At 74.6% G+C, this 55,263-nt stretch carries 48 protein-coding genes; 18 read left to right on the top strand and 30 right to left on the bottom strand.

Features of this window, described 5'->3' with window-relative positions:
- The 4 genes from KSNIM_RS10065 to KSNIM_RS10050 form a co-directional block, all read left to right on the top strand.
- The coding region (locus KSNIM_RS10065; RefSeq protein WP_263102886.1) for an ATP-binding cassette domain-containing protein at positions 1 to 1,771 on the top strand (1,771 nt) is incomplete at its 5' end.
- A gap of 1 nt (position 1,772) precedes the next feature.
- A complete protein-coding gene (locus tag KSNIM_RS10060) occupies positions 1,773 to 5,069 on the top strand; it encodes a type 2 lanthipeptide synthetase LanM (RefSeq protein ID WP_263102885.1) in 3,297 nt (1,098 codons plus the stop codon).
- 24 nt (positions 5,070 to 5,093) lie between these two features.
- Positions 5,094 to 7,349, top strand: coding sequence for a TOMM precursor leader peptide-binding protein (locus KSNIM_RS10055; protein WP_263102884.1), 2,256 nt, complete (start codon positions 5,094 to 5,096; stop codon positions 7,347 to 7,349).
- Between the two features lie 58 nt (positions 7,350 to 7,407).
- Positions 7,408 to 8,895 carry a SagB family peptide dehydrogenase gene (locus KSNIM_RS10050; RefSeq protein WP_263102883.1) on the top strand — a complete coding sequence of 496 codons (1,488 nt, stop codon included), beginning with the start codon at positions 7,408 to 7,410 and terminating at the stop codon, positions 8,893 to 8,895.
- Between the two features lie 461 nt (positions 8,896 to 9,356).
- Here KSNIM_RS10050 and KSNIM_RS10045 read toward each other — a convergent pair whose 3' ends face one another.
- The 3 genes from KSNIM_RS10045 to KSNIM_RS10035 all read right to left on the bottom strand — a co-directional run bounded on the left by KSNIM_RS10045 (position 9,357) and on the right by KSNIM_RS10035 (position 10,911).
- Positions 9,357 to 10,025, bottom strand: a complete 669-nt coding sequence (locus tag KSNIM_RS10045) for a response regulator (protein ID WP_263102882.1) — start codon at positions 10,023 to 10,025, stop codon at positions 9,357 to 9,359.
- Between the two features lie 108 nt (positions 10,026 to 10,133).
- Positions 10,134 to 10,331, bottom strand: coding sequence for a hypothetical protein (locus KSNIM_RS10040; RefSeq protein WP_263102881.1), 198 nt, complete (start codon positions 10,329 to 10,331; stop codon positions 10,134 to 10,136).
- A gap of 256 nt (positions 10,332 to 10,587) precedes the next feature.
- Positions 10,588 to 10,911: a hypothetical protein gene (locus KSNIM_RS10035; RefSeq protein WP_263102880.1), complete on the bottom strand. Its 324-nt coding sequence runs from the start codon at positions 10,909 to 10,911 to the stop codon at positions 10,588 to 10,590.
- 347 nt (positions 10,912 to 11,258) lie between these two features.
- On the opposite strand from KSNIM_RS10035, the gene KSNIM_RS10030 reads away from it, so the two are divergent.
- Positions 11,259 to 12,206 carry a LuxR C-terminal-related transcriptional regulator gene (locus KSNIM_RS10030; protein ID WP_263102879.1) on the top strand — a complete coding sequence of 316 codons (948 nt, stop codon included), beginning with the start codon at positions 11,259 to 11,261 and terminating at the stop codon, positions 12,204 to 12,206.
- Positions 12,207 to 12,213: 7 nt separating this feature from the next.
- Here KSNIM_RS10030 and KSNIM_RS10025 read toward each other — a convergent pair whose 3' ends face one another.
- Both KSNIM_RS10025 and KSNIM_RS10020 read right to left on the bottom strand, forming a co-directional pair.
- Positions 12,214 to 13,128 (bottom strand): 1-phosphofructokinase family hexose kinase, encoded by a 915-nt coding sequence (locus KSNIM_RS10025; RefSeq protein WP_263107891.1) that lies wholly within the window; start codon positions 13,126 to 13,128, stop codon positions 12,214 to 12,216.
- Between the two features lie 64 nt (positions 13,129 to 13,192).
- Positions 13,193 to 14,047, bottom strand: a complete 855-nt coding sequence (locus KSNIM_RS10020) for an Fpg/Nei family DNA glycosylase (protein WP_263102878.1) — start codon at positions 14,045 to 14,047, stop codon at positions 13,193 to 13,195.
- 131 nt (positions 14,048 to 14,178) lie between these two features.
- Here KSNIM_RS10020 and KSNIM_RS10015 point away from each other — a divergent pair, with 131 nt between their 5' ends.
- Complete coding sequence (locus tag KSNIM_RS10015; RefSeq protein WP_263102877.1) at positions 14,179 to 14,388, top strand: EF-hand domain-containing protein; 210 nt, start codon at positions 14,179 to 14,181, stop codon at positions 14,386 to 14,388.
- 70 nt (positions 14,389 to 14,458) lie between these two features.
- On the opposite strand, the gene KSNIM_RS10010 is transcribed toward KSNIM_RS10015, so the two are convergent.
- Entirely contained in the window at positions 14,459 to 16,366 is a 1,908-nt protein-coding gene (locus KSNIM_RS10010) for an NAD-binding protein (RefSeq protein WP_263102876.1), read from the bottom strand.
- A gap of 117 nt (positions 16,367 to 16,483) precedes the next feature.
- Here KSNIM_RS10010 and KSNIM_RS10005 point away from each other — a divergent pair, with 117 nt between their 5' ends.
- Positions 16,484 to 17,335 carry an EamA family transporter gene (locus KSNIM_RS10005; RefSeq protein WP_263102875.1) on the top strand — a complete coding sequence of 284 codons (852 nt, stop codon included), beginning with the start codon at positions 16,484 to 16,486 and terminating at the stop codon, positions 17,333 to 17,335.
- A gap of 269 nt (positions 17,336 to 17,604) precedes the next feature.
- Here the strand turns inward: KSNIM_RS10005 and KSNIM_RS10000 are convergent, their stop codons facing one another.
- The 7 genes from KSNIM_RS10000 to KSNIM_RS09970 all read right to left on the bottom strand — a co-directional run bounded on the left by KSNIM_RS10000 (position 17,605) and on the right by KSNIM_RS09970 (position 23,437).
- The gene (locus tag KSNIM_RS10000; RefSeq protein WP_263102874.1) at positions 17,605 to 18,090 is read right to left on the bottom strand and encodes a helix-turn-helix transcriptional regulator; all 486 of its coding nucleotides are present in this window, start codon (positions 18,088 to 18,090) and stop codon (positions 17,605 to 17,607) included.
- A 25-nt stretch (positions 18,091 to 18,115) separates the two neighbouring features.
- Positions 18,116 to 18,274 (bottom strand): hypothetical protein, encoded by a 159-nt coding sequence (locus tag KSNIM_RS09995; protein WP_263102873.1) that lies wholly within the window; start codon positions 18,272 to 18,274, stop codon positions 18,116 to 18,118.
- A 421-nt stretch (positions 18,275 to 18,695) separates the two neighbouring features.
- Positions 18,696 to 19,274 carry a GTP-binding protein gene (locus KSNIM_RS09990; protein ID WP_263102872.1) on the bottom strand — a complete coding sequence of 193 codons (579 nt, stop codon included), beginning with the start codon at positions 19,272 to 19,274 and terminating at the stop codon, positions 18,696 to 18,698.
- Between the two features lie 20 nt (positions 19,275 to 19,294).
- The gene (locus KSNIM_RS09985) at positions 19,295 to 19,666 is read right to left on the bottom strand and encodes a DUF742 domain-containing protein (RefSeq protein WP_263102871.1); all 372 of its coding nucleotides are present in this window, start codon (positions 19,664 to 19,666) and stop codon (positions 19,295 to 19,297) included.
- On the bottom strand, positions 19,663 to 20,097 hold the full coding sequence (locus tag KSNIM_RS09980; protein ID WP_030265945.1) for a roadblock/LC7 domain-containing protein: 435 nt from the start codon (positions 20,095 to 20,097) through the stop codon (positions 19,663 to 19,665). Before KSNIM_RS09980 ends, KSNIM_RS09985 begins: the two co-directional genes overlap by 4 nt.
- Positions 20,097 to 21,959: a sensor histidine kinase gene (locus KSNIM_RS09975; RefSeq protein WP_263102870.1), complete on the bottom strand. Its 1,863-nt coding sequence runs from the start codon at positions 21,957 to 21,959 to the stop codon at positions 20,097 to 20,099. Before KSNIM_RS09975 ends, KSNIM_RS09980 begins: the two co-directional genes overlap by 1 nt.
- Before the next feature lie 251 nt (positions 21,960 to 22,210).
- Positions 22,211 to 23,437 (bottom strand): acyl-CoA dehydrogenase family protein, encoded by a 1,227-nt coding sequence (locus KSNIM_RS09970; protein ID WP_263102869.1) that lies wholly within the window; start codon positions 23,435 to 23,437, stop codon positions 22,211 to 22,213.
- Positions 23,438 to 23,760: 323 nt separating this feature from the next.
- On the opposite strand from KSNIM_RS09970, the gene KSNIM_RS09965 reads away from it, so the two are divergent.
- Complete coding sequence (locus tag KSNIM_RS09965) at positions 23,761 to 24,834, top strand: GAF domain-containing protein (RefSeq protein WP_263102868.1); 1,074 nt, start codon at positions 23,761 to 23,763, stop codon at positions 24,832 to 24,834.
- Positions 24,835 to 24,954: 120 nt separating this feature from the next.
- Here KSNIM_RS09965 and KSNIM_RS09960 read toward each other — a convergent pair whose 3' ends face one another.
- Positions 24,955 to 26,385 (bottom strand): PLP-dependent aminotransferase family protein, encoded by a 1,431-nt coding sequence (locus KSNIM_RS09960; RefSeq protein WP_263102867.1) that lies wholly within the window; start codon positions 26,383 to 26,385, stop codon positions 24,955 to 24,957.
- Here KSNIM_RS09960 and KSNIM_RS09955 point away from each other — a divergent pair.
- Entirely contained in the window at positions 26,384 to 27,277 is an 894-nt protein-coding gene (locus tag KSNIM_RS09955; RefSeq protein WP_263102866.1) for a DMT family transporter, read from the top strand. The two genes, KSNIM_RS09960 and KSNIM_RS09955, sit on opposite strands and share 2 nt — an antisense overlap.
- Positions 27,278 to 27,305: 28 nt before the next feature.
- Here KSNIM_RS09955 and KSNIM_RS09950 read toward each other — a convergent pair whose 3' ends face one another.
- Together KSNIM_RS09950 and KSNIM_RS09945 are read right to left on the bottom strand one after the other, a co-directional pair.
- Positions 27,306 to 28,391, bottom strand: coding sequence for a sugar ABC transporter substrate-binding protein (locus tag KSNIM_RS09950; protein WP_263102865.1), 1,086 nt, complete (start codon positions 28,389 to 28,391; stop codon positions 27,306 to 27,308).
- 224 nt (positions 28,392 to 28,615) lie between these two features.
- Positions 28,616 to 29,515, bottom strand: coding sequence for an EamA family transporter (locus KSNIM_RS09945; RefSeq protein WP_263102864.1), 900 nt, complete (start codon positions 29,513 to 29,515; stop codon positions 28,616 to 28,618).
- A gap of 398 nt (positions 29,516 to 29,913) precedes the next feature.
- Between KSNIM_RS09945 and KSNIM_RS09940 the strand changes: the two genes are divergently transcribed.
- Positions 29,914 to 31,371: a lipase maturation factor family protein gene (locus tag KSNIM_RS09940; RefSeq protein WP_263107890.1), complete on the top strand. Its 1,458-nt coding sequence runs from the start codon at positions 29,914 to 29,916 to the stop codon at positions 31,369 to 31,371.
- 151 nt (positions 31,372 to 31,522) lie between these two features.
- The gene (locus KSNIM_RS09935) at positions 31,523 to 33,439 is read left to right on the top strand and encodes a hypothetical protein (RefSeq protein WP_263102863.1); all 1,917 of its coding nucleotides are present in this window, start codon (positions 31,523 to 31,525) and stop codon (positions 33,437 to 33,439) included.
- A gap of 85 nt (positions 33,440 to 33,524) precedes the next feature.
- On the opposite strand, the gene KSNIM_RS09930 is transcribed toward KSNIM_RS09935, so the two are convergent.
- Both KSNIM_RS09930 and KSNIM_RS09925 read right to left on the bottom strand, forming a co-directional pair.
- Entirely contained in the window at positions 33,525 to 34,493 is a 969-nt protein-coding gene (locus KSNIM_RS09930; protein WP_263102862.1) for an isopenicillin N synthase family dioxygenase, read from the bottom strand.
- A gap of 20 nt (positions 34,494 to 34,513) precedes the next feature.
- Positions 34,514 to 34,939, bottom strand: coding sequence for a nucleoside deaminase (locus tag KSNIM_RS09925; protein ID WP_263107889.1), 426 nt, complete (start codon positions 34,937 to 34,939; stop codon positions 34,514 to 34,516).
- Between the two features lie 191 nt (positions 34,940 to 35,130).
- On the opposite strand from KSNIM_RS09925, the gene KSNIM_RS09920 reads away from it, so the two are divergent.
- From KSNIM_RS09920 to KSNIM_RS09905, 4 genes are all read left to right on the top strand, one after another.
- Positions 35,131 to 36,468 carry a PucR family transcriptional regulator gene (locus tag KSNIM_RS09920; RefSeq protein ID WP_263102861.1) on the top strand — a complete coding sequence of 446 codons (1,338 nt, stop codon included), beginning with the start codon at positions 35,131 to 35,133 and terminating at the stop codon, positions 36,466 to 36,468.
- A gap of 136 nt (positions 36,469 to 36,604) precedes the next feature.
- Positions 36,605 to 37,462, top strand: coding sequence for an EI24 domain-containing protein (locus KSNIM_RS09915; RefSeq protein WP_263102860.1), 858 nt, complete (start codon positions 36,605 to 36,607; stop codon positions 37,460 to 37,462).
- 59 nt (positions 37,463 to 37,521) lie between these two features.
- A complete protein-coding gene (locus tag KSNIM_RS09910; protein WP_263102859.1) occupies positions 37,522 to 38,775 on the top strand; it encodes a cytochrome P450 in 1,254 nt (417 codons plus the stop codon).
- Between the two features lie 196 nt (positions 38,776 to 38,971).
- Positions 38,972 to 40,264 (top strand): ATP-binding protein, encoded by a 1,293-nt coding sequence (locus KSNIM_RS09905; RefSeq protein WP_411543853.1) that lies wholly within the window; start codon positions 38,972 to 38,974, stop codon positions 40,262 to 40,264.
- 59 nt (positions 40,265 to 40,323) lie between these two features.
- Here KSNIM_RS09905 and KSNIM_RS09900 read toward each other — a convergent pair whose 3' ends face one another.
- Complete coding sequence (locus KSNIM_RS09900; RefSeq protein ID WP_030265899.1) at positions 40,324 to 40,584, bottom strand: hypothetical protein; 261 nt, start codon at positions 40,582 to 40,584, stop codon at positions 40,324 to 40,326.
- A gap of 178 nt (positions 40,585 to 40,762) precedes the next feature.
- On the bottom strand, positions 40,763 to 41,239 hold the full coding sequence (locus KSNIM_RS09895; protein WP_263102857.1) for an Lrp/AsnC family transcriptional regulator: 477 nt from the start codon (positions 41,237 to 41,239) through the stop codon (positions 40,763 to 40,765).
- A gap of 122 nt (positions 41,240 to 41,361) precedes the next feature.
- Here KSNIM_RS09895 and KSNIM_RS09890 point away from each other — a divergent pair, with 122 nt between their 5' ends.
- Positions 41,362 to 41,985, top strand: coding sequence for a LysE family translocator (locus tag KSNIM_RS09890; RefSeq protein ID WP_263102856.1), 624 nt, complete (start codon positions 41,362 to 41,364; stop codon positions 41,983 to 41,985).
- Between the two features lie 112 nt (positions 41,986 to 42,097).
- Positions 42,098 to 43,939: an NAD-binding protein gene (locus KSNIM_RS09885; RefSeq protein ID WP_263102855.1), complete on the top strand. Its 1,842-nt coding sequence runs from the start codon at positions 42,098 to 42,100 to the stop codon at positions 43,937 to 43,939.
- 17 nt (positions 43,940 to 43,956) lie between these two features.
- Here the strand turns inward: KSNIM_RS09885 and KSNIM_RS09880 are convergent, their stop codons facing one another.
- The 3 genes from KSNIM_RS09880 to KSNIM_RS09870 form a co-directional block, all read right to left on the bottom strand.
- Positions 43,957 to 44,781 (bottom strand): VWA domain-containing protein, encoded by an 825-nt coding sequence (locus KSNIM_RS09880; RefSeq protein ID WP_263102854.1) that lies wholly within the window; start codon positions 44,779 to 44,781, stop codon positions 43,957 to 43,959.
- 100 nt (positions 44,782 to 44,881) lie between these two features.
- Positions 44,882 to 45,658: an enoyl-CoA hydratase gene (locus tag KSNIM_RS09875; RefSeq protein ID WP_263102853.1), complete on the bottom strand. Its 777-nt coding sequence runs from the start codon at positions 45,656 to 45,658 to the stop codon at positions 44,882 to 44,884.
- 111 nt (positions 45,659 to 45,769) lie between these two features.
- Entirely contained in the window at positions 45,770 to 46,801 is a 1,032-nt protein-coding gene (locus KSNIM_RS09870) for an enoyl-CoA hydratase/isomerase family protein (RefSeq protein WP_263102852.1), read from the bottom strand.
- 82 nt (positions 46,802 to 46,883) lie between these two features.
- On the opposite strand from KSNIM_RS09870, the gene KSNIM_RS09865 reads away from it, so the two are divergent.
- Positions 46,884 to 47,492, top strand: coding sequence for a hypothetical protein (locus tag KSNIM_RS09865; protein WP_263102851.1), 609 nt, complete (start codon positions 46,884 to 46,886; stop codon positions 47,490 to 47,492).
- Between the two features lie 64 nt (positions 47,493 to 47,556).
- Here KSNIM_RS09865 and fahA read toward each other — a convergent pair whose 3' ends face one another.
- From fahA to KSNIM_RS09830, 7 genes are all read right to left on the bottom strand, one after another.
- On the bottom strand, positions 47,557 to 48,765 hold the full coding sequence (fahA, locus tag KSNIM_RS09860) for a fumarylacetoacetase (protein WP_263102850.1): 1,209 nt from the start codon (positions 48,763 to 48,765) through the stop codon (positions 47,557 to 47,559).
- Entirely contained in the window at positions 48,762 to 49,574 is an 813-nt protein-coding gene (locus KSNIM_RS09855) for a hypothetical protein (RefSeq protein WP_263102849.1), read from the bottom strand. The genes fahA and KSNIM_RS09855 overlap by 4 nt, the downstream gene beginning before the upstream one ends.
- On the bottom strand, positions 49,571 to 50,770 hold the full coding sequence (locus KSNIM_RS09850; RefSeq protein WP_263102848.1) for a homogentisate 1,2-dioxygenase: 1,200 nt from the start codon (positions 50,768 to 50,770) through the stop codon (positions 49,571 to 49,573). The genes KSNIM_RS09855 and KSNIM_RS09850 overlap by 4 nt, the downstream gene beginning before the upstream one ends.
- 27 nt (positions 50,771 to 50,797) lie before the next feature.
- Positions 50,798 to 52,006 (bottom strand): 4-hydroxyphenylpyruvate dioxygenase, encoded by a 1,209-nt coding sequence (gene hppD, locus KSNIM_RS09845; RefSeq protein WP_263102847.1) that lies wholly within the window; start codon positions 52,004 to 52,006, stop codon positions 50,798 to 50,800.
- A gap of 165 nt (positions 52,007 to 52,171) precedes the next feature.
- Positions 52,172 to 53,461, bottom strand: a complete 1,290-nt coding sequence (locus KSNIM_RS09840) for a phosphoribosyltransferase family protein (RefSeq protein ID WP_263102846.1) — start codon at positions 53,459 to 53,461, stop codon at positions 52,172 to 52,174.
- A gap of 228 nt (positions 53,462 to 53,689) precedes the next feature.
- A complete protein-coding gene (locus KSNIM_RS09835; RefSeq protein WP_263102845.1) occupies positions 53,690 to 53,989 on the bottom strand; it encodes a putative quinol monooxygenase in 300 nt (99 codons plus the stop codon).
- A 35-nt stretch (positions 53,990 to 54,024) separates the two neighbouring features.
- The gene (locus tag KSNIM_RS09830) at positions 54,025 to 54,915 is read right to left on the bottom strand and encodes a hypothetical protein (protein WP_263102844.1); all 891 of its coding nucleotides are present in this window, start codon (positions 54,913 to 54,915) and stop codon (positions 54,025 to 54,027) included.
- Positions 54,916 to 55,263 lie beyond the last annotated feature (348 nt).

The following is a 55,263-nucleotide window of genomic DNA, read 5'->3' as shown; positions in this document are numbered from 1 at the left end:
CAAGGACCGGGTGGCGCTGCAGCGGCGGGCACTGCTGCTGTACCCGCCGCTGCCGCCCGGTGCGTTGGGTTCGGCCGGGCTCGCCCGGTTCGTGCTGGCCGTTCCGGGTGCCCGCCGGGACCTCGGCCGGCTCACCGCGGCCGGCCTGGCCACGGCGCTGCTCGGCCTGCTGGTGCCGCTCAGCACCGGCGTGCTGCTGCCGCAGCTGCTCGCGGCCGACCGGCACCCCGTCCGCTGGCTGGCCCTGCTGCTGGGATCGGCGGTGGCGGCGTCATGGCTGCTGGTGCTGGTCCGCAACACCGCGGCCGTCCGGCTGACCGGGCGGGTGCAGTCCGCGCTGGAACCGGCCGTCTGGGACCGGCTGCTGGGCCACGACGCCCGGTTCTTCCGCGACTTCACCACCGGCGACCTGGTGCACCGGGCGAACGCGGTCGCCCAGGCCCGCCAGGCGATGTCCGAGGTGCTGGTCGGCGCCGTGCTCGGCGCGGTGTTCGCCACCTCCGGGCTGACCGTGCTGCTGCTGGTCGACCTGTGGCTCGGCGCGCTGCTGCTGCTCGCCGTGCTGGCGGTCACCGGGCTGCTGCTGGCCCTCGGCCGCCGCCGGCAGCGCTACGAGAGCGAGGTGTTCGCGCTGCACGGCCGGCTGCAGGGCGTGCTGTACGGGCTGCTGCTCGGCATCGACAAGATCCAGACGGCCGGCCGGGAGATCCAGGCCTTCGCCCGCTGGGCGGTGCCCTTCGCCGCGCAGAAGCGGGCCGACGCCGCCGCACAGCGGGCCGACGCCGCGGCCGGTGCGCTGACCGCCGCCCTGCAACCGCTGCTGCTGGCGGTGCTGCTGGCAGGCGCGACGGCGGCTGGGGACACCCCGTCCGGGCACCTGATGGCCGCCGGTGTCGCCGCCGGCCAGGTCGCCATGGCGCTCGGCCAGGTCACCCACGCCGCGGCCGGCGCCTACGGCATCGCCCCGGTGCTGGACCGGCTGCGGCCGATCCTCGCCGAGTCCGGGCCGCGCGAGCGCCGCGAGGCACTCGCCGACCCGGGCCCGCTCGGCGGCGACGTCGCCCTGGAGGACGTGGTGTTCCGCTACCCGGGCACCGCCGCCCCCGCTCTGGACGGCGTCTCGCTGCACGCCGCACCGGGCGAACTGGTCGCGGTGGTCGGCCCGTCCGGCGCCGGCAAGTCCACCCTCGTCCGGCTGCTGCTCGGCTTCGAAGAGCCGGAGTCCGGGACGGTCCGCTACGACGGCCGCGACCTCGCGACCCTCGACGCCCGGCTGGTCCGCCGCCGGCTCGGCGCCGTCCTCCAGCACGGCCGGATGCTGCGCGGCTCCCTGCTGGAGAACCTCGCCGGCACCGACAGCGAGGTCACCGAGGACAGGGTCTGGGAGGCCGCCGAACTCGCCGGCATCGCCGACGACCTGCGCCGCCTGCCGCTCGGCCTCGGCACCAGGATCGGCGAGGACGCGCAGGGCTTCTCCGGCGGACAGGTCCAGCGGCTGCTGCTGGCCCGCGCCCTCGTCCGCCGGCCCGCCGTCCTGCTGCTCGACGAAGCCACCTCCGCCCTCGACAACGCCACCCAGCGCAAGGTCGCCGAGGCCGTGGCCGGCCTCGACACCACCCGCATCGTCATCGCCCACCGGCTCAGCACCGTCCGCACCGCCGACCGCATCCACGTGCTCTCCGGCGGGCGGGTCACCGCCACCGGCACGTACGACGAACTGCTCGGCACCGACCCGCTGTTCACCCGCCTCGCCCGACTCCAGGAGATGTGAGATGTCGCTCGACCTGCAGACCTGGCTCCGCCCCGCCGACGCCTCGGCCGACGGGAACGCCGACGAGGGTGCCGCCGACGGCGCCGGCACCGCCCGGCTGCTCCCCGGCACCGCCCGGGGCGACGAGCGACTGCGCGCCGTGGTGGCCGCCGCGGCCTCCTTCGAGGACCGGGCCGCCGCCCGGCCCGACGGCACCGCGCACTTCGCCCCCGACCCGGACGAGGACCGGCGGGCCCGTGCCGCCGCCGTCGACACCTGGCTGCGCCGCGCCGCCGGCGGGCACGGCGGTGCCGGCGTGCTGCTCGACCACCTCGCGGAGACCGGCCGGCCGCTCGGCGACGGCCTGCGCCCGGTCGTCCTCGCCGACCCGGCCAAACTGCCGCCCTGGGCGCTCGCCCTGGCAGTCTTCCTGCGCACGCTGCCCGCCGCGCCGGGCCCGGAGACCACCGCGCCCGGCGCCCTCACCGCCGCCTTCGGGGCCGCCGCCCGAGCGCTGCTGCCCGACGGCGCCGGCGGGATCCTCGGCGTCCCGGTCACCGACCGGGCCCGCGCCGACCTGGCCGGCGCCCTGACCGCCCGGCTCACCGAGGCCTGCAACCTCTCGCTCTGCCACGAACTGCAGGCCGCCACCGGCCGCCCGCGCGCCACCGACTGGGACGCCGCCGGCGGCCTGGACACCTCCGCCGAGGGCTGGCTCGCCCGGCTGGAGCGGCTGCCCGCGCTCGCGTACCTGGTGGGCACCGTCTGCCGGCAGTGGCAGCACGTGCAGACCGAGCTGTTCGCCCGGCTCGCCGCCGACCGGGCGCTGCTCGTCGAGCAGCTCTGGCAGGGCGAGGACCCGGGCCCGCTCGACCAGGTCCGCGGCGACGCGGGCGACCGGCACGCCGGGGGCCGCTCCGTCGCCCTGCTGCACTTCGCGACCGGCCTGGCCGTCGTCTACAAGCCCAAGGACATGCGGCACGCCGCCGCCTACCTCGACCTCGTCCGCCGGCTCAACCGCGAACTGTCGCTCGACCTGCCGGAGCGCACCGTGCTGCTGCGCAGCGACCGCGGCGACGACGGCCACGGCGCCTCGCTCGCCGCCGACTGCGAGAGCGACTACGGCTGGGAGGAGCTCGTCCCGCACCGCCCCTGCGCGGACCGCGGCGGCTTCGCCCGCTTCTACCGGCGGCTCGGCATGACGATCCGGCTCGTCCAGCTGCTGGAGGGCCGCGACCTGTGGGCCGACAACCTGATCGCCGACGGCGAGCACCCCGCCCTGATCGACCTGGAGTGCCTGCTCTACCCGCAGGTCCAGGCGCCGCCGGTGCTCAGCCCCGGCCAGCACGGCCTGCTCGACGAGCTGGAGTCCACCGTGGTGCGCACCGCGATGGCCTTCCAGGCGTGGACGCCCGCCAAGCACTCCGGCGCCCTCGACATCGGCTGCCTCTCCCGGATCGGCAGCCTGGAGGTCGCCCCCGGCGTGCCCGCACTGCCGCTGCCCCCGTACCGGCCCGTCCACGACGGCGAGACCGCCGACCCGTGGCAGTACACCGCGGAGCTGACCGCCGGCTACCGCGAGATGCACGCCGCGCTGTACGCGCTGCGCGGCGAACTCGCCTCCGCGGACGGCCCGCTGGCGCCCTTCCGGGGCATCTGGGTGCGCTACATCTGGCGGCACACCTGGGACGGCTACAAGATCGTCCGCGCCTCGACCAGCCCGCTCGCCCTCGACAGCGGCGCCACCCGTGAGACGGTCATCGCCGGGGCCCTGCACGGCGCCGTCACCGCCCGCGCCGGCGACCCGGGCCGCGGCGACCTGCTGGACGTCGTCCTCGCCGAACTCGACTCCTACCGCGTCCTGGACATCCCGTTCTTCCGCTCGCTCACCACCTCCTCCTCGGTCTTCACCGCCGACGGCCGGGAGATCCCCGGCCACTTCCAGGGCACCGGCTGGCAGCGCCTCCAGCACCGGGTCGCCGAACTCGACACCTTCGACCTCGACACCCACCTCGCCGTGCTCACCGGCTGCATCGACGCCGCCCGCGCCGGCACCGAACTGCCCGCCCCGCCCGCCGCCCGCACCCGCCGCACCACCCCCGGCTCCGGCGAACTCCTCGGCCACGCCGTCGCCATCGGCGACCGCATCCTCGCCGACCGGCGCGGCCACGGCTGGCTCGGCCAGAGCTGGTACCCCGGCACCGGCCTGCGCCAGGTCGAGGTGCTCGGCCTCGACCTCGTCACCGGCACCCCCGGCCTCGCCGTTCTGCTCGCCGAACTCTGGGCCGCCACCGGCGAACCCCGCTTCCACCGCGCCGCCCTGCACGCCCTCACCACCGCCGCCGACCTGATCGACCCGGACTCCCCGCGCGGCTTCGCCTTCGCCGCCGACACCCGGCTCGCCGCGGGCGCCCCCGTCCCCGGCGGACTGGCCGGCCCCGGCTCGCTGATCCACGCCCTCGCCCGGGCGGGCGTCCTGCTCGGCGAACCCGGACTCCTCGCCCGCGCCCAGGTCCTGGTGCCCGGCGCACTCGCGGTCGCCACCCCCGCCGAACCGCGCCCCGGACGCCCCGTCCGAACCCCGCAGCCCGACACCCCGATGGGCACCGCCGGCCTGCTGCTCAACCTGCTGCGGCTGCGCCGCGCCACCGGCCCCGGCCACGCGCCGACCGAGGAGGGCATCCGCACCCTGGCAGCCGCCGCGCTGGACGCCCTCGCCGGCCTCGGCACGGAACCCGGCGAGGAGCCTGCCGACAACGGCTTCCTCGACCTCGTCCCGGCCGGCCCCGACTCGGTCGCCGCCGCCCTCGCCCGGACCCTCGCCGAGGCACCCGGCCTGCTCGCCGCCCCCGAGACCGTCCGCGAACGCCTCCGCGGCCACCGCTTCGCCACCGCCACCCGGGCCGGCCGGCTCGCCTGCCTGGACACCGCCGTCTCGCTGGGCGCCGGCACCGTCGACCCCGCCGAACTCGGCGCCCTCACACCGCCGGTCGGCGCCGCGCAGATCTCCGGCCGCACCACCCGCGACCTGGTCGCCACCGCAGGCGAGGCCCTCACCGCCGCCGAGGCCGGCCTGCTGCACACCGTCCCCGACGGCGCCGACGCGCTGCTGCCCGGCCCGTTCTACGACGGCCGCGAGGCCGCCGGACTGCTCGTCGGCGAGCTGATCGCCCGCCACGGGGCCACCGGCCGCTGGCACCCCGACCGGGCCGCTGACGACCGGATCAACCTCGGCGCCCTGGACGGTACCGCCGCCGTCGGCCTGCTGCTGCTGCGCCTGCTCGACCCCGCCACCGCCCCGCTCGCCACCCTGCGCTGACCGCCCGAGACCCGAGGGACCGCCATGTCCGACACCACCGCGATCGGCTTCAAACGCCACTACACCCCGTACGTCGTCGACGGCGAGGCCGTCTACCTGGTCTCCGAGCGCGGCGTCTCCGTGGTCGACGGCGCCCTCGCCCAGCGCCTCGCCCCGCTGCTGGACGGCACCCGCACCCCCGAGCAGATCGGCGCCGCCCTGCATGGCACCGTCCCCGCCGACAAGGTCCTCGGCGCCGTCGGCACCCTCCGCGACCGCGGCTACCTCGCCCCCGCCGGGCCCGTCGACGACCCGGCCGGCGCCGCCTACCTGGAGATGGCCGGCCTGGACGGCGCCGCCGCCTCCGCCGCGCTGCGCACCTCCCGGGCCCGGGTCGAGGTGTACGGCGACCTCGACCCGCAGCCCTTCCTCGACGCGCTCGCCGCCGCCGGCGTCACCGTCGACGAGGACGCCGAGTTCACCGTCGCCCTCACCGAGGACTACCTGCACCCCGGCCTCGCCGACCGCGACCGCGCCGCCCGGCGGACCGGCCGGCCCTGGCTGCTCGCCCGCCCGGTCGGCTCGATCGTCTGGGTCGGCCCGGTCTTCGTCCCGGACCCTTCCGACGGTGCGACCGGCTGCTGGGAGTGCCTCGCCCACCGGCTCTCCGCCAACCGCCAGTCGCTGAGCTATCTGCAGCACCGGCTCGGCCAGGACACCCCGATCTCCACCGCCGGCGCCCACCTCGCACCCACCCTCGGCACCGGCGCCCAGCTCGCCGCCCTGGAGGCCGCCAAGTGGCTGGCCGGGGTACGCCCCTCGGAGCCGGCGGTGCTCACCTTCGACACCGTCCTGCTGGAGGCCGAACGCCACAGGCTGGTCCGCCGCCCGCAGTGCCCGGCCTGCGGCGAGCCCGGCCTGATGGCCGAACGCCAGTTCGCCCCGGTGGAGTTCACCTCCCGGCCGAAGGCGTTCACCGCCGACGGCGGCCACCGCTCCGCCTCCCCGGAGGACATGCTGGACCGCTACCGGCCCCAACTCTCCCCGGTGACCGGCGTGGTGACCTCCCTGGTGCCAGCTGCCCGCACCCCCACCGGCCTGCGGGTGTACGTCTCCGGGCAGAACCTCTCCCGGCAGAGCGGCGACCTGCGCCAACTGCGCACCGGGCTGCGCTCGGTGAGCTGCGGCAAGGGCCGCACCGACGTCCAGGCCCGGGCCAGCGCGCTCGGCGAGGCGATGGAGCGCTACTCCGGCGTCTTCCAGGGCGACGAGGCCCGCCGCACCGCCAGCTTCACCGAACTCGGCGACGCCGCGATCCACCCCGCCCGCACCCTGCTCTACAGCGACCGCCAGTACGAGGAGCGGGCCCGTTGGAACGCCCGCCGCTCGATGTTCAACACCGTCCCCGAGCGCTTCCGCGAGGACGACCGGATCGAATGGTCGCCCGCCTGGTCGCTCACCGAGCAGCGCACCCGCTGGCTGCCCACCATGTCGCTCTACTACGGCTACCGGCACCGCCACGGCTTCTTCGCCGCCGGCGACTCCAACGGCTGCGCGGCCGGGACCTCCTTCGAGGACGCCGCCCTGCAGGGCTTCCTGGAGCTCGTCGAACGCGACGCCGTCGCCCTCTGGTGGTACAACCGGGTGCAGCGGCCCGCCGTCGACCTGGACGCCTTCGGCGACCCGTACATCGCCGAACTCCGCGACATCTACCGGGGGTTGCGCCGCGAGATCTGGGCGCTCGACCTCACCTCGGACTTCGGCATCCCGGTGGTCGGTGCGTTCTCCCGGCGCCTGGACAAGCCCGCCGAGGACATCCTGATCGCCTTCGGCGCCCACCTCGATCCGCACATCGCGCTCACCCGGGCCCTCACCGAGATGAACCAGTTCCTCGGCCCGGTCGCGGGCGACGTCGAGGGCCGGGTCAGCTACGCCGGCGCCGACCCCGAGCAGAAGGCCTGGTGGACCACTGCCACCGTCGCGGGCAACCTGCACCTGCTGCCCGACCCCACCGTCGCGGCCGCCGGCCCCGGCCGCTGGGCGCAGCTCGCCGGCACCGACCTCGCCGACGACCTGTCGCTCGCCAGGCGCCTGGTCGAGGAACGCGGCATGGAGTTCCTGGTGCTCGACCAGACCCGCCCCGACGTCGGCCTGCCGGTCGCCAAGGTGATCGTCCCCGGCATGCGGCACTTCTGGGCCCGCTTCGCCCCCGGCCGCCTCTACGACGTGCCGCTCGCCCTCGGCTGGCTCGACCGGCCGACCCGGGAGGAGGACCTCAACCCCGTCCCGATCTTCATCTGACGACGTGCGGGCCGCCGTGCTGCTCGGCGGTCCGCCCCTCCCGGAGGAGGTACTCCGCATGACCGTGACCGAACAGCTGCCACCCGACCTCGCGGCCGGCGGCGGCCCCCTGCGCACCCTGCTGCGGCTGCGCCCGGAGGTCGTCGTCACCGCCCAGGGCGACGACCTCGAACTCAGCCACCCCTGGGGCCGTCAGCGGGTGCACGCCCTCGGCGCCGACACCGTCGACCGGCTCGCCGAACTCACCCGCACCGAGGTCGACCTCGACGAACTCCCCGCCGGCGGCAGGCTGCTGCACCTGCTGCGGCGCTTCCCGTACCTGGTCACCACCACCCTCGCCGACCCGCTCGGCGTCCCGCTGGCCACCGCCGTGCCGATCGCCCGCTCGGCGGGACTGCCCGGCCTCGGCCGGTCCGCCGACACCGCGGTGCTCTCCCGGTTCGCCTACCTGCGCCGACTGCCCGAGGAGCACGCCGGGGCGTGCGTCCTCGAATCGCCCATGGCGCCGTTCCGGCTCACCCTGCACCGTCCCGCCGCGGGCGCCTTCGTGGCGGCGGTCACCGCCTCCCGCTCGGTGGACGAGGCGGCACTGCTCGCCGGCCTCGCACCCGCGGCCGGACGCTCCCTCGCCGGACTGCTCGCCGGGGCCGGCTTCCTGGACGACACCGCCCAGGGCGAACCCCCGCTCTGGGACTTCCACGACCTGCTCTTCCACGCCCGCAGCCGCCCGGGCCGGCACGACTACCCGAGCGGCGGCGTCTTCGCCCACCCCGAGGTCGCCCAGCTGCCCGCGATCCCCGGCACCGGCCCGCGAGAGGAGGGCGCCGGCATCGACCTGCCCGTCCCCGACTGGGACGAGGTGCTGGCCCGGGACCCGGCCCTCTCCGAAGTGCTGGAGGGGCGCCGGTCCGTCCGCGCGTACGCCGAACGGCCCGTCACCCTCGACCAGCTCGGCGAACTGCTCTACCGGGTGGCCCGGGTCCGCCGGATCATCCCCGGCGACCCGGCCGACCCGCACGGCTACGACATCGTCGACCGCCCCTACCCCGCCGGCGGAGCCACCGGCGAACTCGAGGTCTACCTCTCGGTCGTCCGCTGCGAGGGCCTGGTGCCCGGCGTCTACCGGTACGACGCGGCGGCGCACCGCCTCCGCCCGCGGCCCTTCACCGGCCCCGGGGACGAAACGGCCTTCCGCGAGCTGATGACGGCCGCCTGGCGGGCCACCGGCTGCAGCGTCGACCCGCAGGTCCTGCTCACCGTGACCTCACGGTTCGGGCGGCTCTCCTGGAAGTACAGCCAGATCGCGTACGCGCTGACGCTCAAGCACGTCGGCGTGGTCTACCAGACGCTGTACCTCGTGGCGACCGCCATGGGACTGGCCCCCTGCGGCCTCGGCTCGGGCGACACCGACGCGGCCGCCCGCGCCCTCGGCCTGGACTGGACGGCGGAGTCCTCAGTCGGCGAGTTCCTCATCGGCAGCCGCCCGTCCGACGTTCCCCGCACGGCCCACGGCTTCGCCGACATGGTCAGCCAAGCAAGGGGGTAGCCCCAAGGGCACGGGCCGACCCCAAGGGGGCGCGGGGAACTGCGCGGTCGGGGAGGGCTCACCTGTCGAGTGGGGTCAACCCCAAGGGGCGCGGGGAACTGCGCAGTTCGGGGAGGTCTCACCTGTCGAGTGGGGTCAACCCCAAGGGGCGCGGGGAACTGCGCAGTTCGGGGAGGTCTCACCTGTCGAGTGGGGTCAACCCCAAGGGGCGCGGGGAACTGCGCGATTCGGGGAGGGCTCACCTGTCGAGTGGGGTCAACCCCAAGGGGCGCGGGGAACTGCACAGTTCGGGGAGGGCTCACCTGTCGAGTCGGACCGACCCATTTCCGGTCGACGCGAATTCGGCAAGTGGACCACATCCGAACTGCGCAGTTCCCCGCGCCCCTGATTGGTCGGCCCGCAGCCCGGGTTGCGCAGTTCCCCGCGCCCCTCATGGGTTGTCCCGATCCTGAAAGCAGGCGTCAGAGCCAGCCGCGTTCGCGGGCGATCCGGATGGCGTCGCAGCGGTTGCGGGCCCGGGTCTTGGCGATCGCCGCGGAGACGTAGTTGCGGACGGTGCCGGGGGAGAGCGAGAGGGCGGCGGCGACCTCGTGGATGGTGGAGCCGTCCGCGACGTGGCCGAGCACGGTGACCTCCCGGGGGGTGAGCGGGGAGGCGTCGCCGCGGACGGCGTCGACGACCAGCCGGGGGTCGTACACCCGTCCGCCGCGGGCGAGTTCCCGGACGGCGGCGATCAGTGCGGCCGGCGGCACGTCCTTGAGCAGGACCCCGGCGACCCCGTCGGCGACCGCACGCTGCAGGTCGGCGGTGCGTGCCTGTGCGGTGAGGAGCAGCAGGGCGGTGGCCGGTGCCCGGTCGCGGATCAGGGCGGCGGTGGCCGGGCCGCCGGGGCCGGGCAGGTCCGGGTCGAGGACGGCGACGGTGGGCCTGGTGCGGGCGGCCTCGGCGGCGGCCTCCTCGGCGGTGGGGGATTCGGCGACCACGGCGAGGTCGCTCTCCCGGTCGAGCAGGGCGCCGAGCCCGCTGCGGAACAGGTGGTGTCCGTCGGCGAGGAGGACGCGGACGGCGGCGGTGCCGCCTCGGGCGGTGGGGGCCGCCGGGTGGAGCGGGCTTTCCAGGACGGTGGTCATCCGGCTACCTCGTGGGCGTCGTCGTCTCGGTCTGCGGGTGCGGCCGGCGGGCCGGGTCGCGGGGCCGGCGCCTGTGCGGGCGGTCGCGGGTGGTGCCGGGGGTTCGGCTCAGCCCCAGCCCCAGGTGTCCTGGTGGCCGGTGGGCAGCGGGGGAAGCGGGGTGCCGGTGGAGGTGGGCGCAGGGGCGGTGTCGCCGTCGGCCCGGTACGCGGGGCCCGTGTGGCCGGTCTGGGCGGTGGTGGCCACGCCGGTGAGCACGCCGAGACCCAGGGCGACAATCGTGATGAAACGGACCTTCTGCGTCATGGGGATGCCCGATCCTCTCGCGTTCGGCTGCACCTCGGGCTGCTTCCGGGGTGCGGTGGTGTCAGGGGCCGAGTGGCGGCTGGTCCGTACCGGGCCCCGGTGGGGGCTGCTGTCCCGGTTGCGGTCCGCCGTTCTGCCGACACCATGAGAGTGGCCGCTCCGGCCGGTCCGTGTCAGCAGCCGGAGCTGGCACCACAGTGCCGTGACACCCTGAGGCCAGCTCGCCGGGCTGCGTGGCGGTGGGCGCGGGCGGCGGTCAGGGGCGGCTGGGCAGGGCGTGCAGGCCGAGCGCGATCCACGGGTCGGCCTCGCAGCAGTGCAGTTCCCAGCCGCTCAGTTCGCCGTTCTCGGCGACGAGTTCGCCGCAGGCGTCGCGCAGCCGGTCCTCGGCCTCCAGCAGCGAGCCGGCGTCGACGAAGACCACCGCGTCCAGTGCGTCGGCGGAGTGCCGGATGCGCGCGTGGCTCAGCCGGGCGGAGCCCCGGAGCCCGCGCTCCAGCCCGGCCCGCACGGCGGGTTCCACCGGTGCGCGGAGCGGCCGGCCGCTCCGCGCCGCCAGGTGGACGCGGATCGCATACACGTCGTCCAGCCTGACGGATGCACAACACCTTTGGCGGCGCGGGCCGGTGTCAGATCTCCGCCTGGCAGCAACATGCCACCGCCGTTCGGGGGAGGCGGCGGCACCGCTACCGTGGAGAATGCGCGACGGGGGTCCGTGCCCGTTCACAGTTCATCCATCGGACCGCCGGGATTGCCCGCAAGAGTGTTCTGTGTTCGAGCCGGTGGCGATATGCTCGCGCCCTGTCGGATCCGCCGGTCGACCCGCTCGGGGGAGGGTGTGATGGTGTTCGCACTTCTGGTGGCGGGCTGTTGAGCGGGGTGGCGCCGATCGGTCTCGATCCGTTCGGCGAAGCCGTCTACAGAACGATGCTTCTGCACCCGGAGCTCGACACCCGCGGCATCGCGGAGCGGCTGGAGGCCGCCGAGTCCGAGGTACGGGCCGCGCTCGACCGGCTCGCCGACCTCGCCCTCACCAGACCCACCGGCGCCAACGACCGCTGGCGGGCCGTCAATCCGGAACTGGGCCTGGCGACCTTACTCGCCCGGCAGGAGGCCGAGGCCGCCCGCCGCCAGCAGGAGATCGAACGCAGCCGGGCCGCGATGGCCGGCCTGATCGCCGAGTACGCCAGTGTCCACGCGCCGGCGAACCAGCCCGGCATCGAGCTCATCAGCAGTCTCGACGAGGTGCGCGACCGCCTCGTCCAACTCGCATCCGACGCCGCCGCCGAGGTGCTCTCGTTCGCGCCGGGCGGCCCGCAGCCGCCGCAGGTGATGGAGGCCAGCCGTGCCCTCGACAAGGAGACCCTGGAGCGCGGCGTCCGGATGCGGACCGTCTACCAGGACAGCGTCCGCAACGACCCGGCCACCGTGCAGTACGCGCGCTGGCTGCACGGTCTCGGCGGCGCCGTCCGCACCGTGCCCACGCTGCCGCTGCGGATGATCCTGGTCGACAACGCCACCGCGATCGTGCCGATCGACCCGGAGGACGCCCGCAAGGGCGCGGTGCTGCTGCGCAGCCCCGGGGTGATCGCGGCGCTGCGGGCGTTGTTCGAGCAGGTCTGGGAGCAGGCCCGGCCGCTCGGCGAGAGCGTCCAGCGCGACCCGCACGGGCTCACCGCGCAGGAGCGCGAACTGCTGCGGCTGCTGGCCGAGGGGCTCACGGACGAACGGGCCGGCCAGCGGCTCGGGGTCTCGTTGCGCACGGTGCGCCGGATGATGGCCGATCTGATGGTGCGGATGGACGCCCGCAGCCGCTTCCAGGCGGGTATCCAGGTCGCCGCACTGGGCTGGCTGGGCGAGGCCAGTCCGCGCTGATCGACCGTCAGGTCGGCACCGCCGTCGCCGTGGTGGTCTCCCGGAGCCGCAGGTGCGCGGCCCGGTCGAAGTGGCCGGCCCGCGGGGCGAGCACGGTGGCCGCGGAGAGCGCGACCGCTTCCGACAGGACGGCGGGCCAGTCGGCGCCGGCCGCCAGTCCGGCCGCGAGTGCGGCGACCACGGCGTCGCCGGCGCCGGTGGGGTTGCCGGCCACCGCGTCGGGCGGCGCGCACCGCCAGGCGCCTTCGCCGGTCAGCGCGTACAGCCCGTCGGGTCCGAGCGAGGCGACCACGGCGCCCGCGCCGCGGCGGCGGAGTTCCGCGGCGGCGGCGGGGACGTCGGTGCGGCCGGTGGCGGTGCGCAGTTCGGCGGCGTTGGGTTTGACGGCGGTCGGCCCGGCCGGGAGCGCCGCGGTGAGCGCGGGTCCGTCGGTGTCCAGCACGGTGGGCACCTTGTGCGTCCGGGCGAGGGAGACGAGTTCGCGGTAGCCGTCCTCGGGGCTGCCCGGCGGCAGGCTGCCGGAGAGCACCAGGACGTGGGCGGCGGGGAGTGCCGCGGCGACCGCCTCGACCAGCCGGCGCCACTCGGCCGTGGAGATCTGCGGCCCGGGCTCGTTGAAGAGGGTGGCGTCGGCCGGGTCGGCGACGGCGACGGTGCGGCGGGTGTCCCCGGCGACCGGTACGGCGCGGTACGGCAGTCCGGCGGCGGCGAGGTCGGCGGCGACGGCCGCGCCGGTCGGGCCGCCGAGCGGCAGGACGGAGAGTGCGTGGTGGCCGAGTGCGGTGAGCACCCGGGCCGTGTTCACGCCCTTGCCGCCGGCCTGAGCGGCGACCGCGGCGACCCGGTGGGTGGTGTGCGGGCGCAGCGCCGGCACGGTGTACGTCACGTCCAGGGCCGGGTTCGGTGTGACCACCAGCAGCACGGTCGATCCCCCACTCTGCGCGAACATGCTCGCAATCGGCTATATATGAGCAGATTCAAGCACACTACTTGAGCAGGCGGGAGAGTCTGCGGTCGGCCAGCGTCCGGCCGCCGGTCTGGCAGGTCGGGCAGTACTGCAGCGAGGAGTCGGCGAAGTTGACGGACCGCACGGTGTCCCCGCAGACCGGGCAGCGCTCGCCCTCGCGGCCGTGCACGGCGAGCCCGGCCTTCTTCTCCGCCTTCAGGCCGTCCGCGGGCACCGCCCTGGCGTGCGCTAGCGCCTCGTCGAGCACCGTGTGCAGGGCCGTGTGCAGGGCGGTCAGCTGGTCGGGCTTCAGCGTGGCCGCCGTCGCGTACGGCGAGAGCTTCGCCCGGTGCGCGATCTCGTCCGAGTAGGCGTTGCCGACCCCGGCGAGCACGGCCTGGTCGGTGAGGAAGGTCTTGAGCCGCCGCCGGGCCCCGGTGGCCAGTGCGGCGAGCTGCTCCTCGGTGACGGCGAGAGCGTCCGGGCCGAGCCGGGCGATGCCGGGCACCTGGGCCGGGTCGGCGACCACGTACGCGGCCAGCCGCTTGGTGGTGCCCTGCTCGGTGACGTCGAAGCCGGAGCCGTCGTCGAGCACCAGCCGCAGCGCCAGCGGTCCGCGCCGGCCCGGCGGCTTCGCGGGGAAGGACGCCCGCCGGTGCACCCAGCCGGCCCGGGCCAGGTGCAGCACCAGGTGCGGGCCGCCGTCGGTGGTGAGGTCGAGGAACTTGCCGTGCCGTCCGACCCCGGCCACCAGCCGGTCCTGCAGCGCCTGCGGGGGCGGGTCGAAGGTCTTCAGCACCTGCACCGACAGGACCTCGACGCGGGCCAGCGAGCGGCCCGCGCAGGCCTCGGTCATCCGCTCGGCCAGCGCCTGCACTTCCGGTAGTTCGGGCACCTCCCCAGTCTGGCCGGGCCCGGCCGGGGCGGCCAACGGATCGCCCGCGGGGGTGGTGGGGCTCCTGCCGTCCGGCGGGCGCCGGTATCGTACGGGCGTCATCGCATCACCCAGAAGGAGCACCTGCCGAGATGGACATCGACAAGGCCAAGGCGTCGTTCGACCGGTTCGACATCAACGGGGACGGATTCATCTCGCCGGAGGAGTACTCCAAGGTCATGGCCGAGATGGGCGACCCCTACGTGACCGTGCCGGTGGCCCAGGCGGTCATCGCCAAGGCCGACACCAGCAAGGACGGCCTGCTGAACTGGGACGAGTTCTGGGCGATCCAGAAGGGCTGACGTCCGGCCGCGGGCCCGGCCGCACGGGGCAGCCCGGTGCGGCCGGGCCCGTGGCGTCCCCGCGGCCCGGTCAGTGGCGCAGCAGCCGGCCGAGGCCCTCCCGGGTGGCCGCGACCACCACCAGGTCGCCCGCGTCGAGCACGTGCTCCGCGGGCGGGTTCCAGCGCAGCTCGGGGCGGGCCCGGTAGGCGAGGCCGAGGTCGCGGGCGCGCCGCTCCGGCTCCGCCACGTCCAGGGCGAGCACCTGCCAGTGCCCGGGGCAGTGCGCCGCGGCGACCGTCCGCCCGGCGAGCTCGGGGTGGCCGCCGACGTCCACCGCCGCGAGCAGCAGCACCTGTCGGCCGACCGCGAAGGCGCCCAGCACCTGCCGGCCCATCATCGCGGAGGCGAAGGCCGGGGCCGACAGGAACGAGACGCTGTGGCTGCGGGTCTCCGCGGACGGGTAGGAGTCGCGCAGCGCCCGGTACACGTCGGCGGCGAAGTCGTCGTCGAACAGACCCATCACCACCCGGACCTCCGGATTGCACTCACGGGCCGAGAGCGCCGCCTCCAGGTTGGTGGAGTCGTTGCTGGTGAGGGCGAGCATCGCGCGGGCCCGGCCGACCCGGGCAGCCTCCAGCACCCCCTCCTGGGTGGCGTCGCCGAGCACCACCGGCACCCCGTAGGCGCGGGCCCGGGCCACCCCGCGGGCGGTCGGGTCGCTCTCCACGCAGACCACCGGCAGGTCCAGCTCGCGCAGCCGGTCCAGCACCCGGCTGCCGACCCGGCCGAGACCGAGCAGCACCACGTGGTTGGAGATCCCGCGCGGTGGACGGCGCAGCGCCGACGCGGCCCGGAAGGTGCCGAGCGCCTCCAGGGCGAGGGCGGTGAGCAGCGGCATCAGCAGCAGGCCGCTGAGCGCGGTGAGGATCTGCAGCACCTTGCGGGCGGGGGTGTCGGCGGTGGCCGGGTCGGCTATCGCGATCACGTCCAGCACCGCGAGGTAGGCGGTGTGCAGCGGGTTCTCGCCGGTGAGGGCGGAGGTGAGGCCGGCGAACAGGGCGAGCAGGGCGGTCAGCGAGCCGAGGGCCAGGCGCAGCCGGCGGGAGAACAGCGCGGCGACCGGCAGGCCGGACAGGCCCGGCAGGCGGCGGCGCGGGCGCCGTTCCTCCGGGTGTCCGAGGAGCTCCAGGACGAGCCGTCGGCCGTCCGGTGGCAGCGCCGCGTCCGGGCCGGGCAGCAGGACGGGGGAGCGGCCCCGTCCGCCCGGCGCGAGGAGGGCGAGGGTGGCCAGCTCGGTGCCGACGGACGGGGTGCCCGGGGGCAGTTCGGCGGCCCGCAGCAGCCGGCCGTCGACGTGCACCACGGCCGGGTGGCCGGAGACGGCGGCGGAGACCAGGGCGGGGGCCGCCGTCGCCGAGGTGGACAGCACGGTGGTGGAGGCCTCGGCGGCCGGACCGCAGTCCGGCGTGCGGGCGGCGGCGGCCCGGTCCAGCAGCTGGCCGACCCGGCGGCCGAGTCGCCGGTTGTAGACCCGCAGCACCAGCCGGACCCCGGGGTTGAGCCGGCGGGCCCGCAGCGCCGCCTGCACGTTGGCCTGGTCGTCGGAGCCGGTCAGCGCCAGGGCGGCGGCCTCCCGGATGCCGGCCTCGGCCAGCACCGCGGTGCTCGGCTCGGCGGCCTCCACCACCCGGACGGGCAGCCGCCGTTCCTCGGCAAGCGCGGCGATCTGCGGGCCCTGCCCCTCCCGGACGGAGCGCACCACCACGGTGACCCGCCGGCCGTACAGCGTGGTGAGCTCGACGGCGAGCCGGAGGGCGAGGGTGTCCTGGCCGCAGACGATCATGTGCCCGCCCTCGTCCGGCCGTTCGACCGGGAGGGGGTGTTCGGCCGCGGCGGGCCGATCGGCCGGTCCGGGCCGCCCGGCCGGATCGGCGCCGCCGTGCGCCGGGACGGGCTGCGAGGGCAGGGCGGGAACGGACCCGGTGGTGGTGGACATGCCGCCATCCTGGCAGGACCGTGACCGTAACGCGATCTTCCCGCAGCCGCGTTGATGATTCGTCACGTTCGCACAGGTTGGTACCCTCGGACGTCTGCGACGGGGACGGGAGCGGGCATGGACGCAACAATGGTGCCGGTGGTCGTACTGGTGGCGGCCGCGCTGCACGCGGTGTGGAACGCCCTGGCCCACGCCCTTCCCGACAAGGTGGTCGGCTTCGCCCTCATCAACGCGGCCTTCCTCGGCGGCGGCGTCCTGCTCGCCTGCCTCGCCCCGCTGCCGGACGCCCGCGCCTGGCCCTACCTCGCCGCCTCCGCGGTCCTCCAGGTGCTCTACCAGCTGCTGCTTCTGCAGGCCTACCGGCTGGGCGACTTCGGGCAGATGTACCCGCTGGCCCGCGGCACCGCGCCCTGGCTGGTCGCCGCCCTCTCGGTGCTGGTGCTCGGCCGCCCGCTCGGCACCGCGCAGTGGGCCGGAGTCCTGGTGATCTCGGCCGGCCTGGCCGGGCTCGCGCTGGCCGACGGGGTGCCTGGCCGCGCCCAACTTCCCGCGGTGGCCGCGGCCCTGGGCACCGGCGCGATGATCGCCGGCTACACGGTGGTCGACGGGACGGGCGTGCGCACCTCGACCACCGTGCTCGGCTACATCGCCTGGATGTTCGTCCTGCAGGGCGCCGGCATGCTGCTCACCGCCGTCCTGCTGCGCGGCCCCTCGCTGTTCTGCGAGCCCGGCCCCGGCTGGCTGCAGGGCATCGCCGGCGGGGTGCTCTCGCTCACCGCGTACGGACTGGTGGTGTGGGCCCAGGCGCACGGCGACCTGGCGACGATCGCCGCACTGCGGGAGACCAGCATCGTGATCGCCGCACTGATCGGCGCCCTGGTCTTCCGCGAGCGGCTCGGCGCCGCCCGGATGGCCGCCGGGGCGGTGGTGGTGGCAGGCATCGCCGTCCTCCAACTCGCCCCGGTCTAGTTCGGCCGGGCGTACGGGGGCCGGCCCGGCACCTGGCTCCTTCAGGGTCGGTCGCCCAACGCAGGTACCCGCTGTGGGCGCCCAGTCGCCCGGAGGGACCCTCCGCGGCGCAACCAGGTGCGGCTCGGCGTGGTCGTCCTGCTGGAGCAGCACCCTGCTTGGTGGTGCGGGGGCCGGCTGATCGGTCGTCACCGCAAGCCCCGCCTGCCCGGCGGCGTGGTGGCATGGTGGTGGCGTCCGGTGTTACTGCCCGGCATCCACTGCCGGCGTCACCGGGAAGCGGGCAGCCATCCGTTCTGGACAGCGTGAACGCCGGCTTCGAAGCGGCTGCGGGCTTCGAGGCGGGTCATGAGGTCGGCGGCGATGCGACGGGCGGTACGCGGCGAGACACCCGGCCGGTTGGCGATGGCTTCGTCCGTCAGCCCCTGGGCGAGAAGGCGCAAGACCTCGCGCTCTTGGGGTGGCAACGGCTCCTGGACGGCTGAGGGCGAGGACCCGAGCGGGGTGGCTGAGGCCCAAATGCTTTCGAACAAGGCACAGAGTGCCGCCACGATCCCTTGTCCGTGCAGGACCAGCGCACCCACACTCGCGTCCGCCGTGTCGTTGGGCAGCACAGCCTCACATCGGTCAAGGATGATCATCCGGACCGGGAGGGCGACCGTCGTCCGGACCTGCGCCCCCAGGGTGTGGAGCCAGTTCACGTGGTCCCGGGTGGGCTGGTGGTTCCGGATGCTGTCGAGGTAGACGGTGCGCATCAGCACACCACGGCGGATCGGAGCGCTACTCGTTGCTCCCGTCCTCGCCGGCCGGGCGGTCCTTCACGGAGGCGCCGAACGTCCCGTCGGTCTCCCAGAAGTCGAGCGCCTCGTGCTCGATCGCCGGAAAGGACGGCTGGGCGGGAACAGCAGGGTATGTCGATGAATCCGGCCTGTCGGCCATGGTGGTACTCCTCGCGCGCGCGTCGACTGTGCGTGTACGGGGACGCCGTTCGAGTGTGCGAACGCCGCGGTACCACCCCGTTTGCCGTCCGCTCGGCGGACAGGCCCTCATTGACGGCTGTGACGGGCCGCTCTCGTCCGGTTCTACTCCGGGCTGTCGGCCCGTTTCTTCCGGAGGCTCCCCGGTGATCGCCGGATCAGTCCCTGTGTCCATGATGAAGTTGTCGGCGGAACCCAACCCGAAGTCAGATGCCTGCCGCTGTCAACAAGCCCCCCGCCCGGACGTACCCAGCGGATCGTCGCCCACGGGGCACCGGTGAGTGCCGGCGTGCAGGGCAGCACGCCGACGTCCCGGTAGCGGCCTGTGCCACGTGCCCCGGTCGGCCGGGAGGTGCCCCCAGCACCCCTGTGCGCTCGCCCGGTCAGGCAGGCTGCCCCGCTGCCGCCAGGGCGCCGGTGCGGACGCGGTCCAGCAGGGCGAGCAGCACCTCCTTGCTGGAGGCCCGGTCGCGGACGTCGCAGAGCACCACCGGCACCGACTCGTCGAGGTCCAGCGCCGCCCGGACGTCCTCGGCGGACGCCTCGCGGCGGCCGTGGAAGCAGTTCACGCCGACCGCGAACGGCACCCCGCGCTGCTCGAAGTAGTCGACCGCGGCGAAGCTGGACTCCAGCCGCCGGGTGTCCGCGAGGACGATCGCCCCGAGCGCGCCCAGCGCCAGGTCGTCCCACATGAACCAGAAGCGGAACTGCCCCGGGGTGCCGAAGAGGTAGAGCACCAGGTCGTCCCGGAGGGTGATCCGGCCGAAGTCCATCGCGACCGTGGTCGTCGACTTGTCTCGGACGCCGTCGAGGCTGTCCACGCCGACGCTGGCCTGGGTGATCCGCTCCTCGGTCGACAGCGGCTCGATCTCACTGACCGAACCGACCATGGTGGTCTTGCCCACGCCGAAACCGCCGGCCACCAGGATCTTGACCGCCCCGGGGACCAGGCTCTGGGTCATCGTGCTTGCTCCTCAGCTGTTCAGAGATTGCGCACGCCGTCGATGACGGCCTGGACGAGGGCCAGGTCCGGCACCTCGGCCAGTGGGACCGGCGCCCGCGTGATGATCAGCGAGGCGTCGGCGAGGTCGCCGAGCAGCACCTTGACCACGCTCACCGGCAGGTCGAGCTGGGCCGCGATCTCGGCGACCGCCAGCGGCCGCTCCCGGCACATGCCGAGGATCGCCGCCGGTTCGGGCCCCAGCCGGGTGGTGTCGACGCGCGGGTCGGCGGTGACCACCAGGGTGATCAGCGAGTAGTCGGTGCGGCCCGACTCCGTCCGCCCGCCGGTGATCGCGTAAGGGCGGACGAGATGCCCGGCCTCCCGGTCGAACCACGCCTCCTCGGGGGTCACGCAAGGTCACCCGCCCGGTCCCGGCCGGCATCGCTGCGCGGCGCGGCGGTGAGGTAGGCACCGACCTGCTTGACGAGCATGTTGATCTCGTAGGCCATCAGGCCCGCGTCGACCGCCTCGGAGGTGAGCACGGCCAGCCGGGCGCCCTGGCCCGCGGTGGTGACGAAGAGGAACAGGTGGTCCATCTCGATCACGGTCTGCCGGACGCGGCCGCCGTCGAATCGCTGGCCGGCGCCGCGCGCGAGGCTCTGCAGCCCCGAGGCGACGGCGGACAGGTGCTCGCCGTCGGCACGGTCCAGGTTCTTGTCCATGCCGACGAGCAGGCCGTCCTCGGACAGCACCACGGCATGCCTGGTCTCCGGTACCCGGGAGACCAACTCGTCCAGCAGCCAGTTGAGATCGCGCTGGGTTTCGGTGTGCTGGGTCGTCATCAGGGCTGGTCCTCGCGAGCAGGGGCATGGTCGGGTGCGGTGGGGGTCTCGGCGGGGGCCCCGGCGGGGGATCCCTGCGGCGGCGCACTGTCGCGGGCCGTCCGGGTGCCGCGCTGGATGGCGGCCATGGTGGCGCGAGAGCGCTGCGGAGAGGGGTCCTCCTCCGGGGCGGGCCGGGCCGGGCGGGCGGCGGCCGTGCCACCGCCGGCGGCGGCCCCGCCGGTGCGCTCGGCCGCGGCGGCCTCGCGGAGCTGGTCGGCGAGGCTGGCGTTCCGCACCCGCTTGGGCAGCACCTTCGGGGTGCGCAGCTCGCCGTCGGCGGGGAGGTCCTGCGGGTCCTGCAGCTCCTGGACGTCCGGGGCGGCGGGCAGGGCGGCGGCGGGCCGCACGAAGGGGGCGCCGGCGGCGGGCAGGGCGGGCGGCTGCGGCTGCCGGGGGGGCAGCTCACGTGCCTCCGGGGCGGCTTCGTGGACGGCCCGCTCGGCGACCTGCGCCACGTCCGGCAGTGCCGCGTCCGGCAGTGTCGCGCCGGCGGGCTCGGCCGGGACGACGGACTGCGCGGGCACGGGGGGACGCTCGGGAGCGGTCGGCACGCGGAACGGGACGGCAGAGACCACCGCGCCCGGCAGGCCGGGGATCGACGCGCCCGCGGTGAGACCGCCCGCGGGGCGGGCGGCGGGCTGCTCGGTCACCCGGGCGCCGAACGGCAGGCCGGGGAAGCCCGCGGGCGCCGGCGCGGCCTCCAGCAGCGCGGAGGGCACCAGGACGACGGCCCGGGTGCCGCCGTACGGCGAGGGCCGCAGCGCGACCTGGATGTCGTGCCGGCCGGCCAGCCGGGAGACCACGAACAGGCCCAGCCGCAGGTCGTCGCCGAGCGCGGCGACGTCCAGCTCCGGCGGGTCGGCGAGATAGGCGTTGAGCCGCTCGTACTCCTCCTCGGACATGCCGAGGCCACGGTCCTCGACCTCGACGGCGAGGCCCTTGGGGACCTCCTGCGCCGAGACCAGCACCTGGGTGTACGGCGGCGAGAAGGTGGTGCCGTTCTCGATGAGCTCGGCGACCAGGTGGATGACGTCGGCGACGGCCTGGCCGGCGAGCGCGGTGCGGGGCACGCCCTGGACGACCACCCGGGCGTAGTTCTCGGTCTCGGAGACCGCCGAGCGCAGCACGTTGACCATCGGTACGGCGTTGCGCCAGCGGCGGGCGGGCAGCGCGCCGCCGAGGACGACCAGGTTCTCCGCGTTGCGCCGCATCCGGGTGGCCAGGTGGTCGACCGCGAACAGCTCCTTGAGCAGCTCCGGCTCTTCGTGGCGGCGTTCCAGCTCGTCCAGCATGGTGATCTGGCGGTGGATCAGCACCTGGGTGCGGCGGGCGATGTTGAGGAAGACCTTCTTGGTGCCCTCGCGGCTCTGCGCCTGCTGGACGATGGCCGCGACGGCGGTCCGCCGGACGGCGTCGACGGCCTCGGCGACCTGCTGGATCTCGTCACCGCCGGAGCGCCGCGCGGCGCGGCCGTCGGTCGGTGCCGGCACGCTCTCGCCGGCCTCGATCTGCCGGACGACGCCGGGCAGTTCGGTCTCGGCGAGGCTGCGGGTGATCTCCCGCAGGGCGTCCACCCTGGCGGTGAGGGCCTGTGCCGTGCGGCGGCCCTGGACGAGGCTCCAGGCGAGCACCGCCGCCACCGCGGCGGTGCCGAGCGCGAACGCCAGGCCCTGCCCGCTGTTCAGCAGCAGCACGCCGGCGTAGCCCCAGGCGACGGCGAGGCCGGCGCAGGGCACCAGTACCAGGGGGAGGAGGGAGGTACGGAGCGAGCCGGTACGGCCGGCGCGGTGGCCGGGGCGCTGGGCCGGTATGCCTGGCATCTGATTCCTCGTGCGGGTGCAGAACGGCGAGAGCCCGTGCGAGTCGACGGGTGCCGGCGGGGACGAGCGGGAAGGATATACCCCCTGTTGACTGACCGTCATCAAGTGGCTCCGCGCAGCTCTGCCGCCGACGGCAGCACGGTACCAGCCCCGACAGGCATGTGAGCAACATCAACTGACGGAATGTGGACTGTGCGAAGGGTGTTCGGGTCCGCCCGGCGCCGGACGCGCCGGGCGGACGCCGGCACCTGTCAGACCGCGAGTGCCTGCGGGGCCCAGGCCGTGCTGTGCACCTTGGCCAGCTCGGCGAGCTTCTCCGACCACTGCACGCCGTAGCTGCCCGAGGCCACCTGGCCCAGGCGGAGGCGCTGGACGTCGGAGGTGCCGGCCGGCGGGTAGATGTGCGTGGCGTCGCGCAGGTACCGCTCGATCCGGAAGTCCGCCTGCAGGCCGCGCGCGGCGTGGATCTCCATCGCGTTGCGCGCCGAGTCCAGGGCGTACTCGGTGTTCACCAGCTTGGAGTTCATCAGTTCCGCGTCGCACGGCCGGCCGAGGTCGAGCAGGTGCGCCGCGTGGTAGGCGGCGAGCCGCGCGGTCATCAGCCGGGACTGCATCTCGCCGATCTTCAGGCTGATGTTGGGGAGTTCGGCCAGCGGTTTGCCGTAGAGCGAGCGGTCCTCGGCGAAGGCCACGGTGTCCTCGACGATCGCCCGGTGGATGCCGAGGGCGACCGCGGCGAGGTTGGGCCGGCCGTACAGGATGCTGGAGGAGTAGGCGACGTCCAGGCCGGTGCCCTCCTCGCCGAGCCGGTTGGCGGCCGGGATGCGGCAGTTCTCGAAGACCAGCTCGCCGAAGCTGAAGCCGTGCAGGCCGCTCTGGCTGCCGGGGTCGCCGAGCCGGAACCCGGGTGCGTCGCTCGGCACCAGGAAGGCGGAGAGACCGCGGGAGCCCTTGCCGGTGCGGAGGACCACGCCGTGCACGTCGCCGATGTGCGAGTTGCCGACGAACCACTTGCGGCCGTTCAGCACGTAGTCGCGGCCGCGCTTGCGGGCGGTGCCGGCCATGCCGAGCACGTGGCCGCCGGACTCCGGCTCGGTCACCGCGATGGTGGGCAGGGCCCGGCCGTCCGCGAACTGGGGCAGCCACTGACGGCGTTGCTGCTCGGAGCCGAAGTGGATGACCTTGGCGACACCGAGCTGGGAGGCCTGGGCGATTGCGCCCATCGCGCCGCTGACCCGGGAGAGTTCCTCGATGATGACGGTTTTGGCGAGGTGGCCGAGTCCCATGCCGCCGTACACCCGGGGGATGGTGACGCCGATCCATCCTCTGCGGGCGATCTCCCGTGCGAGCTCGTGCTCGACGGTGCGCTCCGCCTCCATCCGGGCGATCTGCGGCCGCACCTCCTTCTCGGCGAACTCCCTGACCTCGGCGCGCAGTTGTTCGTGCCGTTCGTCGGTGAAGTAGTCCTGGCCCAGCATGGGCGTCCTCTCGTCGGTCGGGAGCGCCGCCGTCCCGCCTCCCGCGCAGGGCGACCGGGGTGGGGGACGGTCGGAACGGCCGCCGCGCCGTTGAGGGCCGCGCGCGGTTGGACGGGTGACCCGTCCTCGGCAGGCACTCATTGTCATATGCGTCACTGCCCACCTCCAGGGCGTGATCATGGATTGGCGTGAAACCGGCGCGACCTTCTCGGGACAGGATTTGATCGCGTGCCGGGTGGGAATGGATCTTTCCCCTCTCATTCCGACCATCTGGCGAGACGTGGCCGATCCAGTGCGCCAACAGTTCTGACACCATGTCCGCCATGACTGATGTGATGAGCGCTCAGAACGCCTATCCGGGCGGAGGGGGCGAGTCCGGACGGACCCGCCGGCTCCGCGACCTGGGACTCAACGACCCCAGCCCGGACGAGGCCTTCGACCGTTTCGCGCACCTCGCGGCCAGCATCACCCGCGCCCCGATCGCGATGGTCAACTTCATCAACGACGAGCGCCAGATGTTCCGCGGGCTCTACATCCCGCCAAATCCCGCCCAGGCCCAGCCCGTCGAGGACGACACCTGGGCCGATCGCGGCATCGCCTTCGACCTCCCGGCCCGCGAGATGCCGCTCAGCCACGGCTTCTGCCCGCACGTGGTGGCGCAGCGCTCGCCGCTGGCGCTGGACGACATCCTCGCCTACCCCCGGTTCGCCGGTAACCCGGTGGTCGACGAGCTGGGCGTGCGCGCGTACCTCGGCGCCCCGCTGGTGGACGACACCAACACCATCATCGGCACGGTCTGCGTGCTGGACCGCGAGCCCCGCCAGTGGGGCCGCGAGCGCCTCAAGGACATCCAGCACCTGGCCGAGGCGCTGCTCTCCGAGATCCGGCTGCGCGACAACCTGCTCGCGCAGCAGCAGGAGATGTTCGCGGCCTTCGACGGCTCGCCCTTCCCGATCATGCTCACGGACGGCTCCGACAATGCCATCCGCTACGCCAACGCCGAGCACGCGGGCATCTTCGGCGCCCCCGGCCCGTACTCCGACCTGGCCCAGGCCTACCCCCAGCTGGCCGCCGCCGGTCTGCCGCTCGCGGTCGGTGAGGCCTACCGCACCGGCCGTTCCACCGTGCTCAAGGACGTCCGGGTGCAGTCCTACCTGCCGGGTGCCCGGCGCGCGGAGCAGGTGTACACCTTCACCTGCACGCCGCTGCGCAACGCCCGTACGGGCATGGTGAACGGCGTGCTGACGGTCGGCATGGACGTCACCGCGCAGTCCCGCACCGAGGAGGAGCTCGGCACCCTCGCCGCGCTGCTGGTGGACCGGCTGCAGCAGTCCGGTCGCAACCCCGCCGAGGTGCTCCCCCCGTACCCGCAGGGCCGCCCCGGCCTGTCGGGCTGACCGGCCATCCGGCCGGGGCGCGTCCGGCGCCCCGGCCCGGCCGTCGCGCCCCCGGGCGGATCGGACACGTACGGATCGGTCGCGCACCGGCCGGACGCGTACGCACCGGGGGTGTACGGATCAGGCCAACCTGTCGAGGGCCTCGGCCAGCCGTTCCGCCCCGGCCACCAGCCGGTCGACGCCCTCGGCGGCGCCGTAACCGGCCCGCAGGTGCGGGGCCGGCGGCTCGGCGGTGAAGTACGACCGCCCCGGGGTGACGGCGACACCGGCGCGCAGCGCGGCGGCGGCGAGCTCCTGCGGGTCGGTGCCGTCCGGCAGCCGCAGCCACAGGTGGTGGCCGCCGGCGGGCAGCCGGTCCGGGAGCAGCGCCGGCCGCAGCCGCCCGAGCGCGCCGGCCAGCGCCGTCCGGCGCTCCCGCAGCCGTCCGGCCAGCGACCGCAGATGGTGCCCCCAGGCCGGTGCGCCGACCAGCTCCAGCGCCGCCTCCTGCAGCGGCCGCGGCACGAAGAAGCTGTCGACGGCCTGCACGGCCTGCAGCCGCTGCATGGCCGGGCCGCGCGCGGTGAGCGCCGCGACCCGCAGGTTGGCCGAGGTCGGCTTGGTCAGCGAGCGGATGTGCACCACCACGCCGTCGGGATCGTCCGCGGCCAGCGGCGGCGGGGGCGGCGGGGCGTCGGCGTGCGCGAGCCGCCGGGCGAAGTCGTCCTCGACCACGAAGGCCCCGGCCGCGCGGGCGATGCGCAGCACCTCGGGCCGCCGCCCGGCCGACAGCACCGCCCCGGTCGGGTTCTGGTACAGCGGCTGGCAGACGAACACCCGTGCCCCGCTGGCCGCGAAGGCGTCGGCGAGCAGGCCGGGCCGGACGCCGTCGGCGTCCACCGGCACCGGGACGGGACGCAGCCCGGCCGCGCGCGCCACCGCCAGCAGCCCGGGGTAGGTGGGGGACTCGACCAGGACGGGCGCACCGGGCGCGGCCAGTGAGCGCAGTGCGGCGGTGAGGGCGCTCTGCCCGCCTGCGGCCACCAGCACCTCGGCGGCGCTCACCGTGCCGCCGATGTCGCGGGCGAACCAGGCGCGCAGTTCGGGCAGGCCCTCCAGCGGAGGCCGGCTCCACGCGCCGGGCCGCCGGCCGGCCCGGGCGAGGGCCGCGGCCAGCGCCTGTTCCGGCAGCAGCGAGGAGTGCAGGTAGCCGCCGTTGAGGTCGATCACCTCGGCGGGCTGGACGGCCAGCGCGCCGAGCACCCCGGAGGCGTCGGCGGAGCGGGCCGGCGGGACGCCCGCCTCGGCGCTGAGCGCCACCTCCTGCCAGGAGGTGTCCCCGGCGGCCGGTACCGGGCGCGGCGCCGCGGCCCGGAACACCCCGGCGCCGGGCCGGGAGACGACCAGCCCCTCGGCCGCCAACAGGGCGATCGCCCGGGCCACCGTCACCGGGCTCACCTGGTGTCGCTCCATCAGGGCCCGGCTGGACGGCAGTCGGCCGCCGACTGGGTAGCGGTCCAGCTCGGCCCGGAGAATCGCGGCGAGATCCGCCCCACTGCTACGCTCGTGCATGACAGCACACGATAGCGCTATCGCCCCCCGTCCAGTAGCGGTCGGTGGTACGGCACTTGCCGCCCTGGGTGTCCTCGCCTTCTCCTTCAGCTTCCCGGCCACCGCCTGGGCGCTCACCGGCTTCGGACCGTGGACGGCCGCCGGCCTGCGCGGGGTGCTCGCCGCGGCGGTGGCCGGCGCGGGCCTGCTCGCCGCCCGGGTGCCGGTGCCCGACCGGGCGCACTGGCCCGGCCTCGCGGCGGTGGCGGTCGGTTGCGTCCTCGGCTTCCCGCTGCTCACCACGCTGGCCCTGCAGTCCTCGTCCACCGCGCACTCGGCGGTGGTGATCGGCCTGCTGCCGCTGGCGACCGCCGCGGTGGCGGCGCTGCGCTCGGGCGGGCGGCCGTCCGGCGGCTTCTGGTGGGCGGCGCTGGCCGGCGCGGCGGTGGTGCTCGGCTTCACGGTGCAGCAGAGCCGCGGTGCACTGAGCCGCGCGGACCTGCTGCTGGTCGCGGCGCTGGCGGTGTGCGCGGCGGGGTACGCGGAGGGCGGCAGGCTGGCCCGGGCGATGCCCGGGTGGCAGGTGATCGCCTGGGCGGTGGTTGCGGCGCTGCCCGCGTCGGTGCTGGCGGCGGGCCTGGCCCTGGCCGCGGAACCGGTCCACGTCGGGCCGAAGGCGCTCACCGGCCTCGCCTACACGGCGGCGGTCTCGCAGTTCGGCGGCTTCGTGCTGTGGTATCGGGGGATGGCGGCGATCGGAGTGCCCAAGGCGAGTCAGCTGCAGCTCGCGCAGCCGCTGCTCACGCTCGGCTGGGCGGTGCTGGTGCTGGGGGAGCGGCTCTCCCCGGCGGCGCCGGTCGCGGCGCTGCTGGTGCTGGGATGCATCGCGGCCACCCAGCGGGCGCGGGGCTGACGCCCGCCCGCCGGGTGGCCGCGGGGTGTCACTTGACCTCGATGCCGGCTTCCCGGCAGGCGTCGGCGACCTGCGGGGTGCAGACGTCCTTGGCCTTGTAGAGGTTGCCGGCGATGACCGTCGAGGCCACCTTGTCCTTGGTGACGACGACCGGGCTGAGCAGCATCGACGGGATCTGCAGGCCGTTGCTCTCGGTCATGGCGCTCGCGACCGAGGTGATGTCCAGGCCCTTCACGAGGTAGACGGCCATGGTGGCGGCGGCGTCGGCCTCGGGCTTGTACGGCTTGTAGATGGTGTACGCCTGCTCGCCGGTCAGGATGCGCTGGATCGCGTCGAGCGAGGCGTCCTGGCCGCCGACCGGCACGTTGATGCCCGCGCCCTTGAGCGTGCCGATGATCGACGAGGCCATGCCGTCGTTGGCGGAGTAGACGGCCTGGATGCCGCTCTTTCCGAAGTGGCCGATCGCCTCGTTGACCTTGGTGGCCGCGAGTTCGGGCTTCCACTCGCCCGACTGCTCGTAGACGATCTTCTTGACCTTGTCGTCCAGGATCTTGTGCGCGCCCTTCTTGAACTGGGCGGCGTTCGGGTCCGACTCGGCCCCGTTGATCATCACGACATTGGCGTTCGACGCCTTGCCTCCCAGCGCGTCCAGCAGGGCCTGGCCCTGCAGTTCGCCGGTGCGCTCGTTGTCGAAGGAGATATAGGCGGACACCTTGCCGGCGGCGAGCCGGTCGTAGGCGATGACCTTCGCGCCCTTCTTGGCGGCGGCGTCCACCCAGGACGCGGTGGCGCCCGAGTTCACCGGGTCGAGGAGGATGACCTTCACGCCCTTGTTCAGCAGTGCGTCGAACTGCTGCTTCTGGACGGTCTCGTCGCCGTCCGCGTTGGCGTAGTCGACCTCGCACTTGGTGCACAGCGCGGCGACCGAGGCCTCGATCAGCGGCTTGTCGAAGCTCTCGTACCGGGTCGACGACGACTTCTCCGGCAGCAGCAGGCCGATGGCCTTCGTGCCGGAGGAGCTGCTCGCACTGCTGCCCGAGCCGCACGCGGCCAGTGACAGCGCCGCCGACACAGCGGCCGTGCCGGCGAGGATGCGACGCGTCATTGCGTTCATGGTGGGTGGTGCCTCCCTGACGGCGCCGCGGAGTGCGGCGAGCAGGAAGTCAATCCGCCGACGCCGCGGCCCGTCAACAAATAAAACGTTCACTAAGATTTCTCGACCACATTGTTACCTTGTTGAATACATGATCTCCCGGGAGGGTCTCTGGGGCCGGTCATGCCGACAACTTCTCAACTCACTTGCGGGGACCGGGCGCCGGACGGTGCGGACCCGTCCGATCACCGCTCGGTCCGCACTACCAGGCACACCCCGGCCACCACCACGCCGCCGCCGACCGCGATCGGCCAGGTCAGCGCCTCGGAGAGGACCAGCCAGCCGAGCAGCACCGCCACCACCGGGTTGACGTAGGCGTAGGTGGCCACCAGCGGCAGCGGCGCGCGCTGCAGCAGCCAGGCGTACGCGCTGAACGCGATCAGCGAGCCGAACACCACCAGGTAGGCGAGGCCCGCCCAGGACGCCCCCGACACCGCGGCCGGGTCGAAGCCCCGCGGCTCGTGCCGGACGAGGGCCAGCACCAGCGCGCCGACGCCGCCCGCGAGCATCTCGTACGCGCTGGCCGTCAGCGGATCGGCCGGCATCGGCAGCCGGCCCGCCAGCACCGAGCCGCAGGCCCACATCAGTGAGCCGGCCAGCAGTGCGACCAGGCCCACCGGCCGCACCTCGCCGGTCAGCCCCGGGGCGCTCAGCACCACCAGTCCGAGCAGGCCGACCAGCACCCCGCCCAGGGTGGCCGCCGGTGTCCGGTGCCCCAGCACCCGGCGCAGCACGACCACCCACAGCGGCACACTGGCCACCATCAGCGCGGCCAGCCCGGACGGCACCGACTGCTCCGCCAGCACCACCATGCCGTTGCCGCCGACCAGCAGCAGCAGGCCCACCAGCACCGCCGAACCGAGCTCGCGCGGCCGCACCCGCAGGGCGGCGGGCCCCCGTCGGGCGGCGACGATCGCCGCCAGCACCAGGCCCGCCGCGACGAAGCGCATCGCACCCGACAGGAACGGCGGCATGGTCTCCACCACGACCCGGATCGCCAGGTAGGTCGAGCCCCACACCACGTAGACGATGCCGAGCGCGCCCCACACCGCGCCGGACAGCCCGCGCCGGGGAACGGCGTCCACCGGACCTGCGGACGGGGTGGCGGGCGACGGCTCGGTCGCGAAGGAGGGCTCGGTCGTGGAGACGGTCGCGGGAGAGGCGGCAGGGACGGATCGGGACGGATCTGGACAGGACGGGTCGGCGGCTGGCTGCGGCGAAGCCGATGTCATGGGTGTCTCCCTGGTTCGGTACTGAACATCCGGTATGAGATCACAGTCCGGGCGGACCGCGGGAGCCCGTCCCACCCTGCGACCGTCCCGCTCGCACCCGGGCCCCGCGTCCGGCCCCGCGTCCGGGCGCCTCGGTCCGGTGCGCCTTCCGGATGAAGTAGGCGGCCCGGAGGGACGCCACCGCGCGCCGGACCCGCCGCGAAGTGGTAGGCATGGACGGTCCGAGCGCGGACGACCGAGGAGCGCACGAGGTGGAGTGGTTCGCGGCCCCCGACTACTGGCTCGCCCGCCAGGTCTTCCAGCGGCTGATCGCGCTGCTCTACACCGTCGGGTTCGTCGCCGCCGCCAACCAGTTCCGCGCCCTGATCGGCGAGCGCGGCATGCTCCCCGTCCCGCGCTTCACCGCGGCCGTCCCGTTCCGCCGCTCGCCCAGCCTCTTCCACTGGCACTACAGCGACCGGTCCTTCGCCACTACCGCCCGGGTCGGCGCCGTCCTCGCCGCCGCGCTGGTCGCCGGGGCGGGCGACCTCGTGCCGCTCTGGGCCGCGATGCTCTGGTGGGCGCTGCTCTGGGCGCTCTACCTCTCCGTCGTCAACGTCGGCCAGACCTGGTACGCCTTCGGCTGGGAGTCGCTGCTGCTGGAGACCGGGGTGCTCGCGGCCTTCCTCGGCAACGGCGACGTCGCCCCGCCGGTCACCGTGCTCTGGCTGCTGCGCTGGCTGCTCTTCCGCGTCGAGTTCGGCGCCGGACTGATCAAGTGGCGCGGCGACGCCTGCTGGCGCGACCTCACCTGCCTCTACTACCACCACGAGACCCAGCCGATGCCGGGCCCGCTCAGCTGGTTCTTCCACCACCTGCCGAAACCGCTGCACCGGGTCGAGGTGGCGGCCAACCACACCGTCCAACTGCTCGTGCCGTTCGCCCTCTTCCTGCCCCAGCCGGGAGCGGGCATCGCCGCCGTCCTGATGACCGTCACCCAGCTGTGGCTGGTCCTCTCCGGCAACTTCGCCTGGCTGAACTGGCTCACCATCGCCCTGGCACTCTCCGCCGTCGACGCCGGCACCGCCGGCCGGGTGATCCCGCTCCCCGACGCCCCGCACTTCCCGGCCTCCCCGGTCTGGTACGAGGTGCTGGTACTCGTGTTCACCGCCGGCGTGCTCGTCCTCAGCTACCGGCCGGCCCGCAACCTGCTCTCACCCCACCAGGCGATGAACAGGTCCTACGACCGACTCCATCTGGTGAACAGCTACGGTGCCTTCGGCTCGGTCACCCGGATCCGCCACGAGATCGTCCTGGAGGGCACCGACGCCGAACTCCCCGGCCCCGGCACCCGCTGGCACGCCTACGGATTCCGGGGCAAACCGGGCGAACTCCGGCGTATGCCGCGGCAGATCGCCCCCTACCACCTCCGTCTCGACTGGCTCATGTGGTTCGCCGCCATCTCCCCCTCCTACGCCAGGCCCTGGTTCGCCCCGCTGGTCGCCCGGCTGCTCGTCAACGACCCGGACACCCTCCGGCTGCTCCGGCACAACCCCTTCCCGGACACCCCGCCCACCTTCGTCCGGGCCCGCCTCTACCGCTACCGGTACAGCAGTTGGCGCCGACTCAGGTCCACCGGCGAGTGGTGGCAGCGCGAACCCCTGCGCGACTTCCTCCCGCCGGTCACGCTCAGCGACGTCCGGCACCTCGCACCCCGGACCGGGCCATGACACGGCACAGCTCGGCAACAACCCGCCGGGTGCTCGCGCCCGTCGAACGGGCACCCGTATTCTGGCCCTCGCGCCGTACCCGCCGAGCCGCATCTCGGCGCCCCCTCTCCGCAAACCCCCTCCCGTCACCCGCCACGAACCGGACTTCCACATGACAGTGCGCTACCTGAACGACGCCGACGCCTCGGTGCCGGCCCCGGCTGCCACTCCGGGCGGCGAAGCCGGGCCGGACACCCGCGAGGAGCTCGGCCGCTACGCCGACCAGGGCGGCTTCGCCCTGACCCCCGACGCCAACCCGTGGCTGGCCGCAGCCACCACCGTCACCGAGGGCGAGGACGCGCGCGCCGCCTCCACCGTCCTCGCCGAACTGCGCAGCCTCGAGATCCGCGCCGTCGGCGGCGCGGTCAGCGGCCTCGCCGCCAAGGCCGAACTCGACGTCCCGGACACCCTGCTCGGCCTGAGCACCCTGCTCGACGTCCTGCAGCGCGTCCAGTCCGCCACCTCCACGCTCAGCGCCGAGGCCTTCTCCGCCGACCTCGACGCGCTCGCGGCCGCCACCGGCACCCGCCGCTGGCGTACCGAGCAGAACGTGAAGCTGTCCATCGGCCGCCGCTGGGCGCTGCGCTCGCAGGCCAAGTCGCTGACCGGCGGCAAGAAGCTCGGCCGCGCCGACCTGCACGCCGCCCTCGCCGCGGCCGCCGGGGCCCGCACCGACTGGTCGGCCCTCGCCACCAGCGGCGCCAACCCGGCCGTCCCGGTCGACGGCGCCCTGCTCGCCGAGACCGCCCAGGCCATCGAGTCGCTCGGCACCGCCGTGCGCGCGCTCGGCCGCCTGCTGCCCGGCCAGGAGCCGGAGGCCCTGCCGCTCGGCGAACTCGCCGACCTGGTCGACCGCCTGGCCGCCGACGAGGGCACCCTCTTCCGGCTGCCCGCCCTCGCCTCCCTCCGGAAGGCCCTCGCCGAGCAGGGCCTCGACGACCTGCTCGCCGAGCTGGCGGAGCGTCAGGCCGACCGCGAGGCCGCCCTCGCCGCGTACGACCGGCACACCGCCGGCGCCGCCGAGGACGGTACGGACGCGGAGGAGGCCGCCCGCCAGGCGCTCGCGGCCGGTCCGCGCGGCGAGCAGACCGCGGAGGCCGTCGAGGTCGCCGAGGCTGTCGACGCCGTCGCGGAGGAGACCGCCGAGGTCGAGGCTGAGACTGAGATCGAGGCTCCCGTCGAGGCGGAGGCGGAGGCCGAGGTCGCCATCGAGACCGAGGCTGCTGCGGAGACCGAGGCCGAGGCCGAGGCCGAGCCGGTGGTGGCCGACGTTGCGGTCGAGGAGCCGGCCGTCCAGGCCGAGCCCGTCGCCGAGGTCGAGGTCGAGGTCCCGGCTGAGGAGACGGTGGCGGAGGTCGAGTCCGAGGCCGTCGTCGAGGAGCCGGCTGTCGAGGCCGAGCCCGTCGCCGAGGTCGAGGTCCCGGTCGAGGAGCCGGTCGTCGGGGCCGTCGTCGAGGTCGAGGAGCCGGCTGTCGAGGCCGAGCCCGTCGCCGAGGTCGAGGTCGAGGTCCCGGCTGAGGAGACGGTGGCGGAGGTCGAGTCCGAGGCCGTCGTCGAGGAGTCGGTCGTCGAGGCCGTCACCGAGGTCGAGGCCCCGGCCGAGGAGCCGATCGTCGAGGCTGAGGCGGAGGCTGTCGCCGAGGTCGAGGTCCTCGTCGAGGAGCCCGTCGTCGAGGAGCCGGTCGCCGAGGTCGAGCCCGTCGTCGAGCCGGAGCCTGCCGTCGAGCCCGAGGCCGTCGCCGAGGTCCCCGTCGAGGAGCCGGTTGCGGAGCCGGTCGTCGAGGCTGCGGCCGTCGTCGAGGCGGCTGCGGGTGGTCGGCCGGAGAAGCCGGAGATCATCCCGGGCAAGGCGGTGACCGCCTACAGCCCGGCCGAGCTGGTGGCGCTCGTCGGGTGGCTGGACGGTGACGGCACCGAGCGTTCGGACGACGAGCTGCTCCGCGCCGCGATGAAGGAGCTGGGCTTCACCCGCCTCGGTCCCCGCATCAAGGAGGCGCTGGGCGCCGCCGTCTCCGAGGTCCGCGCCTGATCGGACCGACCGCGCCGGATCCGTGCCCGCCGCCCCGACCGGGGGCGGCGGGCACGGCCGTGTCCGGGGCCGGGCGCCGGAGCGGTCAGCCGACGGTGATGGCGTCCAGCTTGGCCCGCAGGTACGCCGTGGAGTCGACCGGCGGGTGCGCCACCCGTCCGACCGGGGCGGGCAGCGGGCTGACGAGGGTGTGCGGATCGCACTCGTAGAAGTAGACCAGGGACATGAGCTCCTCCTCCGGGGCGTCGAGGGAGGGCGGCAGCACGCGGTGGCGCCCGGACCGCCAGCGGTCACCCGTCCAGCGGGCCATCAGGTCGCCGATGTTGACGGTGAGCGCGGCCGGGTCCCAGGGGGCGTCGGCCCAGCCCTGTTCCTCCGTCCAGATCTGGAGCCCGCCGCGGCCCTGCTGGCGGTCGAGCAGGGTGACCGTGCCGAAGTCGGTGTGCGGGCCGATCCGGTACTGGCCGGGCAGTGGCGCACCGACCGTGCCGGCCGAGGGGTACCAGTTGATGTTGCAGGTGTAGGTGGGGGCGCCGGTGTGCCGGGTGAAGAAGTCCTCGGGCTGTCCGAGGGCCGCCGCGAGCAGCCGCAGCGTCTCGTCGGCGACGGTCCGCATCCGCGCCATGTACGCCTCCACCAGGCCCTGCAGGCGCGGCGCCTCGGCGGTCGGCCAGACGTTCGGCCGGAACCAGAAGTCGTCCAACTCCTTGTCCCCGGTGGCCCGGTCGGCGCCGACCGTCCAGGACTCCTTGAGGTCGGGCGGGGTCTCGGTGCCCTCCGCGTAGCCGTTCGCCTCGGCGCCGGGGCCGAGCCAGCCGCGGCCGCCGACCGCGACGGCGTAGCGCTGCTTCACCTCCTCCGGCAGGGCGAAGAAGCCGCGGGCCGCCGCCCGGACCCCGGCCCGTTCCCGCTCGGTCGAGCCGTGCCCGGTGAGCAGCAGGAATCCCGCGCGGCCGAGCGCCTCGTCGACGCTGCGGGCGATCGCGGCGCGCTCGTCCGCCGTGCCGTCCGTCCACGCCCGGAGGTCGACCGTGGGGATCCGCACCTCTGTCATGCCGTCCGCTCCTTCCCGGCTCACTCGCCGATGTCCTCGAACCACAGCTCCGGGCGCGCGGCCACGAAGTCGGTCATCAGCCGGACGCACTCCGGGTCGTCCAGCACGGTGACCTGCACGCCGTGCTCGGCCAGCCAGTCGTGGCCGCCGCTGAACGTCCGGGCCTCGCCGACGACCACCCGGCCGATCCCGAACTGCCGCACCAGCCCGGAGCAGTACCAGCACGGCGACAGCGTGGTGACCATCGTGGTGCGGCGGTATCCGCGCATCCGGCCGGCGGCCTGGAACGCCGCAGTCTCCGCGTGCATCGACGGATCGCCGTCCTGGACGCGGCGGTTGCGGCCGCGGCCGAGCAGTTCGCCGTGCTCGTCGAAGAGCGCGGCCCCGATCGGGATCCCGCCCTCCGCCAGCCCGGCGCGGGCCTCCTCGACCGCGACCGCGAGCATCCTCTGCACATCCACCGGCTCCACCTCCCGATCCGAAACACCGTGGCAACGAAGGGTGCGTACCCTCCCTGGCGCCCGGTCCGACGTGCTTCCGCGTCCGACTCCCCACCCGGCGGCATCCCCGCCCGTCCCACCCGCTGCGAGCCGCTCCCGTACACCCACCCGGAACACCGACCACCTGGGAGGCCGTCGTGCCCGCACTCACCGTCCGCGAGGTCCTCGCCCTCGACGTCCTGGGCCCGGCCGCCCCGCTGCTGCTGGCCGGCCGGGGCGGACTGGAACGGGCCGTCCGCCGGGTGCGCACCGCCGAGGTGCCCGAAGGCGGCGCCGCGCTGTCCGGCGGCGAACTGCTGCTCACCGACGGCCACGGGCTGGCCCGGGCCACGCCGCAGCGGCAGCGTGCCTGCGTCCGGGAGCTGGCCGGGTGCGGGGCGGCGGCGCTGTTCGCCGAGGTCGGCCGGGCGCTGCCGCGGATGCCGGCCGCGGTCACGGCCGAGGCGGAGCGGCTGGGCCTGCCGCTGGTGGCGCTGCGCCGGGTGGTGCCGTTCGCGCGGGTCGCCGAGGCGGTGAACTCCGCGATCGGCTCGCCGCCGATCGGCCCGGTGGCCCGCGGCGTGCGGGAGTCCCCGAACTCCGAACCCGCCCGGGCCCTGATCGGTGCTCTGCTGGACGAGGTGGACGCGGGCCGGGCCGAGGCCACCGCCCGCGCCGCAGCGGCCGGATTCCGGGTGCCGGACGGCCACCGGCTGCTGGGCCTGGCCGCCCGCGGTCTGCCGCAGGCCCCGTCGGCCCGGACGCCCGTGCCGTCCCGGACCGCCGTGCCGCTGCTCGGCCGGCTGCCCGGCACCGCCCTGGCGGCCGCGGTCCGAGGCGGTCTGTTCGCGTTGCTCGCGGTGCCGCCCGCCCCGGACCCGGTGCGTACGGTCCGGGCCGTGCTGGAGGAGACGGCCCCGCCGGGTTCGGTGGTCGCCCTCGGGCCGGCCGTCCCCTCCGGGGCCGGCTGGAACCGGTACGGGGAGAGCCTGCGCGAGGCCGCCGCCACCCTCGAACTCGCCGTCTCCGTGCCCCCCGCCGAGCCGCGCCGCTCCGGCCCTCAACGGCCGTACGTGGCCACCGCCCGGGCCTTCGCCCTGGAACGGGAGCTGACCCGGTCCGGCGGCCGGGAGCGGTGGTCCCGGCTGGCCGGCGACGTGCTCGGCCCGCTGCTGGAGTGGGAGTCCCGGCACGCCGGCGACCTGGTGCGCACCCTGGAGGTCCACCTGCGCCACGGCTGCTCGCCGACCCGCACCGCCGCCCTGCTGCATATCGGCCGGCAGTCGCTCTACCAGCGGCTGGAGCGGATCGAGGGCCTGCTCGGGTTCGTGGTCGCCGACCCCGAGGTGCAGGCCGAGCTGCTGCTCGCCACCTGCGCGCACCGGCTGCTGCAGGCCGTCCCGGGCACCCCTGCGGTCGTCACCCGCTTCACCGCCGCAGGCACGGCCGCCGCCCGCCCACTTCGCAGACCGGTCCCCGGCGGCCGCACCGGGTAGCCGCTCGCGGCCGGGCGGACGGACCGTCACCACCGGCGCCCCGAGCACCCACGGCTGGACGACCCGTTACCCCCTCGGGCCGCGACCGCGACACCGCAGGCGATCATGACGTGCGCCCGGCCCGTAGGCTGGGGCCATGCGAGATGTTGCGGCGGGGATCGGGTACCTCCTCAAGGGCCAGCGCTGGGTGGCCCGGCACGGGCGCTGGTGGGGCTTCGGGATGATCCCGGCACTGATCACCCTGGTCGGCTACGCCGGCGCGATGACGGCACTCGTCCTGTACGCGGGCGACCTCGCCGACTGGGCGACGCCGTTCGCGGACGGCTGGGACTCGCCGTGGCAGGGCCTGCTGCGCGGCGCGCTCGCGGTCACCGCGGTCGCGGTCGGCGGGCTGCTCTCGGTGATCACCTTCACCGCGGTGACCCTGCTGGTCGGCCAGCCGTTCTACGAGTCGCTCTGCGAGAAGGTCGACGAGACGGAGGGCGACGCCCCGGCCCGCCCGGACGTGCCGCTCTGGCGCGAACTGTGGATCTCCGCCCGGGACAGCCTCTACGTCCTCGCCCGGGTCGCCGCGATCGGCCTGGTGCTCTTCCTCTGCGGCTTCCTGCCGGTGGTCGGCCAGACCGCCGTCCCGGCGGTCGGCTTCGCGGTGTCCGGGTACTTCCTGGCCGCCGAGCTCACCGCGGTGGCGCTGCAGCGCCGCGGCATCCCGCAGAAGGAGCGGCTGCGGCTGCTGCGTTCCCGCCTCGGCCTGGCGCTCGGTTTCGGCGTGCCGCTGGTGCTGCTCTTCCTGGTGCCGTTCGTGACGGTGCTGGCGATGCCCGGTGCGGTGGCCGGCGCCACCCTGCTCGGTCGCGAACTGGCCCCGGTGGAGGGGGCGGACGAGCTGTCGGACGAGGACTCGGAGGAGTCCGGGGGCGACCGCGCCGGGGACGCCGGGGGCGTCGGCGGCCCGCCCCACCGATCGGATCACGCCATCGACCTGGGCAAGTGAAACCACAGCGAGTGACGGCGATTTGACTTTCCGCCACCGGGTGGAAGATAAAGGCCGACATGAGCGCACCGGCAGGAACCCAGGCCACCGCGACCCCGCCCGCTCCCTCGGGCGTCGACCTCGCCGACCCCGGCTTCTGGCGGCTGCCGGAGGCCGACCGGGCCGCGGCCTTCGCCGAACTCCGGCGCCTGGACGGCCCGGTGCGCTTCACCCACCGGGCCACCGGCCGGAGCTTCCTCGCGCTCGTCCGGCACGCCGACGTGGTCGCCGCCAGCCGCACCCCCGAGGTGTTCATCAGCGGGCCGGGTGTGACCACGCCCGAGCCGGCCCGCTGGGTGCGGACGGTGTTCGGCGACTCGATGGTCAACCTGGACGACCCGCGCCACGCCGACCTGCGGCGGATCGTCTCCCGCGCCTTCACGCCGCGGCTGATCTCCCGGGTCGAGGAGGACATCCGCCGGGTCGCCGCGCGGATCGTCGACGAGGTGCTCGACCGCCGCCCGGAGGACTTCGTCACCGCCGTCGCCGCGGAACTGCCCTACCAGGTGATCTGCAACATGATGGGGATCCCCGAGCGGCAGCGGCGGCAGATCCTCGCCCAGGTCAACCACGCCTCCGAGCACACCGGGGTGGCCCGCGGCCGGCTGCGGGTGCCCGGGCGGGGACTGCGGGCGCTGGCCCGGATGCAGCTGGTGATCGCCGCGCTCGGCCGCGAGCGCCGCCGCCGGCCGACCGAGGACCTGATCTCCGCGCTGGTCACCGCCGACGTCGACGGCCGCCACCTCAACTCCCGCGAGCTGGGCGCCTTCTTCTCGCTGCTACTGGTCGCCGGTGTGGAGACCACCCGCAACGCGCTCGCTCACGGCCTGCACCTGCTCACCCGCCACCCGGCCCAACGGGCCCTGCTGATGGAGGACTTCGACGCGCGGATCGGCGGGGCGGCGGAGGAGATCGTCCGGCACTCCACGCCGATCATCCAGTTCCGCCGCACCGTCGCCGTCGACCACGACCTCAACGGCACCCGGCTCACCCAGGGCGAGAAGGTGGTGCTGTTCTTCGCCTCCGCCAACCGCGACGAGGCCGTCTTCACCGACCCGGACGCCTTCGACATCACCCGCTCGCCCAACCCGCACCTCGGCTTCGGCGGCGGCGGCCCGCACTTCTGCCTCGGCGCGTACCTGGCCCGGCAGGAGATGAAGGTGCTCTTCCGGGAGCTGTTCACCCGGATGCCGGAGCTGCGCTCGGTCGGCGACCCGGTGCTGATCCCGTCCAGCTTCGACCACCGGGTCCGCTCGCTGCGCTTCACCTTCTGAGCCGTGCGACTCCCTGAACCGCGCGACCCTCCGCGCGGTGCTCCCTTCTGACCTGCCCGTTCCCCGCGCCCGCGCCACCCGCAGTCCGTACGGTTCGCACCCGCCCGCTTGTCCGCTCCGGCAGGCGCCGCCCCCGCCGCGTCCCCCTACCGTCCTGGCATCCCACCAGGACGGACGAGAGGCGCGCACCGTGCAGGTGTCCACCACCGAGTGGCTGATCCACGACTACCGCGAGGACGACCTGGCGGCGGTCGTCCATCTCATCGACACCACCGCCGGCCTCGGCCAGGAGTCGGTGTTCTCGCTGGCCGAGTGCATCACCGCGCTCACCTCCCGGCAGCCGGCGGTGGTCGCCGTCAGCCGCGGCACCCCGATCGGTGCGGCCCTCGCCCATGTCGCGGGTGACCGGGCCTGGGTGATGCGGATCGCCATCGCCCCGGGCTGGCGCGGCCGCGGACTCGCCAGCGCGTTGCTCCGCGAACTCGAGCGCCGCCTGGTCGACCGCCGGGTGCGGCGGATCGCCTACGTCCTGCCCGAGGAGGAGCAGCTCGGCGAGGGCCTGCACAACGCCGGGTACAGCCGCCGGCCGGCCGTCGCCTACTTCGAGAAGACGGAGCCGCAGCACGGCCCGTCGGCCGGTCTGCTGGAGGAGCTCGGCGGCCGTGTCCTGCCCGGCGACCTCTGGCAGAAGGTGGCCGGGATGGAGGCCGAGAAGGCGCTGATCGAACGCCGGGTGGTGCTGCCGCTCGCCGAGCCCGAGCGGGCCGCCCGGCACGGCGTCCGGCCTCCGCGGGCCGTCGCGCTGTTCGGCCCGCCCGGCACCGGCAAGACCACCTTCGCCCGGGCGGTCGCCTCCCGGCTCGGCTGGCCGTTCGTCGAGCTGCTGCCGTCCCGGCTCGCCGACGAGGGCAACCTCGCCGCGGCGCTGCGCACGGCCTTCGCCCGGATCGCCGAACTCGAACGGGTGCTGGTCTTCATCGACGAGGTCGAGGAGATCGCCCCGGTGCGCGGCGAGGGCGCGGCCGGCGGCATGCACGGGGTCACCAACGAACTGCTGAAGCTGATCCCGGGCTTCCGCGAGGGGGAGGAGCGCCTGTTGGTGTGCGCCACCAACTCGATCCGCTCGCTCGACCCGGCCTTCCTGCGCCACGGCCGGTTCGACTACCTCATCCCGATCGGCACCCCGGACGCGGTGGCCCGCCGGGCGATCTGGTCCCGGTACACGGCGGGCCGGGCGGGGGTCGACCTGGCGGCGCTGGTCGCCGCCAGCGAGCTGTTCACCCCTGCGGACGTCGAACACGCCGCCCGGATCGCGGCCCAGGCGGCGTTCGAACGTGATCTCGGCGAGCCCGCCGAGCGGGAGCGTGCGGCCGTGGCAGGGGCTGCCACGGAGGACTACCTCGCCGCCATCGCCCAGTGCCGGCCGACCGTCACCCCGGCGATGACGGAGGAATTCACGGCCGACATCGGCTCGCACGCCCGGGTCTGAACGGCCCGGCGCACTCCACCCGGCCGCCGTCGCGCCCGGACGGCGGCCGGGCCGCGGGCTCAGCTGCCGGGGTGGGCGCCGACCGCGTCGCGGATCTGGTCGCCCAGCCCGCCGTTGGCCCGCGCACAGTTCCCGCAGCAGAAGAACATCCCGGCCACCTCCACGCCGTGGCCGACGATCCGCACGCTGCAGTGCTCGCAACGCGGCGCGAGCTTCTCCATCGCGCACTCGAAGCTGTCGAAGGTGTACGTGTCGCCGCTGACCGTCTTGATCTCGAAGGACAGCCAGTAGTCGTTCTTGCACACCACGCAGACCGCCATGGTCTCCACCTCGTTCCGTCGTCCGTGTTCCGGGCCTTTCCGAGTGTCCGGCCGGTCCGCGGGGGCGGCAATCGCTGGGCTGCCGAACGGCGGCCGGGGACCACCCGCACGGGTGGGCGGCGAGGCGGGGCGCGGGTCGGGGCGGGGTCCGGGCGTGGCGGTCCAGGTGCGGCGCGGTTCAGCCGCGGGAGCCCGTGGCCGGCAGCACCGGCAGCCCGGCGTCCTCCTTCACCCGCTTCATCGTCATCAGCGAGTTGACCTGCGCGATCCCCGGCAGGCCGGACAGCACGTCGGTGATGAAGCGCTCGTACGCGGCGATGTCCGCCACCGCGATCTTCAGCAGGTAGTCCGGGTCGCCGAACAGCCGGTGCGCCTCCACCACCTCGGGCAGCTCGGCCACCCGCTGCTCGAACTCGGCCACCGTCGTTCGGTCCTCGTGCCGCATCACCACCGTCACGAAGGGCTGGAAGCCGCGGCCGACCGCGGCGCCGTCCAGCATCGCCCGGTACCCACGGATCACCCCGGACTGCTCCAGCTGCCGCACCCGCCGCAGACAGGGCGAGGGCGTCAGGCCGACCCGGTCGGCCAGTTCGGCGTTGGTCAGCCGGCCGTCCTGCTGGAGCTCGTGGAGGATTCTGCGGTCAGTGCGGTCCATGGCGCAATATTCTGCCAAACCACCCCGCTGAACTGCGCAAACAGGTCATCGGCTGCTCCGCCCGTCCGGATACCTTCGGTCACCGACACCCGACCGCCGGCCCCGGAGAGCACAACACCGCCATGGACGTACACGCCCTGCTCCTCTTCCTGGGGGTGGACCTCCTGCTGGTCTGCACCCCCGGGCCCGACTGGCTGCTCATCGCCGCCCGCGGGCTCGGCCAGGGCCGCCGCACCGCGCTGCTCGCCGTCGCCGGTGTGTGCGCCGGCTACACCGTGCACACCCTGCTCTCCGCCGCCGGACTCGCCGCCGCCCTGCGCGCCGTGCCGGCCCTCCTGCCCACCCTCCGCTGGGTCGGCGCCGCCTATCTCGCCGTGCTCGCCGTCACCATGCTGCTGTCGCTGCGCCGCGGCGACGGCAGCCTCCCCGAGGCCCGCCCCCAGCCCGCCCGCACCGTCCTGCGGCAGAGCGTCCTCACCGCCCTGCTCAACCCCAAGGGCCTGCTGCTCTACCTCTCGCTCGTCCCGCAGTTCGTCGACCCCGCGGCCGCCCTCCCGGTCGGCGGCCAGGTCCTCGCCCTCGGCGCGCTCAACGTCCTCTCCTGCGCCCTGGTCTACGCCGGGGTCGCCCTCGCGGCCGGCCGTGCCCGCACCTCCCTCGGCGCCACCCCGACCGCCGCCCGCCGGATGACCGCCGTCTCCTCCGTCCTCCTGCTCCTGGTCGCCGGCGTCACCGCCACCGCCTGACCCGGCCGGCCCCGCGTCCCGCGCAACACCGTGTGCGGGAAACCGAACTGATCACACGTCAGACACCTGTCGGCCGCCCGGCGGCAGGGTTCTGCGCATACGCTTCACCGGTATGACAGGGGACGGACACCGCGGGCACTACATCGTGTGCGGGGGGAACGCGCTGGCCCACCGGCTGGTGCTGGAGCTGACGGAGCACTACGAGGTGCCGGTGGTCGCCGTGCTGCCGGACCGCGAACGCGACCACGGGCCGCGGATCGGGCAGCTGCCCGGGGTCGCCGCGGTGCTGGAACACGGCTCGGTGACCGAGGAGGCGCTGCGGGCCGCCGGAGTCGCCGGGGCGCTCGGCATCGCCCTGGTCGACGGCGACGACCAGCAGAACATCCACGCCGCGCTGACCGCGCAGGGCGCCAACCCGGGCATCCGGATCGTGCTGCGGATGTTCAACCGGCGGCTCGGCGAGCACATCGCACGGCTGCTGCCCAACGGCGCGGCACTCTCCGGCTCCGCCACCGCCGCCCCGGCCTTCGCCAACGGGGTCCTCGGCCGCCCCCACTCGGTGCCGGTCGGCGGGCGCTACCTCTACGTCGCGTACGACGAGGACATCGGCGCCGGCCGGCTCTGCCTGGTCGCCGACCGGATCGACCGGCAGGACCTGTCCCGGCTGCGGCTGCTGCCGGAGACCGCCGGCCGCGCCGCCGAGTTCATCGAACTGGCCCGAAGATACGGCGACAACGGGCCGCCCGGCGCGGACCCCGCCGGCCCGCCCGCACCGGCCGGCGGCCAGGGCGGCCTCGCCGCCCTGCAGGCCCTCGGCTCCGAACCGCCACTGCGCATCCCCTGGACCTCACGGCTGCGCTGGACGCTGCTGGACGCGCTGCGCTACGTCACCGGCGTCCGGATGCGGCTGGTGCTGAGCACCGCGTTCGCCGCCGTGCTGCTCAGCACCGCCGTGCTCTACCTCGCCCACCGCGACGCCGGCTGGACGCTCTACCTCGCACTGCTCGACCTCGCCGGCGCCGCCCAGCCGGACGACCCGGGGGCGGGTGCGCCGGGCGGGATCTGGGCCAGGGCCGCCCAGGTGGTCATCACCTTCTGCGGGATCACCTTCATGCCGGTGGCGACCGCCGTCGTCGTCGAGGCGCTGGCCAGCGGCCGCCGCGGCGTGCCGCGGGCCCCGAGCGCGGGGGTGCGCGGCCACGTCGTGGTGGTCGGCCTCGGCAGCGTCGGCATCCGGGTGGCCACCCTGGTGCAGGAGACCGGTGTGCCGGTGGTCTGCGTCGAGCGGGACCCGCAGGCCCGTGGCATCGCGGCCGTCCGGGCGCTGGGCATCCCGGTGCTGGTCGGCGACGCCCCGCTGGAGAGCCAGCTGCGCCGGGCCCGGATCCACCGGGCCCGGGCGGTGGCAGCCGTCACCAGCGACGACGCGGCGAACCTGGAGGCCGCGCTGGAGGCCCGCGCCGTCCGGCCGGACATGCGGATCGTGGTCCGGCTGTTCGACGACGACTTCGCGCACCACGTGTACGCGACGCTCGGCAACGTCGCCTCCCGCTCGGTCTCGTACCTGTCCGCGCCGGCCTTCGCGGCGGCACTGATGGGCCGTGAGGTGCTGGGCACCCTCTCGGTGTACCGGCACGTGCTGCTGATCGCCGAGGTGGCCGTCGACGCCGCCTCGGGCCTGGCCGGTCAGGACCTGCACGGCATCGAGCAGCCCGGCGGCGTCCGGGTGCTCGCCGTCCGGCTCGCCCGGCGCCCCGCCGACCTGCAGTGGAACTTCGCCGACCGGGCCCGCCGGCTCGAGGCCGGCGACCGGATCGTGGTCGCCGCCACCCGCAGCGGCCTCGCCCGGCTCGCCGCCCCCGTCCCGGTGCCGCCGACACCGTCGACAGGTACGACGCCGACCGCCGTCCCGCCACCGCCCCGCAGCCCGGAACCGCCGACGGTGAGCCCGTGACGCTCGGCCCGTGACGACTAGCCCGTGACGCCGGCCGCCTTCGCCGCCTCCAGCCAGGCCGGGTAGGCGGCCAGCAGTCGCCCGTACAGGGTGTCGTCGGCGAGCGAGCGCGGGTGCCGGCCGGTGGCGCAGAAGCCGGCGTTCGGCGTGGCCCGGCCGGCCAGGCCGGTCAGCGAACGGAGGAAGGCGAAGTGCTTGGCGTCGTGCTCGCCGAAGCCGAGGAACTGCCAGAAGACCGGCAGCTCCGAGGAGGACCGGAGCAGCGCCTGCACGTCCTTCTTGTCGAAGGCGGCGCCGTCCGTCTGGAAGATCACGAAGGCCGGGTCCGTCGCCCCGCACTCCTGGTAGTGCTTCAGCACCGCCTTCATCGCCGGGGCGTACCGGGTGCCGCCGAACTTCGCGCCGACCGCCGCCCGCACCTGCTGCACCGCGCCGTCGTGCCGCCCGATGACGACCTCCTGCGCCTCGTACGCCCGGTCGTTGAAGAGCACCACGGGCACGGTGCCGTCGTCGTCGAGGTTGGCGGAGAGCGCGAGCGACTGCTCGGCGAGGCGCTGCACCGAGCCGTCCCGGTAGAGGCCGCTCATCGAGGCGGAGTGGTCGAGGACCAGGTAGACGGCGGCCCGGCGGCCGTCCAGGCCCTGCTTGCGCAGCGACACCCCGGCCGTCTTGTACAGCGACACCAGGGCGGGCGCGGTGGCCTGCAGCTTGTCGAGGCTGATCGCCGGGCCGGCGCCGTTCCGGGCCGGGGCGGCCGGCCGTGCCGCGGCGGAGGGCGCGGGCGGCGGGGTGTCGGCCGGTGCGGTCCCGCCGTTCCGGCGCCTACGGAAGAAGCTCCACATGGTCGAACCCCCCTGCTGTCGCGAGATGCGATCGTCGCAGGCGGCGGCCCCGGTGCGCAATGGATCGCGCACCGGGGCCGGAACGGGGGCCGACGGGCCGTCAGCGGCCCTGGAACTCGGGCTTGCGCTTCTCTGCGAAGGCGGCCATGCCCTCCTTCTGGTCGGCCGTGGCGAAGGCCGCGTGGAAGAGCCGGCGCTCGAAGCGGACGCCCTCGGCGAGGGTGGTCTCGAAGGCGCGGTTGACGCTCTCCTTCATCATCACCGCGGCCGGCGCCGACATCGCGGCGACGGTCTCGGCGACGGCCAGCGCCTCCGTCAGCAGGTCCGCGGCGGGAACGATCCGGGAGACCAGACCGGCCCGCTCGGCCTCCTCGGCGCCCATCATCCGGCCGGTCAGGCACAGCTCCATCGCCTTGGCCTTGCCGACCGCGCGGGTGAGCCGCTGCGAGCCGCCGATGCCGGGGATCACGCCGAGCTTGATCTCCGGCTGGCCGAACTTCGCGGTGTCGGCGGCGATCAGGATGTCGCAGAGCATGGCGAGCTCGCAGCCGCCGCCGAGCGCGAAGCCGGCGACCGCGGCGACCACCGGCTTGCGGAGCTGCCCGAGCCGGTCCCACGGACCGAGCCAGTCGTCCAGGTACACGTCGGGGAAGCGGTTGCCCTGCATCTCCTTGATGTCGGCGCCGGCCGCGAAGGCCTTCTCCGAGCCGGTGACGACCAGACAGCCGATCTCCGGGTCGCGGTCGAAGGCGGTGGCGGCGGCCACGACCTCGTTCATCAGCTGCGTGTTCAGCGCGTTGAGCGCCTTCGGCCGGTTGAGCGTGATGATGCCGACCCGGCCCTTGCGGTCCACCAGGATCGTCTCGTACTCGGTCATCGTCCTTGACTCCCTTCGCTGCGCCGCCGCTCGGCGCGCGTCCTGACGGTGGATACGATCTCCGACCGACCGGTCGGTGCGCCAGTCTCGCCAGGCGAGACGGTCGTCACCTCAGGCCGGGTCCAGGCCGAGCGGGTCGCCGGTCGGCGCGAAGAAGCGCGCCACGTCCTCGTCGGTGACGTCGGCGAGCGCGGCCGGCTTCCACTGCGGGTTGCGGTCCTTGTCGACCACCTGGGCGCGGATCCCCTCCACCAGGTCGTGGGAGTCCAGCGCTGCGCAGGAGATCACGTACTCCTGCTCCAGGGTCTCGCCGAGGCTGCGGTGGCCGCGGGCCCGCCGCAGCGCGGCGAGGGTGACCTTGAGCGCGGTCGGCGACTTGGCGCGGATCTCCGCGGCGGCCGCGGCGGCGGCGCTCTCGCCGGCGGCGTCGAGCCGGTCGAGGATCTCCTCGACGGTGTCGGGGGCGTAGCAGTGGTCGATCCAGGCGCGGTGCGCGGCGAGGGCGGCGGCCGGAGGTTCGGCGGCGTGCGCGGCGAGTGCCCCGTCCGGGTCGGTGCCGGCGAGCGCCGCGGTGAACGAGTCCAGTGCGGCGGTGGGCACGAAGTGGTCGGCGAAGCCGCACAGCAGCGCGTCGCCGGGGCCCATCGAGCCGGAGGTGAGCGCCAGGTGGGTGCCGAGTCCGCCGGGGGCGAGGGCGAGCAGCCGGCTGCCGCCGACGTCCGGCATCAGGCCGATCCTGGTCTCCGGCATGGCGACGTTCGACCGCTCGGTGACGACCCGGACGGAGCCGTGCCCGGACAGGCCGACGCCGCCGCCCATGGTGATGCCGTCCATCACGGCGACGTACGGCTTGGGGTAGCGGGAGATCAGGTGGTTCAGCCGGTACTCGTCGGCGAAGAACACCCGGGCGCCGGCCCCGCCGGCCCGGGCGTCGTCGTGCAGCTCCCGGATGTCGGCGCCCGCGCACAACCCGCGCTCCCCGGCCCCGGTGAGCACCACGGTGCGGACGGAGTCGTCGTCGGCCCAGGCCAGCAGGGTGTCGCGGATCTCCAGGAGCATCCCGTGGGTCAGCGCGTTCAGCGCCCTCGGCCGGTCGAGGACGATCCGCCCCGCCCGGCCGTCCCGTCGGACCTGCACACTCATGCCCCTGCTCCCGTCTCGATGGCCGTGCCGGGGGAAACGATACGGGTGACCGGTCGGCGGGACCGGCGGTGAGGGGGCTGGCATGGGAACCTTTCTGGACATCACCCTCGCGGTGGCGCTGGTGCTGCTGCTCGGACGGACGACCTTCCGGCGCGGCCCAAACGCGGGCAGTATGGCGCTGATCGTGGTCGTGGGCGGGATCGCGCTGTGGCGCGGGCTCGGGTCGGGAGCGGGCTGGCTGGTGCCGGTCGCCTTCGCGGTGCTGGCGCTGGCCCTGCTGCAGGTCGCGCTCGCGGTCGCCGTGCTCGGCCGGGTCAGAGTCGCGGCCCCCGCCGAGCTGCAGGGGGAGATCCTCGCGGCGGCCGCGCGCCCGGACGGCCCGAGACTCCTGGTACTGGCGGTGGCGCCGTTCGGCACGGTGCTCGTCCAGGGGATCGCGGACGAACCGGTGAGCACCTCGGTGCGGCTGACCGAGGGCTGCCCGATCTGCTTCGTCGAAGGGGTCGCCCTGGCGGTGGCCGAGGACGGTGCCGCGGTCGACGCCTACCGCGGACAGCTGGCCTCGGGGGCCAACCAGCTGCTGCGGCTCAGCCGCGGGGTGATCGACGACCGCTGGCAGGCCGAGCTGCGCCCGGTGAGCGGACCGCGGAAGACCTTCCGCCCGGCCGCCTGCCCCGTCCACCCCGGCTGAGCGGGGCGGCCGGGCGGGCGACCGGGCGGAAGGTCTGCGGGCCGAGCCTCGGGCGGGCCGTGGGTCAGGGCAGGATGCGGCCGGTGACCTCGCCGAAGCCGATCCGGCTGCCGTCGGGGCCGGGGGCGGTGGCGGTCATCACCACCTCGTCGCCGTCCTCCAGGAAGGTACGGGTCGTCCCGTCGGCCAGCTTGACCGGGTTCTCGCCGTTCCAGGTCAGCTCGATCAGGGCGCCGCGGGTCTCCGGCTCGGGGCCGCTGACGGTGCCGGAGGCGAACAGGTCGCCGGTGCGCAGCGAGGCGCCGTTGACGGTCATGTGGGCGAGCTGCTGGGCGGCCGTCCAGTACATGGTGGCGAACGGCGGCCGGGAGATCGGGTGGCCGTTCAGCGAGACCTCGATGGCCAGGTCGAGGCCCCAGGGCTCGCCGCCGCGGTCGTCGAGGTAGTCGAGCGGCTCCACGTCGCGGGCGGGCGGGGCGACCCGGGCGTGCTCCAGCGCGTCCAGCGGGACGATCCACGGCGAGACCGAGGTGGCGAAGGACTTGCCCAGGAAGGGACCGAGCGGCACGTACTCCCAGGCCTGGATGTCACGCGCCGACCAGTCGTTGAGCAGACAGACGCCGAAGACGTGCTCGCGGAAGGCCGACATGGGGACGGCGGTGCCGAGCTCGCTCGGGGCGCCGACGACGAAGCCCACCTCGGCCTCGATGTCGAGCCGGCGGGACTTGCCGAAGCTCGGCGCCGCGTCGGCGGGGGCCTTGCGCTGGCCGTTCGGGCGGACCACCGGCGTGCCGGAGACCACCACCGTGCCGGCCCGGCCGTGGTAGCCGATCGGCAGGTGCTTCCAGTTGGGCGTGAGCGGCTCCGAGCCCGGACGGAAAATCCGGCCGAGGTTGGAGGCGTGGTGCTCGGAGGCGTAGAAGTCGACGTAGTCGGCGACCTCGAACGGCAGGTGCAGTTCGACCTCGGCGAGCGGCAGCAGACAGGGGGCGACGGCCGGGCGGTGAGCCTCGTCGCCGAGCCACTCGGTGAGGGCGCCGCGGACCTCGCGCCAGGTGCGGTGGCCGGCCGCCATCAGCGGGTTCAGGGTGTCGGCGTCCAGCAGTACGGACGGCGCGCCGACGGCACGGGCGGCCGCGCCGGCGTCCAGTACGTGGTCGCCGATGCGGACGCCGATCCGGCGCCGGCCGGGCTGGTCGTTCGCGCTGAAGACGCCGTACGGCAGGTTGTGGATGCCGTACGGCGAGTCCTGCGGGATGGCGAGCCAGGTCAACGGTCCTCCAGCGTGGGTGGGTGGAGCAGGCCGAGGTCGGCCAGGTCGGCGAGGGGTTCGGCGATGCTGCAGGTGCCGAAGGAGGTGAACGAGCGTCGGGCGGCGGCTACCTGGTCGTCCGTCAGGCCGGTGACCGCGGAGGCGACCACGGTCGGCGAGCGCTCCTCCAGCGCGGCCACGGCACCGTCGCGGTCGCCCGCGGCGGCGGCCAGCAGCACGTTGAGGAAGCCGTGGTGCTCGAAGCCGGTCACCGGGTCGGTGTGCCGGACGGCGTGGTGCAGCCCGGCGGTGCACTTGTAGGGCACCGCCCGCTCGGCGCAGCCGACCAGGAAGGCGGCCAGCTCGCCGACCGGCGGGAAGGCCTCGGCGGTGAGCCCGCCGGTGCGGTACTTCGCCCGGTGAGGGGTGCCGGCCAGGGCGTCCAGCGCGTCCTCGGGGCGGCCGTCGCGCGGCAGTTCGACGGCCGCGGCGATGCCCTCGGGCAGTTCGGCTGCGAGCTGCGCCACGGTGGCGGCGACGTCGGCGGTGGCGATCTCGAGGCTCACCACGTCGAGCCCGGCGGCCTCCTTGAGCGCCGCGGCCGGGCCCGCACTGCCCCCCGGCAGTACCAGCCCGACCGGCAGCGGGCCGGGGCCGGCGGTGCGGACGAGGTCCGCCAGCCGGCCGGGGCCGCAGAGGAACGGGCCGACCGCCTCCGCGTACCAGGCGGTGCGGTGGCCGCGGTGGGCCGGCACCGCCTCGGCGAGCGGCAGGTCGCCGGGCGGGAAGAGCGCGGCGTCGTCGAAGAGCCCTGCGTACAGCGGGGTCACCGGCCCGGCCCCCGTCCGCCCGACCACGTCCAGGCGTAGCCCGGGTCCTCGCTCGCGGTGCCGCCCTCGCCGAGCTCCAGCGGCCTGAAGGTGTCGACCATGACGGCGAGCTCGTCGAAGAACTCGACGCCGATGGAGCGCTCGTACGCGCCCGGCTGCGGGCCGTGGGTGTGGCCGCCGGGGTGCAGCGAGATCGAGCCCTGGCCGATCCCCGAGCCCTTGCGGGCCTCGTAGTTGCCGCCGCAGTAGAACATGACCTCGTCGCTGTCCACGTTGGAGTGGTAGTACGGCACCGGGATCGACAGCGGGTGGTAGTCCACCTTGCGCGGCACGAAGTTGCAGATGACGAAGTTGTTGCCCTCGAACACCTGGTGCACCGGCGGCGGCTGGTGGATCCGGCCGGTGATCGGCTCGTAGTCCTCGATGTTGAGGACGTACGGGTACAGGCAACCGTCCCAGCCGACCACGTCGAACGGGTGGTGCGGCACGGTGTAGCGGGTGCCGACCACGCCGGTCGCGCCGCGGTGCTTGACCAGCACGTCGACGTCGGTGCCCTCGACCAGCAGCGGCCCGACCGGCCCGCGCAGGTCCCGCTCGCAGTACGGCGCGTGCTCCAGCAGCTGCCCGAACCGGGACAGGTAGCGCTTGGGCGGGGTGATGTGGCTGTTCGCCTCGATGCAGTAGGCGCGCAACGGGCCGTCGCCGGTGGGCACCCAGCGGTGCGTGGTGGCCCGCGGGATGATCACGTAGTCGCCGCGGTGGACGTCCAGCGAGCCGAACACCGTCTCCACGGTGGCCTCGCCGTCCTCCACGTACACGCACTCGTCGCCGAGCCCGTTGCGGTACAGCTCGCTGGGCGCCCCGGCGACCACGTAGGAGATCCGCACGTCGGAGTTGCCGAGGACGAGGCGCCGCCCGGCCACCACGTCGGTGCCCTTCCACTCCTCGCCGAAGAGCTGGTGCAGCTTCAGGTGGCGGGGGATCAGCGGAAGGTTGGGCGTGGTGGCCTGGCTCGGCAGCTCCCACGGCCGGGCGTCCACGATCGCCGAGGGGATGCCCCGGTGGTAGAGCAGCGAGGAGTCCGAGCTGAAGCCCTCCTCGCCCATCAACTCCTCGTAGTACAGCCCGCCCTCGGGTGTGCGGTGCTGGGTGTGCCGCTTGGGCGGGATGTCGCCCAGCTGCCGGTAGTGCGCCATGTCCCGGTCTCCTCGTCAGGGGGTGGGTCAGAGGTTTCCGCGCTTCTCCTGCTCGCGCTCGATGGCCTCGAAGAGCGCCTTGAAGTTGCCCTTGCCGAAGCCCAGCGAACCGTGCCGCTCGATGAACTCGTAGAAGACGGTCGGACGGTCGCCGATCGGCTTGGTGAAGATCTGCAGCAGGTAGCCGTCCTCGTCGCGGTCGACCAGGATGCCGCGGGACTTCAGCTCCTCGATCGGGACGCGGACCTTGCCGATCCGCTCGCGCAGCGCCGGGTCGTCGTAGTAGGAGTCCGGGGTGTTGAGGAACTCCACGCCGCGTGAACGCAGCACGTCGACGGTGGTGAGGATGTCGTTGGTGGCGAGCGCCATGTGCTGGCAGCCGGCACCGGTGTAGAACTCCAGGTACTCGTCGATCTGCGACTTCTTCTTCGCGATCGCCGGCTCGTTCAGCGGGAACTTCACCCGGTGGTTGCCGCTCGCGACGACCTTGGACATCAGCGCGGAGTACTCGGTGGCGATGTCGTCGCCGACGAACTCGGCCATGTTCACGAAGCCCATGACCCGGTTGTAGAACGAGACCCACTCGTCCATCCTGCCGAGCTCGACGTTGCCCACCGCGTGGTCCAGCGCCTGGAAGAGCCGCTTCGGCGCGCCCGCCGGCCGCTGCACCCTGGTCTCGGCGACGACGTAGCCGGGCAGGTACGGGCCGTTGTAGCGGGAGCGGTCGATCAGGGTGTGCCGGGTCTCGCCGTAGGTGGCGATCGCGGCGCGGCGCACGGTGCCGTTCTCGTCGGAGACGTCGTTCGGCTCTTCCAGGACGGTCGCGCCCTGCGCGCGCGCGTGCGCGATGCACTTGTCGACGTCCGGCACCTCCAGCGCCAGGTCGACCACGCCGTCGCCGTGCCGGCGGTGGTGGTCCAGCAGCGGGCTGTCCGGGGAGACACCGCCCTTGATCACGAAGCGGCAGGAGCCGGAGCGCAGCACGAAGGCCTTGCGGTCGCGGCGGCCGGTCTCCGGGCCGGAGTAGGCGACCAGCTCCATGCCGAACACGGCCTGGTAGAACTGCGCCGTCTGGGTGGCGTTGCCGACGACGAAGACCACCGCGTCCTGGGCGGTGACCGGGAACGGATCGCCCGCGGGGTCGTGCTCGACCAGGCCGACGAGCGTGCGGAGCTGCTCGGCGTCGAGGCCGGCCTCCAGCTCGGCGGGGGTGAGTTCCACGGCGTTGGCGGTCATCGGTGCTCCTCCACGTTGAGGTTCTCCGCACCGCGAAGGGTCCGGCGGTAGCGGTTGCGCAGAGCTTGCCCTCGGTCCGGGGGTCGGGCAACAGCTGCGATTTCCACTGATCAATGTGTACAAGGTGAGCAGGTGAGGGCCGGGCGGGCTGTACGGATTGCCCAGTCATCGGGCCACCGGCGAGAGGTGCTGCGTGAACCAGTCCGCGGCCAGGGCGGCGACCGCCTCCAGCGCACCGGGCTCTTCGAAGAGGTGGCCGGCGTCCGGGACGACGGCCAGCGAGACCGGCGCCCGCAGCTGGTCCTCGGCCCGTCGGTTCAGCTCCAGCACCGTCCGGTCGGCGCCGCCGACGATCAGCAGCGTCGGGGCCGACACCTCGGCCAGCACCGGCCCCGCCAGGTCGGGCCGACCGCCGCGGGAGACCACCGCGGCCACCCTCAGGCCGGGCTCGGCGGCCGCCCGCAGCGCCGCCGCCGCGCCGGTGCTCGCGCCGAAGTAGCCGACCGCCAGCCCGGCGCAGTCCGGCCGGGCGGTGACCAGCCGGGTCACCTCGGCAAGTCGCCGGCCGAGCAGCTCGGTGTCGAAGACCTTCACCCGGTCGATCTCCTCGGCGGGGGTGAGCAGGTCGAACAGCAGGGTGGCCATGCCGGCCCGGTTGAGCTCGCCCGCCACGTACCGGTTGCGCGGGCTGAGCCGGCCGCTGCCGCTGCCGTGGGCGAACAGCACCACGCCGAGGGCGCCCTGCGGCCGGGTCAGCACCCCGCGCAGCTCCACCCCGGCCGCCTCCAGGGTGATCTCCGGGTCGTCCGGCTCCTGCTGCCGGGCCGCGGCCTCGTCGAGCAGGGCGATCACCTCGGCGTCCGAGGTCTGCGAGAAGTCCGCGTAGAACTCGCCGATCGCCCAGAACCGGGCCGGGGTGTGCGGGCAGACCAGGTCGTCGACGTCCCCGCCCAGCCGGGCCGCCCAGTCCTGCGGCGCCACCGGCACCGCCAGCACCACCCGGGCCGCCCCGCGGGCGCGGACGATCCGGCAGGCCGCCAGTGCGGTCGAGCCGGTGGCCACCCCGTCGTCCACCACGATCACCGTCCGGCCGGCCAGCGGAACGGGGGAGCGGCCCCGGCGGTACCGCTCGGCCCGGCGCTCCAGCTCGGACCGCTCCTCCCGCTCGACCTCGGCGAGCTGCTCGGGCGTGACCCGGGCGCCGCGCACCACCGCGTCGTTGACCACCCGGGCGCCGTCCTCGCCGATCGCGCCCATACCCAGCTCCGGCTGGAAGGGCACGCCGAGCTTGCGGATCACGCAGATGTCGAGCGGCGCCCGGAGCGCCCGGGCCACCTGTGCGGCGACCGGGACACCCCCGCGCGGCAGGGCCACCACGACCGGGTCGGCCCCGCGCCACCGCTGCAGTTCGGCCGCCAGCCGGCGGCCCGCTTCCTCGCGGTCGGGGTAGTACATGGCTGAGCCTCTCCACGTCCACCGTACGTCCGGTTGGCGGTGCCGTCGGGGCAGCGGTGCAGGGGCGCGTGGGGGCACCGCCCGGCCGGAGGCCGGGGGAGAACTGCGCAACTCGGAGGCGGGCCGTCGTACAGGTCAGGGTTGGCCGAGTCCTGTTCCGACACCCATGCCCGGACTGCGCAGTTCCCCGCGCCCCCCTGTGGGCACCCGGCTGCCTGAAGGACACTCCTACGGCAGTGCCGCCGCCAGGACGTCGATGTACCGGATGTCCGGTGGGGCGGCGAGGAGGCGGGGTGCGGCTTCCATGAGGGCGGCGGCGATCCGGCCCTGGAGGTGGTACTCCCGGCCCTGCGCGTCGTCGAAGGTGTCGAAGATGCCGAAGACGGTCTCGCTCTCGCGGAAGGCGAACCAGGTCCGGGTGTCCACCTCCTCGACGGCCATCGGCAGTGCGGCGAGCAGCAGCTCGGCGACCTCCTCGGCGTGTTCGGGCTTGGCCTCGATGCGGGCGAGCAGTCCGACGGGCGGCATGGGGCCTCCAGGTGGGATCGAGTGGGCTGCGGTGCTCAGGCGTGCCGGGCGAAGTCCTCCAGCGAGACGGTGTACTCGCCGCTCTCGGCCGAGTGCCGCACGCAGTAGGCGCGCGGGTACCAGCCGGGCACCTGCCAGGCCTGTGGCTGCTTGACCGGCCGGCACGCGTCGGCCGGGTCGGCGCCCTCGGCGGCCTGCAGCGCGGCGAGCGTGATCATCGGCTCCAGGAAGGTGATCCGGGCGTCGTAGGTGCCGTACACAAAGGTGCGGGTGAATCCCTGGCCGTGCCACTCCTCGCCGGTGAGGTCGGTGAGGTGGTTGCCCATGGCGACCTGGGCGAGGCCCTTGTCGGTGTAGTCGGCGGGCAGGTACTGGGGCGGCAGCGGCCGGGTGGCCGTCGCGTAGTCGGTGCAGTCGATCAGGATGCCGCACGGGCCGGGGCGGATCGCCTGCCGTTCCGCGTTGGACTGCAGGTAGAAGTGCACGTCGAGGTGCGGGCGGTCGTAGACCTTCGGCGGACCGTGGCCGGCCGGGTCCCAGTCGAGCAGGGCGAACTTCAGCGGCATCCCGGGCAGGTCGCGCAGGGCCCGGGGCAGGTCGAGCGCGTACTCGTGGCCGCCGGCGCACTCGCGCATGGGGTCGACGGTGCCGTCGCCGTTACGGTCGTAGCAGTGCCGGCCGTCGGCCGGTTCGGTGGGCAGGTCGGTCAGCGAGCCGCGGGTGAGGGCGACGCCGATCTCCACGGGTCGGTCGCCGTGCAGGCGGGCGTAGGCGTGCGCGGCGCCGTCGCCGAACGGGACGGGGCGGCCGTAGACGGTGCGCAGGTGCTCGGCCGCGGCGGCCGGGGCGGCGGGCAGCAGGGCGGTGGCCAGCAGCGCGGCGGCCAGCAGGCGGCGGACGGGGCGGGGGCGGGGGTTCGGCGGCACGACGGCGGGCCTTTCGCAGCAGGGGCACTCCTGGCCACTGTGCCGGGCGCGGACGTGACCGGCGCCCGGTGCTGCTCCGTCCGGGGGCGCGGCGGTGAGCGGTCGTCAGGCGAACATCCGTTGCGTGACGGCCTCTTGACGGTGGCTTTACCGAAGCCTGACTATCATGAGCGCGTCAACTTCAGGCCGCCCGCCCCCGCCCCACCGGGCGGCTGCACCGTCAGGTCCCGTTCTGCCCCACCGGAATCCGGAGTCCTACGTGTCCCTGCATGCCCACCGGCGTGCGCAGCGGCGATCCCGCCTGCGCCGTCCCGCCGCCCTGGCCGTCGTCGCCGCCGCCACGCTCGC

This window comes from Kitasatospora sp. DSM 101779, assembly GCF_025655475.1.
Classification (GTDB): domain Bacteria; phylum Actinomycetota; class Actinomycetes; order Streptomycetales; family Streptomycetaceae; genus Kitasatospora.
Note: the sequence above shows the minus strand (reverse complement) of the source record. Positions and strands in the feature narration are given on the sequence as shown.

Excerpts from the sequence above, each read along its gene's own strand:
- hppD (WP_263102847.1), bottom strand. The coding sequence starts at position 52,006 with ATGACCGCCAACGCCGTGGAACTCACCCCCGCCGAGCTGGAGGCCGGC.
- KSNIM_RS09900 (WP_030265899.1), bottom strand. The coding sequence starts at position 40,584 with ATGGCGGTCTGCGTGGTGTGCAAGAACGACTACTGGCTGTCCTTCGAG.
- KSNIM_RS09965 (WP_263102868.1), top strand. The coding sequence starts at position 23,761 with ATGACTGATGTGATGAGCGCTCAGAACGCCTATCCGGGCGGAGGGGGC.
- KSNIM_RS09995 (WP_263102873.1), bottom strand. The coding sequence starts at position 18,274 with ATGGCCGACAGGCCGGATTCATCGACATACCCTGCTGTTCCCGCCCAG.
- KSNIM_RS09910 (WP_263102859.1), top strand. The coding sequence starts at position 37,522 with ATGAGCGCACCGGCAGGAACCCAGGCCACCGCGACCCCGCCCGCTCCC.
- KSNIM_RS09955 (WP_263102866.1), top strand. The coding sequence starts at position 26,384 with ATGACAGCACACGATAGCGCTATCGCCCCCCGTCCAGTAGCGGTCGGT.
- KSNIM_RS09950 (WP_263102865.1), bottom strand. The coding sequence starts at position 28,391 with ATGAACGCAATGACGCGTCGCATCCTCGCCGGCACGGCCGCTGTGTCG.
- KSNIM_RS10000 (WP_263102874.1), bottom strand. The coding sequence starts at position 18,090 with ATGCGCACCGTCTACCTCGACAGCATCCGGAACCACCAGCCCACCCGG.
- KSNIM_RS09865 (WP_263102851.1), top strand. The coding sequence starts at position 46,884 with ATGGGAACCTTTCTGGACATCACCCTCGCGGTGGCGCTGGTGCTGCTG.
- KSNIM_RS09970 (WP_263102869.1), bottom strand. The coding sequence starts at position 23,437 with ATGCTGGGCCAGGACTACTTCACCGACGAACGGCACGAACAACTGCGC.
- KSNIM_RS09885 (WP_263102855.1), top strand. The coding sequence starts at position 42,098 with ATGACAGGGGACGGACACCGCGGGCACTACATCGTGTGCGGGGGGAAC.
- KSNIM_RS09870 (WP_263102852.1), bottom strand. The coding sequence starts at position 46,801 with ATGAGTGTGCAGGTCCGACGGGACGGCCGGGCGGGGCGGATCGTCCTC.
- KSNIM_RS10005 (WP_263102875.1), top strand. The coding sequence starts at position 16,484 with ATGGACGCAACAATGGTGCCGGTGGTCGTACTGGTGGCGGCCGCGCTG.
- KSNIM_RS09980 (WP_030265945.1), bottom strand. The coding sequence starts at position 20,097 with ATGACGACCCAGCACACCGAAACCCAGCGCGATCTCAACTGGCTGCTG.
- KSNIM_RS09880 (WP_263102854.1), bottom strand. The coding sequence starts at position 44,781 with ATGTGGAGCTTCTTCCGTAGGCGCCGGAACGGCGGGACCGCACCGGCC.
- KSNIM_RS09875 (WP_263102853.1), bottom strand. The coding sequence starts at position 45,658 with ATGACCGAGTACGAGACGATCCTGGTGGACCGCAAGGGCCGGGTCGGC.
- KSNIM_RS10055 (WP_263102884.1), top strand. The coding sequence starts at position 5,094 with ATGTCCGACACCACCGCGATCGGCTTCAAACGCCACTACACCCCGTAC.
- KSNIM_RS10015 (WP_263102877.1), top strand. The coding sequence starts at position 14,179 with ATGGACATCGACAAGGCCAAGGCGTCGTTCGACCGGTTCGACATCAAC.
- KSNIM_RS09895 (WP_263102857.1), bottom strand. The coding sequence starts at position 41,239 with ATGGACCGCACTGACCGCAGAATCCTCCACGAGCTCCAGCAGGACGGC.
- KSNIM_RS09930 (WP_263102862.1), bottom strand. The coding sequence starts at position 34,493 with ATGACAGAGGTGCGGATCCCCACGGTCGACCTCCGGGCGTGGACGGAC.
- KSNIM_RS10030 (WP_263102879.1), top strand. The coding sequence starts at position 11,259 with ATGCTTCTGCACCCGGAGCTCGACACCCGCGGCATCGCGGAGCGGCTG.
- KSNIM_RS10010 (WP_263102876.1), bottom strand. The coding sequence starts at position 16,366 with ATGTCCACCACCACCGGGTCCGTTCCCGCCCTGCCCTCGCAGCCCGTC.
- KSNIM_RS10060 (WP_263102885.1), top strand. The coding sequence starts at position 1,773 with ATGTCGCTCGACCTGCAGACCTGGCTCCGCCCCGCCGACGCCTCGGCC.
- KSNIM_RS09960 (WP_263102867.1), bottom strand. The coding sequence starts at position 26,385 with ATGCACGAGCGTAGCAGTGGGGCGGATCTCGCCGCGATTCTCCGGGCC.
- KSNIM_RS09890 (WP_263102856.1), top strand. The coding sequence starts at position 41,362 with ATGGACGTACACGCCCTGCTCCTCTTCCTGGGGGTGGACCTCCTGCTG.
- KSNIM_RS09835 (WP_263102845.1), bottom strand. The coding sequence starts at position 53,989 with ATGCCGCCCGTCGGACTGCTCGCCCGCATCGAGGCCAAGCCCGAACAC.
- KSNIM_RS10045 (WP_263102882.1), bottom strand. The coding sequence starts at position 10,025 with ATGACCACCGTCCTGGAAAGCCCGCTCCACCCGGCGGCCCCCACCGCC.
- KSNIM_RS09935 (WP_263102863.1), top strand. The coding sequence starts at position 31,523 with ATGACAGTGCGCTACCTGAACGACGCCGACGCCTCGGTGCCGGCCCCG.
- KSNIM_RS09975 (WP_263102870.1), bottom strand. The coding sequence starts at position 21,959 with ATGCCAGGCATACCGGCCCAGCGCCCCGGCCACCGCGCCGGCCGTACC.
- KSNIM_RS09850 (WP_263102848.1), bottom strand. The coding sequence starts at position 50,770 with ATGGCGCACTACCGGCAGCTGGGCGACATCCCGCCCAAGCGGCACACC.
- KSNIM_RS10050 (WP_263102883.1), top strand. The coding sequence starts at position 7,408 with ATGACCGTGACCGAACAGCTGCCACCCGACCTCGCGGCCGGCGGCGGC.
- KSNIM_RS09990 (WP_263102872.1), bottom strand. The coding sequence starts at position 19,274 with ATGACCCAGAGCCTGGTCCCCGGGGCGGTCAAGATCCTGGTGGCCGGC.
- KSNIM_RS09925 (WP_263107889.1), bottom strand. The coding sequence starts at position 34,939 with ATGCTCGCGGTCGCGGTCGAGGAGGCCCGCGCCGGGCTGGCGGAGGGC.
- KSNIM_RS09840 (WP_263102846.1), bottom strand. The coding sequence starts at position 53,461 with ATGTACTACCCCGACCGCGAGGAAGCGGGCCGCCGGCTGGCGGCCGAA.
- KSNIM_RS10040 (WP_263102881.1), bottom strand. The coding sequence starts at position 10,331 with ATGACGCAGAAGGTCCGTTTCATCACGATTGTCGCCCTGGGTCTCGGC.
- KSNIM_RS09915 (WP_263102860.1), top strand. The coding sequence starts at position 36,605 with ATGCGAGATGTTGCGGCGGGGATCGGGTACCTCCTCAAGGGCCAGCGC.